This is a genomic window from Actinoplanes palleronii (assembly GCF_016862315.1).
In the GTDB taxonomy this organism is placed as follows: domain Bacteria; phylum Actinomycetota; class Actinomycetes; order Mycobacteriales; family Micromonosporaceae; genus Actinoplanes; species Actinoplanes palleronii.
Window position 1 is genome coordinate 1 of sequence record NZ_BOMS01000156.1, and the last position, 43,173, is coordinate 43,173.

A 43,173-nucleotide genomic window follows, 5' to 3' on the forward strand; every position below is an offset into this window, starting at 1 on the left:
GGACCCGGCCCGCCCTTTTTGCGGGATAACCCCGGTTTCCAGCCATAAAAAGTGCAATATTCGCTTGCAGGCATGAACCGGACGCAAGGGAGAAGAGCACGTGGCCACCGTCGCGAAATGGGCCCGGTTCGGGCTGGCCCTCGGCAGTCTCCTGCTGGCCCCGGCCGTCATCGCCGAGCGGGCCGTGCACGCCGCCGCCCCGATCCGCGGCCCGCTGAACGTCCTGCTGGTCGGCATCGACCCGCGCAATGACCACACCGCGCCGCTGGCCGACTCGATCATCGTGGCGCACGTGACCGCCGACCGCAGCGGCGCGTACCTGTTCTCGCTGCCCCGCGACCTGATCGTGCCGATCCCGGCGTTCCCGAAGTCCGGCTCCGCGGCCCGCCGCGACAAGATCAACGCCGCGATGGCGCTGGGCAGCCGGGTCGGTCCCGGCCGGTACAGCGCGGCGCAAGGCTACGAGCTGCTCGCCCGGACGGTCGGCGCGGTCACCGGGATCACCCGGTTCGACGCGGGCGCGGTGCTCAACTTCCACGGCTTCACCCGGCTGGTCGACGCGGTCGGCGGGCTGAACATGCCGGTCGATCAGAACGTCGTCTCCGAGCACCGCAAACCGGACGGCCGGCCCCGGGACCGGATCCGGCAGTGCCCGGGACACGACGACTGCCACCGCCCCTACACCGGGCCGCAGAAGGTCTATCCGAAGAGCGCCAAGCCGGTGCATTTCCGCGGGTGGGAGGCGCTGGACTACGCGCGGCAGCGCTACGGCCTGCCGCGCTCCGACTACGACCGCCAGCGCCACCAGCGGCAGATGCTCAAAGCCCTCGCCAAGAAGCTGAAGCGCACCGTCCTGACCAGCCCGGCCACCATGCTGAAGGTCACCGCCACGGTCGGCACCTCGCTGACCTTCATCGGTGGCGGCCACAGCCTCGCCGACTGGGCCGGCGAGCTGAAGACCCTGCACCTCACGGAGATGACGACCATCGGGCTGCCCGGCGGCCCGCTCTTCGAGAACAAGGCCTACCGCGGCGAACAGCTCCCCGCCTCCACCCGCGACTTCTTCACCGCCGTCACCACCGACCGCGTCGCCGGCTTCCTGAAAACCCACCCCACCACGGTCACCGTCGACGGCTGACCGGCGCGCTTCCGGGTGGTTGGCTGGCTCTCAGGGGTGTCTCCGCGTCGCGGAGACACCCCTGAGGCCCAGCCGGGATCCGGGGACGCGCGGCGGCCCGGAGCGGCGGCGGTGTCGCGTGGTGAGTGGCGCGGGCCGGGAGTCCGGCGCGGTCAGGGAGTCTCGGCGGCGATGGTGGTGTCGGGGCCGTGGCCGGTGTGGACCACCGTGGCGGCCGGGAGGGTGAGCAGGCGGGCGCGGATCGAGGCGACGATCAGGTCGGCGTCGGAGTAGGAGCGGCCGGTGGCGCCCGGGCCGCCCTGGAACAGGGTGTCGCCGGTGAAGACACAGCCCAGGTCGGGGGCGTGCAGGCAGACCGCGCCGGGGGCGTGGCCCGGGGTGTGCAGGACCGTGAGCGTGCTGCCGGCGATCTCGATGCGGTCGCCGTCGGCCAGGTCCTTGTCCCAGGTGACGTCGGTGCCGTGGGTGAGCTCCCAGAGCGGGCGCTCGGCCGGGTGCAGCAGGATCGGCGCGCCGGTCCGCTCGCGCAGGGCCGGCGCGACCCGGACGTGGTCGTCGTGGGCGTGGGTGCAGACGATCGCGGTGACCCGCCGGTCGCCGACGATCGCCAGGATCGCGTCCACGTCGTGCGGGGCGTCGATCACCACGCACTCGGTGTCGTCACCGATCACCCACACGTTGTTGTCGACGTCGAACGTCTGCCCGTCGAGGCTGAACGTGCCGCTGACCACGCCGTGATCCACCCGGGCCCGCACCTGCTGCATGGTCTGTCCCACTTCCTTCCGCCCGGCCCTGCGCCGAGCGCCTCATTCTCCCCCGCCGACGGGTCCGGCGAGCGTCAGGGGCACCGGGCGGTGGTCGACAGAGGGTGGACGGGCGCAGCACAGATGACGCACAAGATGCGCGGCTTCACTGCTTGTTGTGACCACTGAGAACGCATCGAAACGCCGGCTCTCCCGGCGCGGATTCCTGGGCGGCGGACTGGGTGTGCTGGCCGCCGTGGCCGGTGGCGGCGCCTGGGCGCTGGACCGCTACGTCGTCGACCACGTCGAGGTGAGCAGCGCGTCGAGCCTCGCCTCCGACACCGTCGTGGCGGCTCAGGCCGCCAGTGACGGGACCGCCACGGCGACGTCGTACAGCAGCGACACCGCGAAGATCTCGATCGAGACGGTGACCACCGGGTCGGGCAGTGACACCGTGACGTATGTCGTCGCGGACGTTCAGGTCACCGACGCCACCATCGTGCGGTCGGCGTTCGCGAACGACGAATTCGGCGAGAACATCGTCGCGAATCCGTCGGTGATCGCGAAGAGCGTCAATGCGGTGCTCGCGATCAACGGGGATTACTACGGGTTCCGGGACACCGGGATCGTCATTCGCAACGGGGTGAAGTTCCGGGACTCGGGGGCGCGGCAGGGGCTGGCGTTCTACGCGGACGGGACCGCGAAACTGTACGACGAGACCACCACGACCGCGGACAAGCTGCTCGCGGCGGGCGTGTGGAACACGCTGTCGTTCGGGCCGGGACTCGTCGAGGGCGGCACGGTGCTCAGCGGAATCGACGACGTCGAGGTGGACACGAACTTCGGCAACCACTCCATCCAGGGGAACCAGCCGCGCACCGGTGTCGGCCTGGTCGCCGCGAACCATCTGCTCTGGGTGGTGGTGGACGGGCGCAGCAGCGGGTACAGCCGGGGCGTCACGATGACCGAGTTCGCCCAGATCTTCGCGGATCGGGGGGCGGAGCTGGCGTACAACATCGACGGGGGCGGGTCGTCCGCGATGGTCTTCCAGGATCAGCTGGTCAACAACCCGCTCGGCAAGGGCCAGGAACGCGGGACCAGCGACATCCTCTACGTGGCGGGCTGAGCCGTGCTGGTGCTGATCCCCGCGTACCAGCCGGACGGGCGGCTGGCCGACCTCGTGCACGAGCTGGACCGGCATCACGTGCTGGTGGTGGACGACGGGAGCGGTCCGTCGTACCGCAAGGTCTTTGAAAAGGCCCGGATGGCCGGCGCCGAAGTGATCCACCTGGACCGGAATCGGGGTAAGGGTTTCGCCCTGCGCACCGGTTTCGCGCACGCCGCGGCCGCCTACCCGGGCCACGACGTGGTCTGCGCGGACAGCGACGGGCAGCATCGGCCGGCGGACATCGAGGCGGTGGCGGCCCGGGTCGGGGTGACGGCGGCCGCGATGGTGCTCGGGGTGCGCCGGTTCACCGGGCGGGTGCCGGCCCGCAGCCGGTTCGGGAACGCCGCGACGCGGGTGCTGTTCCGGCTGGTCACCGGCCTGTCAGTAACGGACACGCAGACCGGGTTGCGCGGCTATCCGGCACGGATGCTGGGCTGGCTGGGGCGGGTGCCCGGCGACCGTTTCGAGTACGAGCTGCGGCTGCTGCTGCGGGCCGCCCGGGACCGGCTGGCGATCGAGGAGGTCGGCATCGCGACGGTCTACCTGGACGGGAACAGGTCGTCGCACTTCCGGCCGCTGCAGGACTCGGTGCGGATCTACCGGCCGCTGCTCGGGTTCGCGGCGTCGTCGCTGCTGGCGTTCGGGGTGGACGCGGCGCTGCTCGCGGTGCTGGTGTCGGCTACTGATCAGCTGGTGCTGTCGGCGGTGCTGGCCCGGGTGGTCAGCGCGACGCTGAACTACTCGGTGAACCGGCGGGCGGTGTTCGGGGAGGGGGTGGCGCATCGGCGGGCGGCGCCCCGGTATGCGGCGCTGGCGGTGGCGTCGCTGAGCGCGAACGTGCTCGTGCTGGCGTGGCTGAACTCCGTAATCGGGTCGCTGGCCGTCGCCAAGGTGCTGACCGAGGTGACGCTGTTCGCGGCGGGGTTCACGATCCAGCGGATGTTCGTTTTCGGGCGCGGCCGCCAGATGACGCCCGCCTCGGACGCCCGCCTGGAGGTGACCGGCGTCACGGCACCGGCCACCTCCGCGTAGGGCTACTCCGGCAGGGCGGCGTCCGCGGTCGCCGAGTGCTTCGGGATGAGCAGTGCGAGACCCGCGGCGAGGACCGCGGCGCCGGCGCACAGGCCGAACAGCAGCTGATACGCCCCCAGGGTCGGCAGCGCGTGCCCACCGAGATCCATCGTCTTCGCGGCCAGCACCGCCCCGCCGATGGCGCTGGCGAGGGAGCTGCCGACGCTGCGGAACAACGCGTTCAGCCCGTTCGCGGCGGCCAGCTCGGACAGCGGGGTGGCGTGCGAGATCAGGCCGGGCATGGCCGCGTACGCGATACCGGTGCCCGCGCCCGCGATCGTCGCGCCGACGATGACCTCGACCAGGCTGTCGGTCAGGAAGATCCGGGAGGCGAACCCGAGCGCGATGATCAGGGAACCGACGATCAGCGCGGTACGCGGGGCGAGCTTGGCCGAGACCGGCGAGAGCAGCAGCATGATGATGCCGCCCGGCAGCATGCACAGGCCACCGACCAGGATCGACTTGCCGAAGCCGTAGCCGGTCACCTCGGGCATCTGCACGTAGGTCGCGGTGCCGATCAGCGTGGCGAACAGCGCGAAGCCGACGAACAGCGACGCGATGTTGGTGAGCAGCAGGGCCGGGCGGGCCGTGGTGCGCACGTCGACGAGCGGGGACTTCAGCTTCAGCTGGACCAGGACGAAGACGACCAGCAGCACGGCCGCGGCGACCAGCAGGCCGACGGTCAGCGGGTCGGACCAGCCCCACTTGGAGCCCTGGGCGAGCGGGAGCAGCAGCGACAGCATGGCCGCGCCGAGCAGCACCGTGCCGATGATGTCCATCCGGCCCTTGCCGGCCCGCGGCGGGTTCGGGACCAGCGCGACGATGCCCGGGATGACCAGGATGCCGCCGACCACGCAGATCCAGAACAGCACGTGGTAGTCGGTGTATTCGGCGATCACGCCGGAGAGCGGCAGGCCGAGCGCGCCGCCGACTCCGAGCATCGCGCTGATCAGGGCGATGCCGGCGCCGGAGTGCTCGCGGGGCAGGACCACACCGACCAGGCTGATGCTCAGCGGGACGGTGGCGACCGACAGACCGACGATGGCCCGGCCGACGATCATCGGCGCGAGGGAGTCGGAGAGCGCGCAGACCAGCGACCCGGCGATCAGGGCGCTGAGCGAGATCAGCACCATCAGCTTCGTGCCGTACAGGTCGCCGAGGCGGCCGAAGGCGGGCACCGCGACCGCGCCGACCAGCAGGGTCGAGGTGAGCAGCCAGGCGATGCCGTCACTGCTGGCGTTCAGGTCGACGCCCAGCTCGGACATGACCGGGACCAGCAGGGACTGGGTCAGCGACACCATCAGCGCGGCGGTGCCGATCACCAACAGCACGATCATCTGCTTGCCGGTCCAGGAGGACTTCGGCGGGGCCGACTCCTCGGACCCGGCCACAGCGGCGGCGGCTTGGGACATGAGACTCCTTCAAGACTTCGTGGCAGAATGTGCCACGAGGCAGAGCCTGCCACGAGATTGTTGCCGGGCCGCGACCGTGGAGAATGCTTGAGACCGGAGTCACAGAGGGGAGACCGATGGCGATCACCAGCCTGAGGGACCGCAAGCGCGAGCAGAACCGGAGCGCCACCGTCCGGGCCGCCTGGACGCTGTTCATCGAGCGCGGCTACGACCACGTCACGGTCGGCGACATCTGCGCCGCGGCCGACATCGCCCCGCGCACCTTCCACCGGTACTTCGCCAGCAAGGAGGACGTGGTCGCCGAGCCGGTCCGGCGGATGACCGCGATCGTCACCGGGCACATCGACGGCGCGCCGGCCGAGGCCACCGACCGCGCGGTGATGCGCGGGGCGATGGTCGAGGTCGCCCGGTACGTGGTCGAGCACCGCCTGCTGCTCACCGCCCTGCGCACGGTCGCCCAGCAGTCCACCCATCTGAAGGTGCCGCACCCCGACGCCGGCCCGGACGTCGCCGCCCAGCTCGCCGCCCGGCACCCGGACGCCGACCCGGCCGACTGGCGCCGCCGGCTGCTGGTCGGCTGCTCCACCGCGGCGTTCCGGGTCTGGTACGAGGACTTCCTGCCCGGCGGCCTGGACGACCCGATGGACCACCTCGAGTCGATCATGGATGCCGCCGGCACCTGAGCCGCACCCGCTCCGGACCGTACCGGGCCACCGCACCCGGCCACAGTTGCCCGGTGACGACTCGACGGCCACCCGCCTGGATCCTCGTGCTGGCCGCCATGCCGGTGGTGATCGCCGGATACTTCCTCATGGTCGCCGGGGACGTCTGGCCCGGCCTGCAGGTGGCGTTCTACGTCAGCGCGAACGGCACGTTCGCGCTGTCCTGCCTGACCGTCGCGGTCCGGAACCGGGACCTGCGGCCGATCATGTTGTGCCTGGCCGCCGGGGCACTGCTCGGCGCCTCCGGGGACGTGATGTTCTACGTCCTGGCGGTGGTGCAGGACACCGTCGAGTACCCGAGCATCGCGGACGTGGCCTACCTCGGCGCCTACCCGGGGATCGCGGCCGGCCTGCTGCTGATCGTCCGTCGGCGCACCCCGGGCTGGGACGGCGCCAGCGCCGTCGACGCGGCGATCGTCGCGATCGGCGCCGGCTACCTGGTGTACGAGTTCATCATCGCCCCGACCATGGACGTGACCACCGGGAACATCGCCACCCTCGTCTCCGTCGCGTACCCGCTGGGCGACCTCATGACGATCATGGTGGGGGCCCGGCTGGTGCTCGGCGCCGGGCCGCGCAGCCCGTCGCTGGCGCTGATCGCCGGCTACCTGGCCGCCGCGCTCTACGCCGACACCGCGTACAGCGTCCAGTCGCTGGCCGGCACGTACACCGCCTCCAACTACCTGGACGCGATCTGGATGGTGGCGGGCTACCTGTTCGCGGCCGCGGTGCTGCACCCGTCGGCGGCCCAGATGGTCTCGCCGTCCCGGACCGGCACCCCGGACGCCGGCACGGCCCGGCTCGCCGTCCTCGCGGTCGCCGCGGTGACCGCGCCGACCTCGATGCTGATCCAGTTCGCCCGCGGTGGCGAGCCGCACATCGTCGCGGCCGGCCTCTCCTGCAACGCGCTGTTCCTGCTGGTGCTGCTCCGGATGGCGGGCCTGGTCCGGGCACAGCGCCGCGCGGCGATCACCGACGGGCTGACCGGCCTGCACAGCCGCCGCCACTTCGAGGAGACGCTGCGCCGCGCGATGGCCGCGGCCCACCGGCGCGGCGAGCCGCTCGGCCTGCTGCTGCTGGACATCGACCACTTCAAGACGGTCAACGACACGTACGGCCACGGCGGCGGCGACCGGGTGCTGATCGAGGTCACCCGGCGGCTGAGCCGGCTGGTCCGGCCGGGCGACGTCGCGGCCCGGTACGGCGGCGAGGAGTTCGCCGTGCTGCTGCCCGGCGCCGGCCCCGAGGAGACCATGAAGATCGCCGAGCGGATCCGGCACGGGGTGGCCGCCGAGCCGATCGCGATCGGTGCCGACGTGCTGTGCCGGGTCACCGTGTCGGTCGGCGCGGCCGGGGTGCCCGCGCTGCGCGAGGTCGACGAGCTGGTGCTGGCCGCCGACCGGGCGCTGTACGCGGCGAAGCACGCCGGGCGGGACCGGGTGGCCGCGGCGACTGTCAGTGCCGCTGCCAGTGTCGCCGTCGCCGTCGCTTAGCCCCAGACCTCCTCGGCGACTTCCACGATCAGGCGCAGCTTGGCGACCTGCTCGTCGTACGAAAGAGTGTTGCCCTCGACGGTCGAGGAGAAACCGCACTGCGGCGAGAGGCAGAGCTGCTCGAGGGGGACATACTTGGCGGCCTCGTCGATGCGGCGCTTCAGGGTGTCCTTCGACTCCAGTGCCCCGCGTTTCGTGGTGACCAGGCCCAGCACCACCCGCTTGCCGGGCGGGACGAACCGGAGCGGGGCGAACCCGCCGGAGCGGTCGTCGTCGTACTCCAGGAAGAAACCGTCCACGGCCAGCTCGCTGAACAGGGCCTCGGCGACGAAGTCGTAGCCGCCCTCGGCCGCCCACGAGGACCGGAAGTTGCCCCGGCACATGTGCGTCGTGACGGCCAGCTCGGCGGGCCGGTCCGCGATCGCCGCGTTGATCTGCCGGATGTAACGCAGGTGCTGGTGCTCGGCGTCGTCCCCGCGCTCGGTGAGCTGACGCCGCTGCTCCGGGTCGTTCAGATAGGCCAGGCTGGTGTCGTCGAGCTGCAGGTAACGGCAGCCCAGCGCGGCGATCCGGCGGACCTGGTCGGCGTAGGCGGCGCTCAGGTCGGCCCAGAACGACTCCTCGTCCGGGTAGACCAGCGGATCGATCGCGGCCCGCCCGCCCCGGTAGTGCACCATGCTCGGCGACGGGATGGTCAGCTTGGCGGTGACGTCCGGCCCGGCCACGCCGGCCAGGAACGCGAAGTCGTCACCGAAGATGGTCTCGGTCAGCCGCACCGGCTCGTCGATCGCCAGGGCCGCGGCCTCGAAGTCCAGCTCACCCCCGGCGTTCCGGAAATGCACCTGGATCTTCTCGTCGGTCGGCCGGATGCCCCCGAGCCGGTAGATGAAGTCCATGTGCCAGGCGGTCCGGCGGAACTCGCCGTCGGTGGCCGAGCGCAGGCCGACGTCGCGCTGCATGCGGACCACGTCGCGGATCGCGTCGTCCTCGATCGCGCGCAGGTCCGCGGCGGGCAGGTTCTTGGCACGGGCTTCGAGCAGGCGGGGCGGGCGGAGCAGGCTGCCGACGTGATCCGCCCGGAACGGAGGAGTCATCCATCCACTCAACACCATCTATGGATGTGACGGAACCGGCGCGGTGCGATGATCAGCAAGATCAAATTCTTTTCGTCGTGCGTCCGCCGGGGTGCGGACCGCCGCTCCCGCCGGGACCCCTGCGGGCTCCGCAGGCCGCTGGCGCGTCCCGGACGCGAAGCCCTCCGGGGCGACGTCCGTGGGTGGGCACGGAAAAGCGCTGGTGGTTTCCTCGAGGGAGGCGGAAGCGCTTTCCACAGTCCGGGGCCGTCCACAGCCCCCACCCCAACCCACCCCCTCCCCCGCCACACTGTCCAAGGGGGAGCCCCCAGGGAGGGCGGGCTCGGTGCGGCGCGGGACGTTTGCGCCGGACGCAGCCGCCGGGGCGCTCCCGCGCGTCGAGGCTGGTCGTCACGGCCGGCGGAGGGCGGTACGGGTACGCGGTTGGCCGATGCGTGCGCCTGCCGCCCCCGGGCGGGCGGTAGACGTCCGCGGTGCGGGATCGCGGCCCCCTACCGCCCCTGGCGTGGGCGGCAGACGCACGCACAACCCGATCGCGTGCCGCTACCGCCCTCGAACCCCGCCGATCGCGTGCGCCTACCGCCTGGCCAGCATCGATCGCGTGCCTCTACCGCCCTACCGGTATCGATCGCGTGCCTCTACCGCCCTACCGGTATCGATCGCGTGCCTCTACCGCCCTACCGGTGCCGGACGCGTGCCCCGACCGCCCCGCCGGCACCGGACGCGGACTCCCACCGCCGCGCCCCGGAATCTGACCGAGCACCCTCACCCGAATATCCGGTGAGCACCACCCGCGTCAGCCGGACCGCCTCGGTTCCGGGAGCGGCAGCCGCTGTCCGCGATGCCACACCAGTACCGGACATCCGCCGGCGAAGGGCCTGTCTTCATCAACCCACCAGGACCGCGCGGGCACCGAGCAGCACCGCCACGGGCCGGGGATCAGCGGCCCAGGCCGGCGTCGCGGGCCTGCACGATGGCCTCGGCGCGGCCGGCCACCCGGAGCTTGGTGAGGATGTTCGACACGTGGTTGCGGACGGTCTTGGCGGACAGGCCGAGCTGCCGGGCGATCTCCGGGTTGGTGCGATGCCCGGCGACCAGTGCCAGCACCTCCCGTTCCCGGTCGGTGAGCTGCGGGAAGGCGGTCTCCGGCGGCCGGGGCCGGAGGAAGTCGGCTATCCGGCGGGCCACACCGGCCCCGAGCAGCGCCTCGCCGTCGGCCGCCGCCCGCACCGCGCGGACCAACTGGGCCCGCAGCGCGCCCTTGAGCAGGTAGCCGCGGGCGCCGGCGCGCAACGCGGCGAACACCGACTCGTCGTCCTCCAGCATGGTCAGCACCACGATCCCGATGTGCGGGGACGCGGCGACGATCCGGCGGGTCGCCTCGATCCCGTCCAGGCCGGGCATCCGGAGATCCATCAGCACCACGTCGGGCTGGCAGCGCAGCGCCTCGGCGACCGCGGTGGCACCGTCGGCCGCCTCGGCGGCCACCTCGATGTCATCGGCCAGGGAGAGCACGGCGCGCAGCCCGGCACGGAACGGCTCATGGTCGTCGGCGATCAGCACCCGGAGCGGACTCACGACCACACCTCCTCCTGATCAGCCACCGCTACCGAAGCCGGCGCCAGCGCGGCCGGGGACGCGGCGGCGGGCAACGGGAGGCGCGCGGAGACCGTCGTCCCGCCGCCCGGCCGGCCGCTGATCTCGCAGGAGCCGCCGAGTTCCCGGGCCCGCTCGCGCATGGACACCGTGCCCACCCCCGCCGGACCGGTGCCCGGCCCCCGCCCGTCGTCGATCACGGCGATCAGCAGCGCACCGTCGCCGGCCCGCAGCACCACCCGCGCCGAGCCGGCCGCCGCGTGCCGGGCCACGTTGGTGAGCGCCTCCCGGACGATCGCGTAGGCGGCCACCTCCACGGCGGCGGGCAGCGGCGGGAGGCCGGCCGCATCCACCCGTACCGGAAATGTGGCGGCGAATTCCCCGGCAGCGACCCGGACCGCACCGGCCAGCCCGAGCTCGTCCAAGGCCGGCGGCCGCAGGCCGTGTGCGATCCGGCGCACCTCGCCGACCGCCTCCGCGCCCCGGGCCAGTACCTCGGCCAGCAGCGCCTCGGCCTGCTCCGGGCGGTCGCGCAGCACCGCGACCGCGGCCTCGACCTGCAGGGTCTGCGCGGCCAGCGCCGGGCCGAGACCGTCGTGCAGGTCCCGGCGCAGCCGCCGGCGCTCCTCCTCCCGGGCGGTGACCAGGCGTTCCCGGGAGCGGAGCACCTGGTCGTGCAGCCGGGCGGCGCGCACCGCCGGGGCGCTGTGCCGGGCCAGGTCGGCGAGCAGCCGCCGATCCCGCCGGTCGTAGGTCTCCCCCGGGGCCCGCGGCGCGACCCGCAGTTCACCGACCACCTCACCCTGCTGCACCAGCGGCATCCGGACCGATGCCGACGCCGCGGTGCCGCTGCCGGCCAGCACACTCCCGTCCGGTGCCACGATCGCCGCGTAGGGCGCGCGCATCGCCCGCCGCACCGAGGCGGCCAGCGCGGGCAGCGAGGCGTCCGGGTCCTCCAGCCGCCGGGCCAGTACGGTCACCACCGCGTACGGATCCTCCCGCTGCCCGTAGGTGACCCGGTTCGCCCAGCCGCGCAGGCGGCGCCGGAGCGGCTCGACGAGCACCGCCACCACCGCCGCGGCCAGGAACGACGCCACCGGATAGCCACGCAGCTCGACACCCCGCGCCGCCCACGTGACGATCACGGCGTAGACCGCGGTGAGCGCGGCGGTGAGCGTGCCGTACAGCAGCGCCCGGTTCAGGATCGGGTCGATGTCCCACAGCCGGCGGCGCAGCACGGCCCGCGCGATGGCGATCGGGACCAGGCAGAACAGTCCGCCGAAGGCCAGCATCGTCAGGCCGTTGTAAACCAGCGCACCCGGACCGGACCGGCTGAACACCGGCAGCGGCTGGAGGCCGGCCACCAGCCCGAAACCGGTCATCGCGGTGATCAGCGCGGCGGCCACCCACGTGGTCTGCTGGCGCTGGGCCGGGGTGGAGACGCGCCGGTAGCGGTGCACCTGCGCGGTGACGCCGCAGCCGAGCCAGACCAGGGCCAGGCCGATGTCGAGCAGCTCCGGGATCGTCCCGGTCTCCGCGACCACCACGTGGATCGCCAGGCCGAGGCAGGCCCAGCGGGTCCAGCGCGGGGTGAACCGGCCGTCCGGGAAGACGAAGACCAGCCCGAAGAACCCGATGAAGGCGGCGTCCGCGACGACCTCGGTGGCCACCGCGAGCGGCGCCGGCCAGCCGGGGACCGGCACCGTGTTCGGCCAGATCCCGCCGAACGCGATCAGGACCCCGGCGCAGAGCAGCGCGGCCCGGTCGTCCGGGCGGCGGATCAGGATCAGCAGGCCGACCCCGATGAAGATCACTGCGATCAGGCAGAGGCCGGTGAGCCAGGCGACCGCGTACGCGCCCGGCGGGACACCCCACTCGGCGAGCCCGGCCCGGACCGCGTCCGGGTGCGGCACCAGGTACGGGTCGAACGCCACGAGCCGCCGGTACGCCGACGGCAGCGACGCCACGAACCCGGCCGCTGCCAGCGCGGCCAGGATCGTGAGAGCGGGACCGGGGATCCGGCGCACGTCTTCAGTGTGCGTCCGCGAGCACCGGTACGGTCTCGGCCGTCCGGCCGGTGGCGGTCCGGTACCCCGCGTACGCGAGCAGTCCGAGCAGCACGCCGGCGACCTCCTGCTCGACCGGTCCGAGCAGGACGATCGCGATCGGGCCGGCCGCCACCGCCCAGCCGAGCCAGCGCGGGAACACCCCGGCGCGGGCCGTGGCGATGCCGAGGAGCAGCAGGCCCAGGTTGAGCGCGATCAGGCCGGCACCGACGTACCAGAGAAAGCCGTTGGTGATCTCGTCCAGCGCACCGTCCACGGCGAGATCGGCGTTGCCGGGCCGGGCGTAGAGCGCCGGGGCCACGAAGTCGTAGAGCGGCCGGGTCCCCACCTCGAGACCGGCCCAGCCGAGGAAGGTGAGCAGGAACCCGATCGCGCCGAGCCGGCCGGCCCGGTGGGCCTGCACGGCATAAAAAGCCGGCAGCCCGAGCAGGGTGAGCAGCCCGCCCAGCACCCCGATCACACCGACCGCGGTGAACGCCGGGTTGACCGCCTTGTCGTCGGCGAAGTCCTGCCCGATCGCGGCGGCGGCGCTGAGCACGCCACCCGCGCAGAGCACGCCGCCGCCGGTCCGGATCAGCCGATCGATGGTCGTCATCATGGAACCCACGTCCTCTCGTCAAGGATTCACGTGGGTCCACCCTCGCGGCCCGGTGTCCCGGGCCGCGCGTGACGGCGTCCCGGGACGACCGGGACGTCTGTCAGGTGGTCGCCAGGAGCGCGTCGATCTGGCCGAGGGCCAGCCGCATGCCCTCCTCCATGCCCATCTTCAGCTGCATCTGCAGGGCCTCGGCGTCCGCGAAGTGGTTCACCACCGTCATCCGCGTCCCGCTCGGGGTGCTCTCCAACGTGACCACCACGTGCCCCGGCCTGTCGGCGTCGACCGGCTCGCCGTGCTTGTCGGCGAAGCCGTCGTCGAGCTCCAGCCGGTGCGGCGCCTCGATCGCGGTGATCGTCCACCAGCCGTGCGACTCGGTGCCGTCCGGGCCGGTCATGTGGTAGCGGGCGGCGCCGCCCGGCGTGAACTCGTACCGGGTGAAGGTGGCCGGCCAGGTCGGCGGGCCCCACCAGCGCTCCAGCTTGCGCGGATCGGCCCAGACGCCCCAGACCTGCTCGGCCGGCGCGTCGAAGTCGGCGACGAACGTCAACGTCAACGCCTCGGTGTCGGTGGTGCTCCCGGTGACCGTCATGTCTCCTCCTGAAGGAGTTCGGTGATCCGGTCGGCCCGCTGCCGCCAGATCCTCTCGTACGTGTCCATCAGCCCGCCGACCACGTCCCGCAGGGCGGACGGGTTGCCGTGCACGATCTGCTCCCGCCCGCGCCGCTCCTTCGTGACCAGCTCGGCCCGCTCGAGCACCGCGACGTGCTTCTGCACGGCCGCGAAGCTCATCGGGTAGAGCCGGGCGAGCGCCGAGACGGACTGTCCCGCCCGGCTCACCCGGGTCAGGATGTCGCGCCGCGTGGCGTCGGCGAGCGCGTGGAACACGAGATCCGCGCCGTCCTCACCTACAACCATGTGGTTGTACGTTAGTCCGCGAAGAACAAGACCACAAGCGGATCGCCGGAAGTCAGGAGGCGAAGCCGGCCAGGATGCGGCGGAGGTGGACGCCGAGCAGGTCGGCCCGGACGTGCAGCTCGTCGCGCATGCGCAGGGGCAGGCCGGTGATCCGCAGCCGCTGCTGCAGCTCCAGGTCCTCGGCGAGCACCGCCTCCTCGAACGCGACCTCGCCGGCGATCACCTCGGCCGACGGGTCGGGCACGCCGCCGATGCCGTGGAACAGCATCTTCGTGTAGATCCGGGTGCTCGTCGCGGACTCCGGCTGGGCGAAGAACAGGATCGTCTTGACCGCGCCGGCGTCCAGCTCCTCCAGCCGCAGCAGCAGCTGGAACGGCGCGCGATAGACGTAGGTGGCCCGGCGCCGCTGGCGGACCGGGCGGATCCCGGCGAGCACCCCGGGGTCCTCCGGGTTGTCGAACCACTGCTCCTGCACGCTGCGGCAGCCGTACGGCTCGGTGGTCACCTCGTACCGGGGAACGGTTTTCTCCTCGGCGGCGCCGAAGGTCTTCGCGTGCACGAACGGGAAGTGCGCCACGTCCAGGAAGTTGTCGGCGACCAGCCCGGCCGAGGCGGGCGTGCGGGCCGGGGGCAGCCAGGCGCCTGCGTAGTCGCGGTCGTCGGCGTCCGGGTCGGTGAACAGGCCGACCTTCGGCTCGTCCGGGGCCAGCCAGATCATGCCCCAGCGCTCCTGGGTGCGGGACTCGGCGAGCCGGAACGTCTCGCCCAGCAGCTGCACCTCGTCGAGCCGCTCGGTGGCCAGGCCGACCGGGTGCCACCCGTGCCGCAGCGCCGGGTCCTCGTTGGTGAGCAGCTCGGTGGGGTCCGGGGCGGGGAGGCCGGCCGCGAGCACGTGGATCGTACCGTCGAAGATCTTGATCGGTGGTCCTGGTGGCAGGCTTGCCCGCGGCGGGATGGGCCCCTGCGACGGCACCGTGACGCACGCGCCGGACGCGTCGAACTCCCAGCCGTGATAGGCGCAGCGCAGCCGGCCGTCCTCGACGACCGCCGCGGACAGCGGCACGAGGCGGTGCGGGCAGCGGTCCGCGAACACCACCGGGTCCGCGTCCGGTTCCGGCCGATAGACCACCAGGGGTACGCCGTCGGCGACGACAGCGAGCGGACGCGTGCTGACCTCGGCGTCCCGGGCGATCGGTAACCACTGCATTTCCGCAGTCTGCACCGCGTTTGTTACCAGCTCCGTCCTTGTTCATCGACCGTGTCAGCTGCGCGGTCGCCGGCTCTGTCCTTGGTCATCGGCTGTGGCAGCGCGCGGTTCGGATAGCGTGCGGCCATGACGTTCTCGATCGTGGGCCGGTCCGCCGACGGCGCGGCCCTGGGTGTGGCGGTGGCCAGCAAGTTCCTCGGTGTCGGCGCGGCGGTGCCGGCCGCGCTGGCCGACGTCGGTGCGGTGGCCACCCAGTCCTACGCCAATCTCGCCTACCGGCCGCAGGGGCTCGCGCTGCTGGGCACCGGGGTGGCCGCGCCGGAGGTGGTCAAGGCACTGATCGCCGGGGACGCCGGGCCGGTCGGGCACCGGCAGGTCGGCGTGGTCGGCACGGCCGGGCCCGGGGCGACGTTCACCGGCCCGGACTGCCATCCGTGGGCCGGCGGCGCGGCCGGTGACGGGTATGCGGCCCAGGGCAACATGCTGGCCGGACCGGCGGTGGTCGAGGACATGGCGAAGCAGTGGCTGGGGTCCGCGTCCGACTCGCGGATCGCGTATCGGCTGCTGGCGGCGCTGCGCGCCGGAGATCAGGCAGGCGGTGACCGGCGTGGGCGGCAGAGCGCGGCGTTGCTGGTGGTCGCCAAGGGCCAGGGGTACGGGGGAACCAGCGACGTGCTGGTCGACCTCCGCGTCGACGACCACCCCGATCCGGTCGGCGAGCTGGGCCGGCTGCTCGAGCTGCACACGATGTACTTCGAACGGCCCGACCCGGCGACGCTGCTGCCACTGACCGGGGAACTCGCGGCCGAGGTCCGGCAGCGGCTGACCGATCTCGGTCAACGCGACCCGGACCTGGACGAGGCCCTGGCCTCCTGGGCCGGCATCGAAAACCTGGAGATGCGCATCGTCCCAGCCGCCATCGACCCGCTCGTCCTGACCCAGCTCCGCGCCACCTGACACCCCCGCGCCCGCGCCGCCAGACGCCCCGGCGCCGCCAGACACCCCCGCGCCCCCAGACACCCCCGCGCCGCCAGACGCCCCCGCGCCGCCACTGCCACCCCGGCCGCGCCCGCGCCTCCCACCCCCGGCTGGCCCTCAGGGGTGTCTCGAGGGCACCGAGGCACCCCTGAAAGCCAGCCAAGACCGCAGCCACCCCAGACCCGCGGCGCACCCCGCGCCCTCCGGCTGGCTCGTGGGGGTGCCTCAAGGGCGCTGAGGCACCCCCACAAGCCACCCAAGACCGCCCAGCCGGCTTCCAGCGGTGCCACCCAGGCCGCGAAACACCCCCCAGCACCAGCCGAACCCACAGCGCACCCCGCGCCCTCCGGCTGGCTCTCGGGGGTGCCTCAAGGGCGCTGAGGCACCCCCACGAGCCAGCCAAGACCGCCCGGCTGGCTTCCAGCGGTGCCATCCGGGCCGCGAGACACCCCTCAGCACCAGCCGAGACCGCAGCGCATCTCGCCCGCGCCCGACTGGCTGGCTTTCAGGGGTATCGCGCGGCTCGGGGCCCGGGCGGCCTGCCGCTGCTCTGCGGCTCGGGCCCGGGGTGGCCGCCGCTGTCCGGCGGCTCGGGCCCGGGGCTGGCCGCCGCTGTCCGGCGGCTCGGGCTCGGGGTGGCCTGCCGCTGTCTGTGGCTTGGGCCGATGTGGCGGGGGTGGCACTCCGGGGGTTGGTCTCAGGGCTCGGGACGGCGGCCGCCACAACGCGAATATTTACGGCAAAAAGCCCATTTGAGCCTTTTGCCCCTGCGATGATCATTTACGGGACGTAATTCGTCAGGGGACGTAGGGACAAAAATGGGACACGAGGAGCGCGCCGCCGCGCCGGTGATGAACCGGCGCGCCGTCATCACGCTGGACTTCCCCGGACCGGTGCCGGCGATCTGCCAGCTCCGGCCCGCACCCGCCGCTGCCGCTGCTGCTGCCGGGGACCGGTTCGTGGTCCAGCGGGAGCTGGCGCCGGCCGGGACCGGCGTGCCGATGATGGTCCGGATCCGGGTCCTCGACGCGCTCGACCGGCCGCTGCCCGGGGCGGTCCTGGAGATCTCGCAGCGCGCGCCGGAGCCGTCCGCGCCGGACCTGTGCGGCGCGCAGATGACCGACCCGCACGGGTACGCCGAGTTCAAGACGGTGTTCCCGGGCTGGGACGCGGACCGCCCGGCCGGTTTCGACGTGACGCTGTACCTGGCCGGCGCCCGGGACACCGGCCGGTTCCACTTCCCGGCCCAGGTGACCGGGCAGGTCGCGACGCTGCCCGCCTACCGGAGGAACCCCGCGCCGCTGCCCCCGCCGGAACAACCCGCGGGGATCATGCACGTGGTGCCGCGGGACCGCTACGACCTGGCCGCCGGCCTGCTCGCCACGATCAGCGCGGTCACCGACCGGTAGCAGCCGGCGGTCGCGGTCTCCGGTGCACGGGGCGGCGCCGGTCGCCGAGCCGCCGGCCTCCGCGGAACGACTCGTGGCGCACGCCGGCCGGGTCAGGTCTGCGGCTGAGGGGAACGGGCGGAACTCTGGCGCTGAGGTCGTACCGAAGGGGAAGCGGCCTGAGCCGAGGCGGACCGGGAAGCGTCCGGACCGCCTCGACCCGATGGTGAAAATCGGTCTCAGGCCGCCGGGTTGAAGGTGATGCCGGCGGGCATCGCGGCGGTGATCAGGCCGACGAAGTTGGCGTCCTTGAGGCCGAAGTTCGCGCTGCCGAAGTCGTAGTTGCTGAGCGTGGTGCGCACGCCGGCCGACGGGAAACCAGTCCAGCCGACGAGCGTCGGGTACTGCCAGACGTGGTAGGCGTTCTCGGCCGGCTCGTCGCCGGTGTTGGCGAGCCGGAAGCAGTGCGTGCTCACGCCGTCCTTGTGATAGACGATCTTCGGGTGGGTGCCCGTGAAGATCACGCTGCTCGCGGCGTGCACGGTGAAGTCGCCGTGGTTCGAGGTGGCGACGTACTTGGCGACGTCGTTCTGGGTCCAGACCACGACGTGCTCCCAGTCGTGGCGGTGGCCGCCGATCGAGCTGTTCGCGAGCGCCTGGTCCTTCTCGAAGTAGAGGCCGTACGCGATCGCGCACCAGCCGTTGTTGCACTTGTAGCGCGAGTAGCCGTTCGTGTTGTCCAGGTCGGACGTGTCGTGGCAGTCGCCGCTGAGCGAACCGGCCGGCTTGAGACCGCCGTTGACCGTGCCGGTCGGACCGATCGCCGGGCTCGGGTAGCAGCCGTCGGTGTCGTAGTCGTACGCCGGCTGCCACTTCGTCTCGACCGCCTCGGCGTTGCCGGGCAGCTTGGCCGGTGGCGCGGCCAGGGCCGGGGTCGCACTGGCGAGCAGGACGGCCAGCGCACTGCCGGCGACGACCATCGCGCGGCGGACGCTCCGGCCGCGCGGCGCCGGGGCGGCGGGGGCGTGGCCGGTGCGACCGGAACCGGTGCGACCGGGACCGGCAAGGTCGAGGCTGACCAGGTCGGGGCTGGTGGGCTCGGGGGGAATGGTCGGGGAAACCATGAGCCGGACTCCTTCACGTATCGATCAGGGATGATCGCTCCGAGGATTTCCGCACGGCCGGCCGGAGGGCACGGGTCCGGCAGGCAGCGCCCGGATCAACGCTGCACGAACACTCCCCGCACGCCGGCCGCCGGGGATACCCACCGGTAACAACCGGCCCCAGCTTGGCTTGCTCCACCTCCGATATCAATAGTCATCGGTCAATCTTTTCGAGGGGTGGCCCCTCTCTCGATCAAGCCCGCGCCCTCTCCGGCCCGGCCCGCGATCCTTCCGATCGGTGCCCTGCCCCGCCTCGGTCCGTTGTTCTCTCCGATCCGCCTTCGTCTCCGCCCTCGGTCCGGCGACCACTCCTCCCCGCGGCCCGCGCCCTCCCGTTCCCCTTTCGGTCAGGCGGCGCCCGCTCGCCTCGCGATCAGCCCCGCAGGTAGGCGAGCACCGCGCGGACCCGGCGGTGATCGTCGGCGTCGGGTGGCAGGTCGAGCTTGGTCAGCAGGCCGTTGATGTGTTTCGCCACCGCGGCCTCGGAGACCATCAGCTCCCCGGCGATCGCCGCGTTCGACCGGCCCTCGGCCATCAGCCCGAGCACCTCACGTTCCCGGACGGTGAGCCGGTGCAGCGGATCCCGGCGCCGGGACAGCAACTGACGGACCACCTCCGGATCCACCACGGTGCGCCCGCCGGCCACCGCGACCAGCGCGTCGACGAAATCGGTCACATCGCCGATCCGCTCTTTGAGCAGGTAGCCGACCCCGGTTCCTCCGCCCGAGTCGAGCAGCTCGGCGGCATAGGTCTGCTCGACGTACTGACTCAGCACCAGCACCGGCAACTCCGGATCCGCGGCCCGCAGGGCGATCGCGGCCTGCAGCCCCTCGTCGCTGAAGCCGGGCGGCATCCGCACGTCGGTGACCACCACGTCCGGCCGGTGCTCCCGCACCGCTGCCCGCAACGCGTCGGCGTCACCGACCGCGGCCACCACGTCGTGCCCGAAACGCCGCAGCATCCCGGACACACCCTCCCGGACGATCACCCCGTCCTCCGCGATCACCACCCGCAGCGACTCACTCATGCCCACTCCCCACATCACCGCTGGTCGAATCTCCCGCCTCACCGACGGGTGGCTTTTCCGCAGCGCGGCCGGGCAGCGACGGCAGGTCCTCCGGGGGGAGCGGGAGCTCGACGCGCAGCACCGTGGGGCCGCCGGGTGGGCTGGCCAGGGCCATCGAGCCGCTCACCACCTCGACCCGGTCGGCGAGGCCGATCAGGCCGGTGCCCGCCGACGGGTCGGCGCCGCCGCGGCCGTCGTCGCGGATCTCGACGATCAGGCGGCCCTCGGCGAACCGGCCGGTGACCCGGGCCCGGGTCGCGCCGCTGTGCTTGGCCACGTTGGTCAGCGCCTCCGCGATCACGAAATACGCCGTCAGCTCCAGGCTGATCGGGAACCGGCCGGGCAGGTCGAAGTCCAGGTCGACGGGTAACGGCGCGATCGACGCCACCTCGCCGGCCGCGGCCGTCAGGCCCCGGTCGGTCAGGATCTTCGGATGCACCCCGCGGATCAGCTCGCGCAGCTCGATCTGCGCCTGCTTGGCCAGGTCGTGCGCGGCGGCCATGGCCTCGGCGGCCGGACTGCCCGGCGGCAGCTCCAGCCGGGCCATGCCGATCTGCAGGCTGAGCGCCACCAGCCGTTGCTGGGCGCCGTCATGCAGGTCCCGCTCGATCCTGCGGCGTTCCAGCTCGAACGCGTCGACCAGCCGGGCCCGCGACCGGGTGACCTCGATCAGCTTCTCGTCGGCGTCGTGTGCGCGCGGGGCCAGGATCGCCCGGGCCATCGCGGCGCGGGCGCCGGCCCAGGCGGTCACCGGCCAGGCCAGCACCACGGTCAGCGGGATCCCGGCGGCGAACATCAGCAGGCGGTGACCCCACTGCTCGTCGGTCATGTAGAACGGTGCGCCCAGGGTCGCGCCCGGCACGAAGACCACCACGCCGACCACCAGCAGGTCCATCCAGCAGAGCAGGCCGGCCGAGACCATCGCATAGCCCAGCTCGCGCCAGGTGACCTGCTCGCGCAGCCGGACGCCGAGCCAGGCCCGCAGCCCGGGCCGCAGCACCGGCCGGTGCGGATCGGGCAGCACGTCCGCGTCGACCAGGCGCATCCGGCGGCGCTCCATCCGGGCGACCGCGATGCCGGAGAGCGCGGTCGCCACGTAGGCGGCCAGGCCGATCACCAGGATCGACAGCAGCGCGCCGATCAGCACCAACAGGATCACCACCGACACCGTGACGCAGCCGAGCAGCGCGCCGCCGCTCAGATAGGCCAGCGAGCGCCACGGCCAGCCCGACCGCAGGAACACGGTGGGCCGGAGTGTGAGCGCCTCGAGCGCGTTGCGAGCCGGCATGAAGGGCACGGTACCGCCGGGAATCGATGCCGTCGGTAGTGCTGGCGTTACCTTGCAGACTCACTCCTGCGTGACTGCGCCGGACCCGCCGAACCGGTTGGCTGAACGGCATGACGACCCGAGACGACGACGCAACCGCCGTAGAAAACGACGACGCGACCGTCGTGGAAACCGACGCCACAGCCGCCGTGGAACTGCGCGCGGTCACCAAGCGCTACGGCAGCATGGTGACCGCCCTCGACGCGATCGACGCCCGCTTTGCCCGCGCCACCTTCACCGCCGTGATGGGCCCGTCCGGCTCCGGCAAGTCCACCCTGCTGCACTGCGCGGCCGGCCTCGACCGGGCCGACGGCGGCGAGGTGACCATCGACGGCACGCCGCTGCGGGGCCTGAGCGAGCGCGCCCTGACCCGGTTGCGGCGCAGCCGGGTGGGCTTCGTCTTCCAGGCGTTCAACCTGATCCCGGCCCTGACCGCCGAGCAGAACGTGGTGTTGCCGCTGCGGTTCGCCGGTCGCCGCCCGGAGCCCGGCGCGGTGGCCGCGATGCTGGCCGAGGTGGGCCTCGCCGACCGGGCCGGGCACCGCCCGTCCGAGCTGTCCGGCGGCCAGCAGCAACGGGTGGCGATCGCCCGGGCGCTGGTCACCCGGCCCGCGGTGCTCTTCGCGGACGAGCCGACCGGCGCGCTCGACGCCCGGTCCGGCGCCGAGGTGCTGCGCCTGCTGCGTGCCGCGGTGGACCGGCACCGGCAGACCGTCGTGATGGTCACCCACGATCCGGTGGCCGCCGCGCACGCCGATCGAGTGTTGTTCCTGGCCGACGGCCGGGTGGTGGACGACCTGACCGGGCCGGTCGGCGCCGAGAAGATCGCGGTGCACACCGCGCGCCTCGAGGAGGCGACCCGATGATCGCCTGGGCGATGGTCCGGCACCGATTCGCGAGCTTCGCCGGCACGTTCGTGGCGATCGCGCTCGGGGTGGCGGTGGTGGCCGGTTCCGCGACGCTCTACCTCTCCTCCCGGCCGCAGCCACCGGAGCGGTACCGCGCGTCCCCGGTGATGGTGCAGGCCCCGTCGGTGGGCACCAGCGACTCCGGCCAGCCGGAGATCCGCTCCTGGACCCCGGACGAGCTCACCGAGGTCACCCGGCGGCTCGCCGAGGTGCCCGGGGTGACCGCGGTAATTCCCGACCCGGTCTTCTACGTGCAGGAGCGCGGCGCCGAGGATGACGGGACGGCGCAGCTGGCCGGGCACACCTGGTCCTCGGCCGCGCTCGGCGGGTACCCGCTGACCGCGGGCCGGGCGCCGGTGGCGCGGGGCGAGGTGGTCACCGCCCGGACACCGGGCAGCACGCTCGAGGTGCTCACCGCGGCCGGGCCGGAGACCTGGACGGTCACCGGCACGACAGGCGCGCCCGGGTTCTACGTGGCGGACCGGGACGCGCTGGGCCGGGCGTCCGGCGTACGCGTGATCGGTCTGACCGGGACCGGCGATCAAGCGCGACTGGCGGACGCGGCGCAAGCCCTGATCGGCGCGGCCGGCACGGTCCGGGCCGGGCCGGACCGCGCGGCCCTGGAACCGGAAGCGGTGACCCGGATCCGCTGGCTCGGCGCGCAGCTGCTGATCGCGCTGGTCACCTTGGGCGCGTTCGCGACGGTGTTCGTGGTCGCCTCGACGTGTGCGCTGACCGCCGCGCAGCGCCGCCGCGAGCTGGGCCTGCTGCGGGCCGCCGGTGCCACGCCGGGCCAGGTCCGCCGCCTGATGTACGCGGAGACCCTGCTGATCGCCGTGCTGGCCGGGCTGGCCGGCGCCCCGCTCGGTGTCACGCTCGCCCCGCTGCTGGCCGGCCCGATGACCGATTTCGGTCTGGAACCACCCGGGTACACGGCGACGTGGCAGCCGGCCGCGGCCGGTGGCGCGATCCTGCTCGGCCTGGTCGTCGCCCTCGCCGGGGTGGCGGTGGCGGCCCGCCGGGCGAGCCGGGTGCCGCCGCTGGCCGCGATGCGCGAGGCGGCCGCCGAGACCCGGGCGATGACCCCGGCCCGCTGGGTGGCCGGCCTGCTCACCACGGCGGCCGGGGTGGCCCTGCTGGCCGCGATGCCGGCCGTCTCCACGCAGAGCAAGACGTCCGCCGGTCTGGGTGCCGCGATGCTGCTGCTCACCGGGGCCGCGCTGCTGGCGCCGGTGGTGGTCGGCCCGCTGGTGCGGCTGGCGACCGCGCCGTGGCGGGGCTCGGCGACCGGGACGGTGGTCCGCGAGGGCACCCTGACCGGGGTCCGCCGGGTCGCCTCGACGGCCGCGCCGGTGCTGGTGACGGTCGGGATGACGGTGCTGCTCACTGGCATGATCGCGACGATCGAGGAGGCCGCCGGGATCGACGGGACCGCGGACATCCCGGCGGCCACCGTGCTGGCGCCGGACGGCACGCCCGGGCTGACCGAGGCGGCGGTGCGGGGCCAGCCGGGCACGTCGAGGCTGGACACCCGGGTGCTGCTCCGGCACGGCACGGTGACCACCGGTGAGCAGGCCGCCGGTGTGGCCGGCGCGCCGGTCACGCTCACCCCGCAGACCGCGAAGGAGCTGGGCGTCTCCCGCGGCGAGGCGATCACCCTGCGGTGGGCGGACGGCACGGTCGCGGAGCTTCCGGTACGCCGGATCGACCCGGACGCCGACGCTCCGGTGGTGCTGCCCCGCGACCTGGTGCGCCGGCACGACCCGGACGCGCTGACCGGCATGGTGGTGCTGACCGGCGAGCCACGGCCGGCCGCGGGCGCGCGGGCGCTGTCCGCCCGCGACTGGGTGCAGGAGGACATCGACGAGGAGGGCCGGCTGGTCGACCTGTTCCTGTGGGTGCTGATCGGGCTGACCGCGGGGTACACCGCGATCGCGGTGTCGAACACGCTGCTGATGGCGACCGCCGCCCGCCGGCCGGAGTTCCGCGCGCTACGGCTGGCCGGGGCCGGGCTGGGCCAGGTCCTCCGGATCACCACGGCTGAGGCGTTGCTCGCGGCGCTCGTCGGCGCGCTGCTGGGCGGGGCGGTGGGCGCGCTGTCACTGACCGGGGTCCGCGCCTCGGTCGAGGACGAGCTGGGCCAGCCGGTGGCTCTGGTCCTCCCGTGGGGCGCGGCGCTGGGAGTGGCCGGGCTGTGCGCGGTGCTCGCGGTCGCCAGCACCGCGATCCCGGTGCTACGCCGGACGACGGCCACCCGATGAGCACGGCTCAGGCCGCCACGGTCTCCGGCCGGTTGTGCCGGATCCCGGCCAGGATCGCCACCGGCACCGCGGCCTTGCCCGGCACGTAGACGGTCTGCGTGACCATCGGCGGGACGCCGAGCAGCAAGGCGACCAGGTGCGCCACGTTGGCCGCGGCGACCACCTGCAACCCGGGGCGGGCCGGCGGTGGTCCAGGGAGAGCAGTACCACCGGACCAGGATCAGACAGTGCGGTTGCCACCGGACCGGATTCAGGTCCCAGCTGGTTGTCAGGGGTGTCTCAGCGTCACTGAGACACCCCTGACAACCAGCCAACCACCCGGCACCGGACCGCGATCAGCACCGGACCGGGGGTTGCACGACCAGCCAACCACCCGGCACCGGACCGCGATCAGCACCGGACCGGGGGTTGCACGACCAACCGACCACCCGGCACCGGACCGCGATCAGCACCGGACCGGGGGTTGCACGGCCGGCCGACCACCGGAAGACGGACCGCGGTCAGCGTGGGCGTTTGGGGTTGAAGCGGTGGGCGGCGGTGAGCGTACGAGTCGACCAGCGCATCGCGTCCAGCGCCGGCACGGCCAGGTCCTCCGAGCCCACCTCGCCGGCCTCGTACGCCCGGACCGCGTTCAGCACCTGGCCGAGGCGACCGGTGCCCGCGGTGAGCGCGTCCGCCACGTCCTCGGTGAGCGGCAGCTGCTCGGCCATCGCCGCGATGGTGATCCCCATCAGCCGGGTCATCCCGGTGACCAGCCCGGCCACGAACGCGGCACCCGGGTCGGCGCCGAAGCGCGCTGCCAGGTTCTCGCAGAGCCGGGCCTGGGTCAGCGCGGTGAGCAGCTGCTCCTCGGGGGCCTCGCCGACGTCGTCGACCACCATCAGGGTGGCCCAGCGGCGAATCCGGGTGAGGCCGACCAGCATGATCGCCTGGCGGACCGAGGAGATCCGGCTGACCACGCCGGCTGCGACCGAGTTGCTGACCCGCAGCACCCGCATGGCCAGGGCCGGGTCGCTCACGATGATCGAGGTGATCTTGTCGAGCGGCACGTCCGGGGACATCAGGGCGGCGACCAGTTCGAGGCGGCGCAGCCGGGACGGGGAGAGGCTGGGCGTGCTGAGCACCTGGGGACGGCTGAGGACGTACCCCTGGCGCAGCTCCATGCCGTACCGGTCGGCGATGGCGACCTCGGCCTCGGTCTCCAGCCGTTCGGCGACCAGCTGGATGCCCGGGTACTGCCGGCAGGCCGCGACGATCTCGTCGAGCCGGCTCAGGTCACCGTCCAGCAGGTCGAGCTTGACGTAGGAGGCCAGCCCGAGCAGTTGCTCGTGGCCGGAGCCCCAGACGAAGTCGTCCAAGGCGATCTTGTAGCCCGCCTCGGCCAGCGCGGTGATCCCGTCGATCACCTCGTCGTCCACCGTGACCGTCTCCAGGACCTCCAGCACCACCTGCTCCGGCCCGAACGGCAAGGGCAGCCGGCCGGTCACGAACTCGCGGGTGAGGTTGATGAAGCACGGCCGGTTGCCGGCCACCTCGGCGATCCCGAACTCGGTGAAGGCATTGATCATGACCGTACTCGTCGCATAGGTGTCCTGCCGGCCGGACGCGATGGCGTCCATGCGGCCGCGAAAAAGCAGCTCGTACGCCACGACGGCACCCTTGGCGTCAAAGATCGGCTGACGACCGACGTGCACCGCATCCATTACCGGGATTCCCACGCCGCAGCCATCGGCACCAAATCGGGCGACCTGACGAATCCCGCCCAGGAAACAATGCCGAAACGACGGGTTCCCTGGCGACGGAGCGCATGTTGGGATGAGACCGCCGTCACAGCACACCGTTCTGTAAGGGGAACCACCGGATGCTCAACCTCTCCGTCCTTCTGGAGGACAGCGCCCGCCGCTACCCGGACCGCGCCGCCGTGGTGCTCGGCCCGCAGCGCCTGACCTACGCCCAGGTGGACGCGGCGGCGAACCAGGTGGCGAACATGCTGGTGGCTCGGGGCATACAACCGGGCGACAAGGTAGCGCTCTCCTGTCCCAATCTGCCCTATTTTCCGATCGTCTACTACGGCATCCTCAAAGCCGGTGCCGTCGTGGTCCCGCTGAACGTGCTCCTCAAGGGCCGCGAGATCGCCTATCACCTCCAGGATTCCGAGGCGAAGGCGTATTTCTGCTTCCAGGGCACCCCGGAACTCCCGATGGGCGCCGAGGGGCACGCCGGCTTCGGCGGCGCCGCCGGCTGCGAGCAGTTCTTCCTGATCACCGCGGACCCGGCGGCCCCCTCGCCGATCGAGGGCGCCGAGACACTCGGTCAGGCCCTCGCCGGTCAGGGACCGGTCTTCGAGACCGTGCTGCGCGCCGAGACCGACGCCGCGGTGATCCTCTACACCAGCGGCACGACCGGGCAGGCCAAGGGCGCCGAGCTGTCCCACGCGAACCTGGTGCTGAACGCGCTGACCTGCAACCGGCTCTTCGCCTCGCAGCCGGCCACCGACACCCACCTGCTGGTGCTGCCGCTGTTCCACTCGTTCGGCTCGACGGTGAACATGAACGCCGGCTTCTCGGTGGCCGCCACCCTGGTGCTGCTGCCGCGCTTCGACGCGGACGCCGCGGTCGCGTTGTTGCAGAGCGAGAACGTGACATTCTTCGCCGGCGTCCCGACCATGTACTGGGGTCTGCTGAACACCCTGAATAAAAAGACAGGCGTCGACGTGGAACGGATCGCCGCGAACATGCGGGTGGCCGTCTCCGGCGGCTCCAGCCTGCCCGTCGAGATCATCAAGGCGGTCAAGGAGCGCTTCGGCGTGACCATCCTGGAGGGGTACGGGCTCTCCGAGACCTCGCCGGTGGCCACGTTCAGCGACCCGGGCGGTGAGCCCCGGCCCGGCTCGATCGGCATCCCGATCTGGGGCGTCGAGGTGAAGCTGATCGACGCGGAGTGGAACACGGTCGGCGGCGTCGACGAGATCGGCGAGGTCGCGATCCGCGGCCACAACATCATGAACGGGTACTACAACCGGCCCGAGGCGACCGCCGAGGTGATGCGGGACGGCTGGTTCCGCACCGGTGACCTGGCCCGCCGGGACAAGGACGGCTACTACTACATCGTCGACCGGGCCAAGGACATGATCATCCGGGGTGGCTTCAACGTCTACCCGCGGGAGATCGAGGAGGTCCTGATCACCCACGAGGCGGTCTCGCTGGCCGCGGTGATCGGCGTGCCGCACCCGAGCCACGGCGAGGAGGTCAAGGCGTTCGTGATCCTCACACCGGGCGCCACGGTCACCGAGGACGAGCTGGTCGCCTGGGGCAAGGAGCAGATGGCCTCGTACAAGTACCCCCGGATGGTGAGCATCGTGCCGTCGCTGCCGATGACCGCCACCGGCAAGCTGCTCAAGCGCGAACTCAGCTAGCCCAGGCGTAATCAAACCGGCGCCCGGCGGGATATCCGCCGGGCGCCGGCGCTTCATAGACTCAGCCCGTCCACCGCACACCGGTGATCCTTGCGCCGGTGACGCACAGTGGACGGGCAGGACCACCCCGCCGTACGGAGGCAAGCGTGACCACAGCCCTGGCGCAACGGACCCCGCCGGCCGCGCGATACACGCCACCGGCGAGCGGCGTCCTGAGCCGGGTCGGCAACCTGCGGCAGCACTCCCCCGGCCGCCTCCAGCTGATCCTCGCCGCCCTGCTCACCCTCGGCCTGCTCACCGGCCTGGTCGCCGGGCTGACCGCGCACTCCGCCTCGGCCGGCACCACCCGCCTGGCCGACCGGGCCCAGCCGCTGCTGGTCGAGGCCGAGACGATCTACTCGGCGCTGGCCGACGCGGACACCACCGCGGCGCAGGCGTTCCTGGCCGGCGGCCTGGAGCCGGTCGAGCTGACCCGGCGCTACGACGACGACCTGGCCCGCGCCGCCACGGCGCTGACCGACGCGGCCCGGCTGATCCCGGACGGCGACGACGCGGCGACCTCGGTCGAGGCGCTCGCCACCGGCCTGGCGAAGTACTCGGCGCTGGTCGCCACGGCCCGGGCCAACAACCGGCAGGGCCTGCCGATCGGCGCGTCCTACCTCTCCACCGCCTCCCAGCTGAACCGGGACACCCTGCAGCCGCAGGCGCAGGCGCTGTTCCGCAGCGCCGGCGACGAGGTCGACGCCGGGTACGACGCGGCCCGCAGCTCCTGGTGGCTGATGCTGCTGGTGGTGCTGTTCGTCGCGCTCGGCGTCGCGCTGTTCTGGAGCCAGGTCTACCTGAGCCGGGCCACCCGCCGGACGTTCAACGTCCCGCTGGTCGCCGCGACCGGCCTGATCGGGCTGCTGATCCTGACCACCGCGGTGCTGTTCACCAGCCAGCGCTCGCACCTCAGCGGCGCCGACCGGGAAGGTTCCGGCCCGGTCGCCGCGCTCGCCGAGATGCGGATCATGGTGCTCGGCGAGCGGGCCGACGAGGCGCTCACCCTGGCCGCCCGGGGCGGCTCGGACAAGGAGGCGGACTTCGACCGGACCGCCGGCGCCCTCGACTTCGGCGACGACCGGGTGGTCGGTGTCCCCGGCCTGATGATCCGGGCCGAAGAGCAGCACACCGCGTACCTGGCGGTGCACGACAAGGTGCGCGCGCTGGACGAGGGCGGCGACTACGACGGCGCGGTCAAGCTGGCCGTCGGCACCGAGGCCGGTCAGGCGTTCGGCGACCTGACCGGGACGCTGGACGAGGCGATCACCGACCGCAAGGCCGCCTTCACCACCCAGATCGAGGACGCCGGCAGCGGGCTGGACCTGCTGACCGTGCTCGGTCCCCTGCTCGCGCTCGCGGCGTGTGCGCTCGCCGCGATCGGTATCCGCGCCCGCCTGGAGGAGTACCGATGACGCGTACCCGTCTCGCCCTGATCGCCGCCGCCACCGTGACCGTGCTGGTCACCGCGGCGGGCTGCGGCGGCGACTCGTCCCCGCGCTACGACGCCACCCCGGCGCCCAGCTCCGCGACCGGCGCCGGCCCGGGTGACCCGCAGGCCGCGCCGGCCACCTCGGCACCGGCCTCCGAAGCCCCGTGCAACGCCCGGGCCAGCCTGCGCCCGTCCGGCGCGCTGCCGAAGGCCGGGAGTATGCCGGCCGGCAGCCGGATGGCCGCGATCCAGAAGCGGGGCCGGCTGATCCTCGGCACCAGCCAGGACACCCTGTTGTTCAGCTCGCGCAACCCGATCACCGGCCAGATCGAGGGATTCGACGTGGACATGGGGCGCCTCGTCGCGCAAGCCATCTTCGGCGACCCGCAGAAACTGCAGATCAAAGTCATCGGGTACGACCAGCGCGTCAACTCGGTGCTGAAGAACGACGTCGACCTGGTCGCCGACACGATGACCGCGAACTGCGCCCGGTGGAAGGACGTGAACTTCTCGTCCATCTACTTCGAGGCCGGCCAGCGTGTCCTGGTCAGCAAGAACTCGACGGCGAAGAGCGTGGAGGACCTGGGCGGCAAGAAGGTCTGCTCGGTGGCCGGGTCGACGTCGTACGACAACATCGGCAAGGTGAAGTCCAAGCCGATCGCGGTGGCCCGCACCAGCTTCGGCGACTGCCTCGTCGCGTTCCAGCAGAACGAGGTGGACGCGATCTCCACCGACGACACCATCCTGGCCGGGATGGCCGCCCAGGACCCGTACGCGAAGCTGATCGGCGACCGGTACACCGAGGAGCCGTACGGGATGGCGCTCAACCGCGACGACCCGGAGTTCACCCAGTTCGTCAACGCGGTGCTGGAGAAGGCGCGGCAGGACGGCACCTGGACCAGGACGTACGAGAAGTGGCTGGGCCGGCTCGGCCCGGCCCCGCAGCCACCGGCGGCCCAGTACCGATGACCGACCCTTCGGTAGCACCCGCCGACGCCGAACTGGCCCGCCTGGAGACGGCCGTGCACGCCATCTCCACGAACCTGGTCGACCTGGACGACAACGCCGACCGCAAGAACCTGGACACCACCACGCTGACCGGCCGGACCGCCACCGAGTGGGCCGACGCGAGCGACGCCCTCGCCACCCTCTGGGACGGCTACCGGATGCTCACCGAGTCGATCGGGCGGGCCCAGGCGCTGCGCGGTCAGCGGCGGTTAACCGACCGGGACCGGGCGGCGTTCCTGCACGAGGTGCTGGGCCGGTCGATCCTGCTGTCCACCACCGTCGTGCCGCTCGCCCAGCGCGGTCTGCTCGGCGCCGGCCAGCGGACCACCACCTGCTCGCCGGGTGAGCTGCTGGCCGCCATGGAGCAGGCGTTCGGCACCGCGGTCGACGTGGTCACCCGGGCCGGCGAGGCGTGGCAGCGGCTGCTCCCGGGCGCCGCGGACGCCGCCGCCGGCATCGACCGGGGCCGCGAGCTGTCCCGCCGGGCCGGCGCGCCGACCGCCCTGTTCGACCAGGCCGACCGGCTGCTCGGCGACCTCACCGGTTCGCTCGCCACCGACCCGCTCGGCGCCGATCCGGTGATCCTCGACCGGGTCCGGGAGCTGGTCCGCCGGGCCGACGCGGAGCGCACCTCGGCCGCCGAGCTGCGCGACTCGCTCACCCGGCGGCTGGCCGAGGCCCGCGACCGGGCCGACGAGCTGGACCGGGCCGGCCGGGCCGCCGCCGAGGCGTACGACCGGGCCGCCGGCCGGTTCCCCGGCCCGCAGATCGCCACGGTGCGCCCGGTGAACCTGCGCCCCGACCTGGCCGCCGTCGAGGCTCTGGCGGCCGCCGGGCAGTGGGCGCTGATCAGCCCGCGGCTCGCCCAGTGGTCCCGGGCGGCCCGGGAGCGGCTGGCCGCGCTGCAGACCGTCGCCGCGCACAACGACCGGTTGCTCGCCGACCGCAACGAGCTGCGGGGGCGGCTCAGCGCGTACCAGGCCAAGGCGCTGCGGCACGGGCTCGGCGAGCACCCGCGGCTCTCCCCGCTCGCCGAGCGGGCCCGGGCCCAGCTGTACTCCGCGCCGTGTGAGCTGGATCAGGCTCGCGCGGCGCTGAACGCGTACCAGGAAGCGCTCACCGCCACGATCGCGAGGGATGCCCGGTCATGAAATGCCAGCGGAACTGCCCCGGGACCATCGAGGACGGCTACTGCGACACGTGCGGGCTGGCGCCCGCCAAAGCCTCATCAACACCGACAAAAGCCGAAATTTCGGGCAGCGGCACGGGCTCCGCGGGGAGCGGCGGCACCGCAGGGAGCAGCGGCACCACGGCGAGCACCGGCACCGCGGGGAGCACCGGCACCGCGCCCAGCGCCGCCGCCGACACCGGCAAGTGCGCCCGCCAGGGCTGCGACGGCACGATCGAGGACGGCTACTGCGACACCTGCGGGCTGGCCCCGGCCGGCAAGTCCGGGGTGCCTCAGCCGCGCACGGCAACCGCCGCCAGCACCCGCTCCGGCACCCAGCACTCCTCGCGCACCACCGGGTCGCTCTCCACCCGTACCGGAGGAAGCCGTCGCGGCAGCGGCCGCACCGGATCCAGCCGCCGGTTCGGCAGCGGTCTCGTCGAGATCACCCCGATCGCCAAGGTCGACCCGTCGAGCACGCTGATGGCCGACCCGCAGGTGCCGGAGTCCAAGCGGTACTGCGCCAAGTGCAACAACCCGGTCGGCCGGTCGCACGGCGACCGACCCGGCCGCACCTCCGGGTTCTGCCCGTCCTGCGGCGAGGCCTTCAACTTCACCCCGAAACTCGTCAAGGGCGACGTGGTCGGCGGCCAGTACGAGGTGGCCGGCGCCCTGGCGCACGGCGGCCTGGGCTGGGTCTACCTCGCCGTCGACCTGCGGGTCTCGAAGCGCTGGGTGGTGCTCAAGGGCCTGCTGAACTCCGGTGACGAGGACGCCCTGGCGGCCGCGCTGGCCGAGCAGCGGTTCCTGGCCGAGGTCGAGCACCCGAACATCGTCAAGATCTACAACTTCGTCGAGCACGACGGCGCCGGCTACATCGTGATGGAGTACGTCGGCGGCAAGTCGCTCAAGGACATGCTCAAGTCCCGGATGCAGGCCAACGGCGGTGCGGCCGACCCGCTGCCGCTGGACCAGGCCCTGGAATTCGTCATCGAGATCATGCCGGCCTTCGGCTACCTGCACGAGCGTGGCCTGATCTTCTGCGACTTCAAGCCGGACAACGTGATCCAGTCCGGCGACCAGATGCGGCTGATCGACCTGGGCGGCGTGGTGCACGTCGACGACCAGGAGGCGGCGCTCTACGGCACGGTCGGCTACCAGGCGCCGGAGATGGCCACCGACGGCCCGTCGATCGCCTCCGACCTCTACACGATCGGCCGCACCCTGGCCGTGCTGACCACCGACTTCCGCGGCTACCAGAGCACGTTCAAGGAGAGCCTGCCGGACCGCGACTCGTTCGAGCTGTACAAGACGCACGAGGCGTTCTACCGGCTGCTGGACCGGGCCACCCGGCCGAACCCGCACGACCGGTTCGTCGACGCCGGCGAGATGCAGGAGCAGATGCTCGGTGTGCTGCGCCAGGTGGTCGCCGCGCAGGGCACGCCGAAGCCGGCGCCGTCCAAGGTGTTCACCGGCGAGCTGCGCACCGACCTGAAGTCGGACGCGCCGCGCTGGCAGGACCTGCCCACCCCGCTGATCGACCTGACCGACCCGGCGGCGGGCTTCCTCGCCTCGATCACCGTGACCGACCCGGCCGAGGTCCTGGCGCTGCTCAAGCACGCGCCGCAGGAGACGGTCGAGGTGCGGCTGCGGGCGATCCGGGCGCAGATCGACCTGGGCGCCCGGAGCGGCTCCTTCGGCGACGCGGTCGCGGCCCGCGACGCGTTCGTCGGCGCCGACGGCGCGGACTGGCGGCTGGCCTGGTACGACGGGCTGCTCGCGCTCGCCGGCCAGGACTGGGCGAAGGCCCGGGAACGGTTCGACGCGGTCTGGTCGGCGCTGCCCGGTGAGCTCGCGCCGCAGCTGGCGCTGGGCTTCGCCGAGGAGCTGGCCGAGCGGCAGAAGGTGGCCGCCGGCTACTACGACGTGGTCAGCCGGACCGATCCGTCGTACACCACGGCCGCGGCCGGGCTGGCCCGCTGCCGGCTGTTCGGCGGGGACCGGTCCGGGGCGGTGGAGGCGTACCAGCGGGTGCCGGGCACCTCGTCGGCGTACGCGATCTCGCAGGTCGGCGCGGTCCGGGCGCTGGTCCGCCCGCACCCGTCGGCACTCGTCGACATCAAGGCGCTGACCGACGCGGCGGCGCTCATCGAACGGCTCGAGGTGGAACGGGCGCAACTCGCCGAATTGCGGGCTGAGCTGCTGGAACAGGCGCTAACCTCGCTCCGCGGCGGCTCCCGGATCCCGGCCGCGGTGCTCGGCGGGCCACGGACCGGGGACACCGGGGAGAAGGACGTCCGGTTCGCGCTGGAGGATGCGTACCGGGAAATGGCCCGCGCCGCGCACGGACCGGAGAAGATCCGGCTGGTCGATCTGGCCAACGCGGCGCGGCCGCGCACCCGCACCTAGTGAAGGCTCCCCTGGACAAGGCACCACCTGCGAGAGAAGGCAAGTTGATTCTGACCGAGTGCGACTCGTGCGCCGAGGGGCGTGCCTCCGGCGCCGCGTTCTGCGAGGCGTGCGGGCGCCGGCTGACCGACGCCGCCGGCTCCGCCGACGTTTCCCCCACGGCGGACGGTTCGCTGTCCGGTGCCGGTCCGGCTTCCGGCGAGGCCGATGCCCTTTCCGGTACGGCGGGAAGCGCGGCCGCCGCGAGTCCCGCCGCGGGTGCGGCACCGGCCCGGGGCGGCCGGGACTGCCCGCACTGCGGAACGCCCGGCGCGGTCGGCCCCGAGGGGTACTGCGACGAGTGCGGCATGCTCGCCGGGCGCCCCCGCGACCACACCGAGGCGGACGGCGACGCGGTGGCGGCCGCGGTCAGCGATCGTGGACGGCGGCACCACCGCAACGAGGACGCCATGTGGCTGGCGGTCGGCGCGGAAGCGGCCGACGTGGTGGTCTGCGACGGCGTCTCGTCGTCGTTCGACCCGGACGTGGCCTCCGAGGTGGCCGCGAAGGCCGCCGGCGAACTGCTCGCCCGCGCCCAGCACCCGGACCGGGCCCCCGCCCAGGCCGGTGCGACCGAGGCGCCCGGTGACGAGGCCGCGACCGACGCCGGTGACCCGGACGTCACGCAGCCGCCCGGGGCGGAGCCCGCGCTGCCGATCGCCGAGGTGGTCGGGCTGGCCATCCAGGGCGCCGGCGAGGCGGTCGCCGCGCTGGTCGGCACGGGTGACCCGCGCCGCCAGGCGTCCAACCCGGCCTGCACGATCGTGGCCGCCGCGGTGCGCGGGCCGCACGTCGGCTTCGGCTGGGTCGGCGACAGCCGGATCTACTGGGTGAGCCCGGAGGGCCCGGCCGAGCAGCTCACCGAGGACGACTCGTGGGCCCGGCACGTGATCGCGATGGGTGCCGACCCCCGGGTCGCGATGAACGACCCGAAGGCGCACGCGATCACCGCCTGGCTGGGCGCGGACGCCGGCCGGATCACGCCGCGGGTCGGCGCGTTCACCGCCCGCGTCGACGGTCACCTGGTGCTCTGCAGCGACGGGCTGTGGAACTACCTGGCCGACCCGGCCGACTTCGGCGACGCGGTGCGCTCCGCGCTGCGGGTCGCCACCGGGCCTCGCCCGCTGCTCGAGGCCGCTCGGGCGCTCGTGGCGTACGCAAACTCCGCCGGAGGCGCGGACAACATCACCGTGGCCCTCGTGCCCGTATCCCCGGAAATCCAGGCGGAAGCCGAAGGCGACGCCGAGACGAACGACAGCGGCGAAGCCGGCAAAAGCGACATCGAGCCCAGCGAAGCATAAGGAGTAATTCGTGTCCTACAGCGCCGAGGCTTTCCAGAACGAGTACCTCGCGATGGGTGCGAGCGAGGTGAACGCGATCGTCACCGTCACCTCCTCCGGCGGCGACGGCGGCGGCCGCCGAGCCGTCGGGGCGACCGAGGTCATCATCGTCGACGCGTCCGGGTCGATGCAGGCCGAGGGCCGGATGCTCGCCGCCCGGCAGGCCGCCAAGGCCGCGGTGAACTGCATCGACGACGGCGTGCGGTTCGCCATCATCGCCGGGGTCAGCACCGCGCAGCAGCTGTTCCCGGACCCCGGGCAGCTGGCCGTGTCGAGCCCGCAGACCCGGGCCGACGCGATCCGCGCGATCGACCGGCTGCAGGCCAGCGGCGGCACCGCGATGGGTGCCTGGCTGCTGCTCGCCGCCCAGCTCTTCGAGCAGCGCCCCGGCGACATCAAGCACGCCATCCTGCTCACCGACGGTGACAACGGCGAACGGTACGGCTACCTCGAGGGCATCCTCGAGCAGATCGCCGGAAAGTTCATCTGCGACTGCCGGGGCGTCGGGACGAACTGGAAGGTCTCCGAGCTCCGCAAGATCGCCACGGCGATGCTGGGCACCGTCGACATCGTCGCCCGGCCGGAGGGCCTGACCGCCTCGTTCGAGCAGATGATCACCGGCGCGATGGGCAAGACCGCCGCGGACGTGCAGCTCAAGGTGTGGACCCCGGTCAACGCCACGGTCCGCTTCGTCAAGCAGGTCGAGCCACAGGTGATGGACCTGACCGGCAAGCGGGTCCAGGACGGCCCGCGCGCCGGGCGCTACCCGCTCGGCTCCTGGGGCCAGGAGAGCCGCGACTACCACGTCTGCATCGACGTGCCGGCCGGCAGCTCCGGCGACGAGATGCTGGCCGCCCGGATCTCGGTGGTCGAGGACGACACCGTGCACGCGCAGTCACTGGTCCGGGCGGTGTGGACCGAGGACACCGCGCTCTCCACCCGGATCAACCGGCAGGTCGCGCACTACACCGGGCAGGCCGAGCTGGCCGAGGTGATCCAGGAGGGCATCGTGGCCCGGGACGCCGGCGACGAGCGGACCGCGACCATCAAGTTCGGCCGGGCCGCGCAGCTCGCCCACGAGAGCGGCAACACCGCGACCGAGGACCTGCTGGCCAAGGTGGTCGAGATCGAGGACGCGGCGACCGGGACGGTCCGGCTTCGGCGCAAGGTCAACGTCGCGGACGAGATGGCCCTGGACACCCAGAGCACCAAGACGGTCCGCGTCGGGCGGTCGCAGTGAGTTCGTTCACCTGCCCGAACGGGCACGCCTCGACGGAGGCGGACTACTGCGACACGTGCGGGGCGAAGATCGGCGGTTCGGTCGCTCCTTCCTCGCCGGCCTCCGTTTCACCCGATTCGACCGTTTCGCCTGGTTCACCTGCTTCGACTGGTTCGACTGGTTCGCCCGGGGAGGAATGCCCTAATTGTGGCACGCACCGGGCCGGGTCGGCGCGGTTCTGTGAGGACTGCGGATACGACCACACCACCGGGAAGCTGCCGCAGCTCACCGAGGTGCTGCCGGAGCCGGTGGCGCCCGGGCAGTGGACCGCGACGATGTTCGCCGACGCGGAGTACTTCGCGCTGAACGTGGCCGACGGCGTCACGTTCCCGGCCGATTCCGGCGAGCGGCTCGTCACGCTCGTGCCGCCGCAGGTGCGGATCGGGCGGGCGAGCTCGGCGAAGGGCACCACACCGGAGATCGACCTGGCCGATTCGGATCCGGGGGCGTCGCACAACCACGCGCTGCTCACCCTGAACATCGACGGGGTGTGGCTGGTGACCGACCTGGGTTCGACGAACGGGACGTACATCAACGACGACGAGCAGCCGCTGACGGCGGGGCAGTCGCGGGCGCTGAAGGACGGCGACCAGGTGCACGTCGGGATCTGGACGACGCTGACGATGCACGCGCCGTAGTTCTTGCTGTTCCGGGCCTTTTGTCCCGACCCTTTGTCCGGGCCTTTGTCCGGGCCGGCCTTCTCGGCCGGCCCGGGGGTCCGTTTCTGGTCAGCCGACCCAGGCGTAGGCGGACGGGGCCACCGTCGCCGCAGTGGCGAAGCTGCGGTTGACGGTCGCCGCCTCGGTGGCGTTCGGGTTCGGGTTCGTGCAGCTCACCGGCGCGCTGCTGCCGGACATCAGGTCGGCGCAGAGCCCGGTCCGGCGGTCCGGCAGGCCGAGGATGTGGCCGAACTCGTGCGCGGCGATCCGCGGCTTGTAGTACCCGTCGTTCACCGCTTCCCGGCCCATGTACCAGTAGCCGTTACCGAGCGACGTGGTGTAGGTACGCGGCCAGCCGTTGTCGGCGTACACCCGGATGTTCGGGGTGCGCCCGGCGGTCACCGGTTCGAGGCGGACGTTGGTGACCCGGGCGTTCCAGATCTGCGCGCCCTGGTTCACCACCGCGATGAACTCCTGCGCCTGGCTGGCGTCGTAGTAGAGCACCTTGACCGCGGCCTGCGCCGGCGTGGCCCCGGCCAGCTGCACGCCGGCCAGCGCGAACACGGCGACCAGGGCGGCGGCGACTCTTCGCAACAGCATCGATGTCTCCTTCAGGGGGATTGAGGGATGTGTCGACACTACGATCGACACTGATGGATATCGATGCATTCGCCCATACCAGTCCGCACCTGAGTGGCACGTGATGTCCGCCGCTGCGCGATCCTGTGCGGATGGTGTTCCCTTGTCCCGTGTCGGAGTTCGGGAGCAGGTTGCGGGAGCTGCGGCACGCCGCCGGGTTGACCATGGAGCAGCTCGCCGAGGCGTCCGGGGTGAGCGCCCGCGCGATCAGCGACATGGAACGCGGGCACAGCCGGGCGCCGCAGACCCGTACCCTCGCTGCCCTCGCTCGCGGCCTCGGTCTGGAACCGGAACAGCTCGGTGAGCTGGAGGGCGAAGCCCGACAGCAGCGGTCGCAGGCCGGCGGGCGACCCCGGCTCTGCGAACTCCCCCGGGCGATCAGCGACTTCGTCGGGCGCGCCGACGAGCTGGACCGGATGCGCCGGCACGCGCTCGCCGGTCTCGGCCCGGCGCCGGTCGCGGTGGTGCACGGGCAGCCCGGCCTCGGCAAGACCGCCCTCGCGGTCCGCCTCGCCGACCAGCTCCGCGACCGCTATCCGGGCGGGCTGCTCTACCTCGACATGCGGGGCACCGACGCGGAGCCGGTAGCCACCGGTGACGCGCTGCTCCGGCTGCTGCGCGCCCTCGAGGTCGGCTCCCGGCGGATCGCCGAGACCGACGACGAACGCTCCAGCCAGCTGCGCGCGGTCCTGCGCGACCGGCGCTGCCTGCTGGTGCTGGACAACGCCGGCAGCGAGGCCCAGGTCCGGCCGCTGCTGCCCAGCGAGGGCGAGTCCCTGGCCGTGGTGACCAGCCGCCGGGTGCTCGGCGGGCTGGAAGGGGTGGAGCGGATCGCGCTGACCCCGCTCGCACCGCACGAGTCGGCCGCGCTGCTGCGGGCGATCGCGGTGCAGGCCGCCGACCCGCGGGCCGCCGCCGAGGTGGAGGCGGTCGCCCGGTACTGCGGGCATCTGCCGCTCGCGCTGCGGATCGCCGGCACCCGGCTGGCCACCCGCCCGGCCTGGACCGTCGAGCACCTGGTGACCCGGCTCGCCGACGCCGACCGGAGGCTGGCCAACCTGTCCACCGGTGACATCGGGGTGGCCACCGCGTTCGCGCTGTCGCACGCCCAGCTCGGCAAACCGGCCCGGGAGCTGTTCCGGCGGCTCGCGCACGTGCCCGGGGTGGACTTCGCGGCCACCCTCGCGTCGGTGCTCACCGGCGCCCACCTCGACGACGCCCCCGACGGCCTGGACGAGCTGGTCGACCTGGGTCTGCTGCAGCCGTCCGGTCCGGACCGCTACCGGTTCCACGACCTGATCCGGCTCTTCGCCGGGGAACGGCTGCGCAACGAGGAGCCGCCCGGCACCCGGGCGGCCACCGCGAAACGGATGTCCGACTGGCTGCTGACCACGGCGATCGTCGCGGGCCGCTGGTTCGAGCCCGGGTACGGCAGCCTGCCGGACGGCTGGACCGGACTGGTCGCGCCGGCCGGCGAGGAGGAGGCGGACGCCTGGCTGCAGGCCGAACGCGCCAACTGGCTCGGCGCGCTCCGGTCCGCCTCCCGCGGCGGGCAGTACCAGCTGGTCGTGGACGTCGCCGAGGCGATGCACTGGTACTCCGACAAGTACGTCCGCTCCGGCTACTGGTACGAGGTGTACGGCCTGTCCCGGGCGGCCGCCGCCCAGCTCCCGGACCGGCGGCAGGAGGTCACCCACGTCAACTACTTCTCCTGGGCGGCCACCCACTGCCGGGGCCGGCCGGACGAGGGCGCCGAGATCGCGCTGGACGCCCACCGGGTCGCGGTCGAACTGGGTGACGTCAAGGAACAGGCCTGGGCGCTGCGCTACGCGGGCGACGCCTGGCGGCACGCCGGTGACGACGAACGGGGGCTCGCCGCCTGCCGCGAGGCGCTCCGGCTCTTCGACGTCGCCGGCGACCACGACGGGTACGTCCAGGCCCAGCTCGGCGTCGCCCGCGGGATCAGCAACCTGGGCCGGTACCACGAGGCGATCACCGAGTGTTTCGCCGTGCTGGAGCAGATCGAGCTCCGGCCGGTCGCCGCCCGGCCCGCACTGAGCGCGCGGGTCTGCGCGCACACCATCGCCACCGAGGCACTGGCCGAATCGGGCCGCTGGGCGGAGGCGCTCGGTGAGGCCGAGCTGGCCCTGCCGTTCGCGGCCGAGTACGGCTACGCGGGCTACCTGGGCGAGCTGCACCTGACGATCGGGCGGGCCCGGATGGCGCTCGGCCGGCGCGACGAGGCCCGCCCGTCCCTGCGGATCGCCGTGGAGCTGCTGATCGAGAAGCGGTACCGGGGGCGGAGCGAACTGGCCCAGCGTTCGCTGGCCGAGCTCGGCTGACGATCCGCACGCAGAAGTTCTGCATATCGTTCTGCATGGTTCAACGGCGCATGGGTTGATTACATGGGAGTACGGCGCCGACCGGCGCTCGCCACGAAAGGATCCCCATGAGCTACGTGACCACCTCGGACGGCACGAACATCTACTTCAAGGACTGGGGCACCGGTCGCCCGGTCGTGCTCAGCCACGGCTGGCCGCTCAACGCGGACAGCTGGGAGGCGCAGCAGCTGTTCCTGGCGCAGAACGGCTACCGGGTGATCGCGCACGACCGTCGGGGCCACGGCCGGTCGGACCAGACCTGGACCGGCAACGAGATGGACACCTACGCCGCCGACCTGGCCTCCGTCATCGACCACCTGGACCTGCAGGAAGTCACCCTGATCGGCTTCTCCACCGGTGGTGGCGAGATCTCCCGCTACATCGGCAACTACGGCACCGCGCGGGTCGCGCAGGCCGTGCTGGTCTCGTCGGTGCCCCCGCTGATGCTGAAGACCGAGGACAACCCGGGCGGCCTGCCGATCGAGGTGTTCGACGGCATCCGCGAGAGTTCGCTCAAGGACCGCGGCCAGCTGTACCAGGACTTCGCCGCCGGCCCGTTCTTCGGCGCCAACCACGGCATCGAGATCTCGCAGGCCGCGAAGGACTCGTTCTGGCTGCAGGGCATGTCCGGCGGGCACCACAACACGTACGAGAGCATCGCCGCGTTCTCGGCCACCGACTTCCGCGGTGACCTGGCCAAGTTCGACGTCCCGACCCTGGTCATCCACGGCGACGACGACCAGGTCGTGCCGTTCGAGGTGGGCGGCAAGGCGTCCGCCGCGCTGATCAAGGGCGCCGAGCTGAAGGTGTACGCGGGTGCCCCGCACGGCATCACCGACACGCACAAGGTGCAGCTCGGCGAGGACCTGCTGGCGTTCCTGAACACGTACGGCGCCTGATTTTATCGGAGTGCGGGGATGCCTGGCTGCGACTAGGCTTCCCCGCACTTCCGTTTCCGCCCGCTTGCGGGCGGGCTCGTCCTCCCGCCTCGTCGCGGGGCTCGTCCTCCCGCCTCGTCGCGGGGCTCGTCCTCCCGCCTCGTCGCGGGTTCGTTCTTAGATGAAGGAGTGAGCATGCGCCTCCACATGGACACGGCCGCCGCTTCGCCGCGGGAGCGCGCCGTCCGCTAGACGCCGTCCGGCGCCGCCTCCTCGCCGCGAGCGGTCCTCACCGACCGTTCATCCTTGGCTCGAGGAGCACTTTTGCCTGCCCTGCCACGCCCGCGCCTCGGCGCGGGTTTCGCACGTCTCTGGACCGCCACGGCGGTCTCCAACCTGGGCGACGGGGTCACCATGGTGGCCGGCCCGCTGTTGCTCGCCACGCTCAGCGACAATCCCGCGCTGATCGCCGGCGGCGCCTTCGCCGCGCAACTCCCCTGGTTGCTGTTTTCCCTGTTCAGCGGCGCATTCGTGGACCGCCTGGATCGCCACCGCCTGCTCGTCACGGTCAACCTGCTCCGCGGCGCGATCCTCACGGTGGTGGCCCTGGCGGTGGCCACCGGCACCGCCTCGGTCCCGCTGGTCTACGCCTCCTGGTTCCTCCTGGGCATCGGCGAAACCCTGGCCGACACCGCCTACGGCGCCCTGCTCCCCTCGGTCGTCCCACCGGAGAACCTGGAACGCGCCAACGCCCGCCTCAGCGCCACCTTCACCGTCGCCAACCAGTTCGCCGCGAAACCTCTCGGCGCCTGGCTCTACGGCACCGCCGCGGCAATCCCGTTCGGCCTGGACGCCGTCAGCTTCCTGGCCGCGGCCGCCCTGATCGCCACCCTGCCGACCCACCACCTCTCCGCCCCACCACCGAACCCGTCCACGCCACCGAACCCGTCCACGCCACCGAACCCGGAGCGCTACCAGCCCGCAGACCACAAACCCGCCGCGCCAAGCCCGGAGCGCGGTCTGCGGGCGGACATCGCCGAGGGCCTGCGCTGGCTCTGGCAGCATCGCCTGCTGCGGGTCCTCGCCCTGGCGATGGGCGTCGCGAACGTCGCCTTCTGCGCGGCCTTCGCGGTCTTCGTGCTCTATGCCCGGGACCGCCTCGGCCTGTCCGACATCGGCTACGGCTTCCTCCTCACCACGTTCGCGGTCGGTGGCCTGGCCGGCGCCGGTCTCGCGACCCGGCTGTCCCACCGTTTCGGGACCGCTACCGTCCTGCGCGCCGGCCTGATCGTCGAGGCGCTCACCCACCTGACCCTGGCGATCACCACGAACCCCCTGGTAGCAGGCGGCGCCATCGTGATCTTCGGAGTGCACACGACGGTGTGGGGCGTACTGGCCTCATCGATCCGGCAGCGCATCGTGCCGGACCGCCTGCGAGGCCGAGTCGGCAGCGTCCACGCCCTGCTGGAAACCGGCGGCGCGGCCCTCGGCTGGCTGCTCGGGGCGGTGCTGACCCAGTTCTGGGGAATCACCACACCGTTCTGGCTCGCAGCATCCGCAATGGTCGCGGTAGCCATCGCAGCCTGGCACCCACTAGCCGCCGCCACCCCCCGATCCCCGCACAAAACCAGCCTCCCCGACCCCGGCCCACCGCCGATCCCAGCCCATGATCCCGGCCCGTGATCCCGGCCCGTGATTCCGGCCCTCGAATCTGACCACCTCCCCAAGTCCAGCCACCCACGGTCTCTAACACGTCCCTGACATCCGCAAACTCTGATCTCAACACGTTCCTGACCGTCAAGCCCACCGCTGCCCCGGCGCATCCTCCGCGACCCAATGCACCTCTAACCTCCAATGCGCCCCTGGTTTCAGCGCACCCCCGAAGCCAGGGGCCCATTCCTGTCCTCCAACTCGCCTCCAACCCTCGCGCCGCTCCAATCCCGGAGCACCCTGGACCCGGCCCACCCCCGGACCCAACGCACCTCCGAACCCGACGCCCTCCGAACCCGATCGCCCTCTGAACCCGACGCCCTCCGGACCCGGTGCCCTCCGGACCCGGTGCCCTCCGGACCCTGCGCACCTCCGAACCCGACGCCCTCCGGACCCGACGCAGCCCTGCCCCCTGGCCCGCTCAGAACCCGACGCCGCTCGAGATCCAGCCCACCTTTAGCCC

The 43,173-nt window shown here is 72.7% G+C and carries 34 protein-coding genes and 1 pseudogene; 20 read left to right on the forward strand and 15 right to left on the reverse strand.

Features of this window, described 5'->3' with window-relative positions; translation table 11 throughout:
* The first annotated feature begins 100 nt into the window (after positions 1-100).
* Complete coding sequence (locus tag Apa02nite_RS43830; protein ID WP_203830396.1) at positions 101-1,138, forward strand: LCP family protein; 1,038 nt, start codon at positions 101-103, stop codon at positions 1,136-1,138.
* Between the two features lie 152 nt (positions 1,139-1,290).
* Here the strand turns inward: Apa02nite_RS43830 and Apa02nite_RS43835 are convergent, their stop codons facing one another.
* Complete coding sequence (locus tag Apa02nite_RS43835) at positions 1,291-1,893, reverse strand: MBL fold metallo-hydrolase (protein ID WP_203830424.1); 603 nt, start codon at positions 1,891-1,893, stop codon at positions 1,291-1,293.
* 166 nt (positions 1,894-2,059) lie between these two features.
* Between Apa02nite_RS43835 and Apa02nite_RS43840 the strand changes: the two genes are divergently transcribed.
* Positions 2,060-3,007 carry a phosphodiester glycosidase family protein gene (locus Apa02nite_RS43840; protein ID WP_239164977.1) on the forward strand — a complete coding sequence of 316 codons (948 nt, stop codon included), beginning with the start codon at positions 2,060-2,062 and terminating at the stop codon, positions 3,005-3,007.
* A gap of 3 nt (positions 3,008-3,010) precedes the next feature.
* Positions 3,011-4,081: a bifunctional glycosyltransferase family 2/GtrA family protein gene (locus Apa02nite_RS43845; protein ID WP_203830397.1), complete on the forward strand. Its 1,071-nt coding sequence runs from the start codon at positions 3,011-3,013 to the stop codon at positions 4,079-4,081.
* A gap of 2 nt (positions 4,082-4,083) precedes the next feature.
* Here Apa02nite_RS43845 and Apa02nite_RS43850 read toward each other — a convergent pair whose 3' ends face one another.
* Positions 4,084-5,532, reverse strand: a complete 1,449-nt coding sequence (locus Apa02nite_RS43850) for an MFS transporter (RefSeq protein ID WP_203830398.1) — start codon at positions 5,530-5,532, stop codon at positions 4,084-4,086.
* A gap of 116 nt (positions 5,533-5,648) precedes the next feature.
* On the opposite strand from Apa02nite_RS43850, the gene Apa02nite_RS43855 reads away from it, so the two are divergent.
* Positions 5,649-6,215, forward strand: a complete 567-nt coding sequence (locus tag Apa02nite_RS43855; protein ID WP_203830399.1) for a TetR/AcrR family transcriptional regulator — start codon at positions 5,649-5,651, stop codon at positions 6,213-6,215.
* Positions 6,216-6,268: 53 nt separating this feature from the next.
* The gene (locus tag Apa02nite_RS43860; protein ID WP_203830400.1) at positions 6,269-7,747 is read left to right on the forward strand and encodes a GGDEF domain-containing protein; all 1,479 of its coding nucleotides are present in this window, start codon (positions 6,269-6,271) and stop codon (positions 7,745-7,747) included.
* On the opposite strand, the gene Apa02nite_RS43865 is transcribed toward Apa02nite_RS43860, so the two are convergent.
* The 7 genes from Apa02nite_RS43865 to Apa02nite_RS43895 all read right to left on the reverse strand — a co-directional run bounded on the left by Apa02nite_RS43865 (position 7,744) and on the right by Apa02nite_RS43895 (position 15,223).
* Positions 7,744-8,841, reverse strand: coding sequence for a 5-methyltetrahydropteroyltriglutamate--homocysteine S-methyltransferase (locus tag Apa02nite_RS43865; protein WP_203830401.1), 1,098 nt, complete (start codon positions 8,839-8,841; stop codon positions 7,744-7,746). The two genes, Apa02nite_RS43860 and Apa02nite_RS43865, sit on opposite strands and share 4 nt — an antisense overlap.
* Before the next feature lie 939 nt (positions 8,842-9,780).
* Positions 9,781-10,419: a response regulator gene (locus tag Apa02nite_RS43870; protein WP_203830402.1), complete on the reverse strand. Its 639-nt coding sequence runs from the start codon at positions 10,417-10,419 to the stop codon at positions 9,781-9,783.
* On the reverse strand, positions 10,416-12,464 hold the full coding sequence (locus Apa02nite_RS43875) for a sensor histidine kinase (RefSeq protein WP_203830403.1): 2,049 nt from the start codon (positions 12,462-12,464) through the stop codon (positions 10,416-10,418). The genes Apa02nite_RS43870 and Apa02nite_RS43875 overlap by 4 nt, the downstream gene beginning before the upstream one ends.
* A 4-nt stretch (positions 12,465-12,468) precedes the next feature.
* Positions 12,469-13,101, reverse strand: coding sequence for a hypothetical protein (locus tag Apa02nite_RS43880; protein WP_203830404.1), 633 nt, complete (start codon positions 13,099-13,101; stop codon positions 12,469-12,471).
* A 100-nt stretch (positions 13,102-13,201) separates the two neighbouring features.
* Complete coding sequence (locus tag Apa02nite_RS43885; RefSeq protein WP_203830405.1) at positions 13,202-13,690, reverse strand: SRPBCC family protein; 489 nt, start codon at positions 13,688-13,690, stop codon at positions 13,202-13,204.
* Positions 13,687-14,016: an ArsR/SmtB family transcription factor gene (locus Apa02nite_RS43890; RefSeq protein WP_067699415.1), complete on the reverse strand. Its 330-nt coding sequence runs from the start codon at positions 14,014-14,016 to the stop codon at positions 13,687-13,689. The genes Apa02nite_RS43885 and Apa02nite_RS43890 overlap by 4 nt, the downstream gene beginning before the upstream one ends.
* Positions 14,017-14,068: 52 nt before the next feature.
* Entirely contained in the window at positions 14,069-15,223 is a 1,155-nt protein-coding gene (locus Apa02nite_RS43895) for a Rieske 2Fe-2S domain-containing protein (protein ID WP_203830406.1), read from the reverse strand.
* Positions 15,224-15,349: 126 nt separating this feature from the next.
* On the opposite strand from Apa02nite_RS43895, the gene Apa02nite_RS43900 reads away from it, so the two are divergent.
* Together Apa02nite_RS43900 and Apa02nite_RS43905 are read left to right on the forward strand one after the other, a co-directional pair.
* Complete coding sequence (locus Apa02nite_RS43900) at positions 15,350-16,180, forward strand: DUF1028 domain-containing protein (protein ID WP_203830407.1); 831 nt, start codon at positions 15,350-15,352, stop codon at positions 16,178-16,180.
* A gap of 839 nt (positions 16,181-17,019) precedes the next feature.
* Entirely contained in the window at positions 17,020-17,610 is a 591-nt protein-coding gene (locus Apa02nite_RS43905) for a peptidase associated/transthyretin-like domain-containing protein (RefSeq protein WP_203830408.1), read from the forward strand.
* A gap of 218 nt (positions 17,611-17,828) precedes the next feature.
* Here the strand turns inward: Apa02nite_RS43905 and Apa02nite_RS43910 are convergent, their stop codons facing one another.
* The 3 genes from Apa02nite_RS43910 to Apa02nite_RS43920 form a co-directional block, all read right to left on the reverse strand.
* Positions 17,829-18,713 carry an NPP1 family protein gene (locus tag Apa02nite_RS43910; RefSeq protein WP_239164978.1) on the reverse strand — a complete coding sequence of 295 codons (885 nt, stop codon included), beginning with the start codon at positions 18,711-18,713 and terminating at the stop codon, positions 17,829-17,831.
* 412 nt (positions 18,714-19,125) lie between these two features.
* Positions 19,126-19,779: a response regulator transcription factor gene (locus Apa02nite_RS43915; protein ID WP_203830409.1), complete on the reverse strand. Its 654-nt coding sequence runs from the start codon at positions 19,777-19,779 to the stop codon at positions 19,126-19,128.
* On the reverse strand, positions 19,772-21,106 hold the full coding sequence (locus Apa02nite_RS43920) for a sensor histidine kinase (protein ID WP_203830410.1): 1,335 nt from the start codon (positions 21,104-21,106) through the stop codon (positions 19,772-19,774). The genes Apa02nite_RS43915 and Apa02nite_RS43920 overlap by 8 nt, the downstream gene beginning before the upstream one ends.
* A 110-nt stretch (positions 21,107-21,216) precedes the next feature.
* Between Apa02nite_RS43920 and Apa02nite_RS43925 the strand changes: the two genes are divergently transcribed.
* A complete protein-coding gene (locus tag Apa02nite_RS43925) occupies positions 21,217-22,011 on the forward strand; it encodes an ABC transporter ATP-binding protein (RefSeq protein WP_203830411.1) in 795 nt (264 codons plus the stop codon).
* Entirely contained in the window at positions 22,008-24,314 is a 2,307-nt protein-coding gene (locus tag Apa02nite_RS43930; protein WP_203830412.1) for an ABC transporter permease, read from the forward strand. Before Apa02nite_RS43925 ends, Apa02nite_RS43930 begins: the two co-directional genes overlap by 4 nt.
* Before the next feature lie 7 nt (positions 24,315-24,321).
* On the opposite strand, the gene Apa02nite_RS43935 is transcribed toward Apa02nite_RS43930, so the two are convergent.
* Both Apa02nite_RS43935 and Apa02nite_RS43940 read right to left on the reverse strand, forming a co-directional pair.
* Positions 24,322-24,477 carry a hypothetical protein gene (locus tag Apa02nite_RS43935; RefSeq protein WP_203830413.1) on the reverse strand — a complete coding sequence of 52 codons (156 nt, stop codon included), beginning with the start codon at positions 24,475-24,477 and terminating at the stop codon, positions 24,322-24,324.
* Positions 24,478-24,814: 337 nt separating this feature from the next.
* Entirely contained in the window at positions 24,815-25,963 is a 1,149-nt protein-coding gene (locus tag Apa02nite_RS43940) for an EAL and HDOD domain-containing protein (RefSeq protein ID WP_239164979.1), read from the reverse strand.
* A 212-nt stretch (positions 25,964-26,175) separates the two neighbouring features.
* On the opposite strand from Apa02nite_RS43940, the gene Apa02nite_RS43945 reads away from it, so the two are divergent.
* The 8 genes from Apa02nite_RS43945 (at position 26,176) to Apa02nite_RS51620 (ending at position 37,081) form a co-directional block, all read left to right on the forward strand.
* On the forward strand, positions 26,176-27,729 hold the full coding sequence (locus Apa02nite_RS43945; RefSeq protein WP_203830414.1) for a long-chain-fatty-acid--CoA ligase: 1,554 nt from the start codon (positions 26,176-26,178) through the stop codon (positions 27,727-27,729).
* 146 nt (positions 27,730-27,875) lie between these two features.
* Positions 27,876-29,183 carry a GlnX family signal transduction membrane protein gene (locus Apa02nite_RS43950; RefSeq protein WP_203830415.1) on the forward strand — a complete coding sequence of 436 codons (1,308 nt, stop codon included), beginning with the start codon at positions 27,876-27,878 and terminating at the stop codon, positions 29,181-29,183.
* The gene (locus Apa02nite_RS43955; protein WP_203830416.1) at positions 29,180-30,169 is read left to right on the forward strand and encodes a glutamate ABC transporter substrate-binding protein; all 990 of its coding nucleotides are present in this window, start codon (positions 29,180-29,182) and stop codon (positions 30,167-30,169) included. Before Apa02nite_RS43950 ends, Apa02nite_RS43955 begins: the two co-directional genes overlap by 4 nt.
* Positions 30,166-31,359: a hypothetical protein gene (locus Apa02nite_RS43960; RefSeq protein ID WP_203830417.1), complete on the forward strand. Its 1,194-nt coding sequence runs from the start codon at positions 30,166-30,168 to the stop codon at positions 31,357-31,359. The genes Apa02nite_RS43955 and Apa02nite_RS43960 overlap by 4 nt, the downstream gene beginning before the upstream one ends.
* Positions 31,356-33,785 carry a serine/threonine-protein kinase gene (locus Apa02nite_RS43965; RefSeq protein ID WP_239164980.1) on the forward strand — a complete coding sequence of 810 codons (2,430 nt, stop codon included), beginning with the start codon at positions 31,356-31,358 and terminating at the stop codon, positions 33,783-33,785. The genes Apa02nite_RS43960 and Apa02nite_RS43965 overlap by 4 nt, the downstream gene beginning before the upstream one ends.
* Positions 33,786-33,829: 44 nt before the next feature.
* Positions 33,830-35,125, forward strand: coding sequence for a PP2C family protein-serine/threonine phosphatase (locus Apa02nite_RS43970; protein WP_203830418.1), 1,296 nt, complete (start codon positions 33,830-33,832; stop codon positions 35,123-35,125).
* 10 nt (positions 35,126-35,135) lie between these two features.
* Positions 35,136-36,404: a vWA domain-containing protein gene (locus Apa02nite_RS43975; protein WP_067699437.1), complete on the forward strand. Its 1,269-nt coding sequence runs from the start codon at positions 35,136-35,138 to the stop codon at positions 36,402-36,404.
* 272 nt (positions 36,405-36,676) lie between these two features.
* Positions 36,677-37,081 (forward strand): FHA domain-containing protein, encoded by a 405-nt coding sequence (locus tag Apa02nite_RS51620; RefSeq protein ID WP_239164981.1) that lies wholly within the window; start codon positions 36,677-36,679, stop codon positions 37,079-37,081.
* Between the two features lie 90 nt (positions 37,082-37,171).
* On the opposite strand, the gene Apa02nite_RS43985 is transcribed toward Apa02nite_RS51620, so the two are convergent.
* Positions 37,172-37,702 carry a snapalysin family zinc-dependent metalloprotease gene (locus tag Apa02nite_RS43985; RefSeq protein WP_203830420.1) on the reverse strand — a complete coding sequence of 177 codons (531 nt, stop codon included), beginning with the start codon at positions 37,700-37,702 and terminating at the stop codon, positions 37,172-37,174.
* 149 nt (positions 37,703-37,851) lie between these two features.
* On the opposite strand from Apa02nite_RS43985, the gene Apa02nite_RS43990 reads away from it, so the two are divergent.
* The 3 genes and pseudogenes from Apa02nite_RS43990 (at position 37,852) to Apa02nite_RS44000 (ending at position 42,683) form a co-directional block, all read left to right on the forward strand.
* Complete coding sequence (locus Apa02nite_RS43990; protein ID WP_203830421.1) at positions 37,852-40,083, forward strand: ATP-binding protein; 2,232 nt, start codon at positions 37,852-37,854, stop codon at positions 40,081-40,083.
* A 74-nt stretch (positions 40,084-40,157) separates the two neighbouring features.
* A pseudogene (locus Apa02nite_RS43995) lies at positions 40,158-41,021 on the forward strand (alpha/beta fold hydrolase); the annotation flags it as partial.
* A gap of 303 nt (positions 41,022-41,324) precedes the next feature.
* Complete coding sequence (locus Apa02nite_RS44000) at positions 41,325-42,683, forward strand: MFS transporter (protein ID WP_203830423.1); 1,359 nt, start codon at positions 41,325-41,327, stop codon at positions 42,681-42,683.
* The last annotated feature ends 490 nt before the right edge of the window (positions 42,684-43,173 follow it).

What these genes read in the sequence shown, in the direction of transcription:
- Apa02nite_RS43850 (WP_203830398.1), bottom strand. Translation starts at nt 5,532, where the DNA reads ATGTCCCAAGCCGCCGCCGCTGTGGCCGGGTCCGAGGAGTCGGCCCCG.
- Apa02nite_RS43855 (WP_203830399.1), top strand. Translation starts at nt 5,649, where the DNA reads ATGGCGATCACCAGCCTGAGGGACCGCAAGCGCGAGCAGAACCGGAGC.
- Apa02nite_RS43865 (WP_203830401.1), bottom strand. Translation starts at nt 8,841, where the DNA reads ATGACTCCTCCGTTCCGGGCGGATCACGTCGGCAGCCTGCTCCGCCCG.
- Apa02nite_RS43880 (WP_203830404.1), bottom strand. Translation starts at nt 13,101, where the DNA reads ATGATGACGACCATCGATCGGCTGATCCGGACCGGCGGCGGCGTGCTC.
- Apa02nite_RS43885 (WP_203830405.1), bottom strand. Translation starts at nt 13,690, where the DNA reads ATGACGGTCACCGGGAGCACCACCGACACCGAGGCGTTGACGTTGACG.
- Apa02nite_RS43890 (WP_067699415.1), bottom strand. Translation starts at nt 14,016, where the DNA reads ATGGTTGTAGGTGAGGACGGCGCGGATCTCGTGTTCCACGCGCTCGCC.
- Apa02nite_RS43895 (WP_203830406.1), bottom strand. Translation starts at nt 15,223, where the DNA reads ATGCAGTGGTTACCGATCGCCCGGGACGCCGAGGTCAGCACGCGTCCG.
- Apa02nite_RS43900 (WP_203830407.1), top strand. Translation starts at nt 15,350, where the DNA reads ATGACGTTCTCGATCGTGGGCCGGTCCGCCGACGGCGCGGCCCTGGGT.
- Apa02nite_RS43905 (WP_203830408.1), top strand. Translation starts at nt 17,020, where the DNA reads ATGGGACACGAGGAGCGCGCCGCCGCGCCGGTGATGAACCGGCGCGCC.
- Apa02nite_RS43910 (WP_239164978.1), bottom strand. Translation starts at nt 18,713, where the DNA reads ATGGTTTCCCCGACCATTCCCCCCGAGCCCACCAGCCCCGACCTGGTC.
- Apa02nite_RS43915 (WP_203830409.1), bottom strand. Translation starts at nt 19,779, where the DNA reads ATGAGTGAGTCGCTGCGGGTGGTGATCGCGGAGGACGGGGTGATCGTC.
- Apa02nite_RS43920 (WP_203830410.1), bottom strand. Translation starts at nt 21,106, where the DNA reads ATGCCGGCTCGCAACGCGCTCGAGGCGCTCACACTCCGGCCCACCGTG.
- Apa02nite_RS43925 (WP_203830411.1), top strand. Translation starts at nt 21,217, where the DNA reads ATGACGACCCGAGACGACGACGCAACCGCCGTAGAAAACGACGACGCG.
- Apa02nite_RS43930 (WP_203830412.1), top strand. Translation starts at nt 22,008, where the DNA reads ATGATCGCCTGGGCGATGGTCCGGCACCGATTCGCGAGCTTCGCCGGC.
- Apa02nite_RS43945 (WP_203830414.1), top strand. Translation starts at nt 26,176, where the DNA reads ATGCTCAACCTCTCCGTCCTTCTGGAGGACAGCGCCCGCCGCTACCCG.
- Apa02nite_RS43955 (WP_203830416.1), top strand. Translation starts at nt 29,180, where the DNA reads ATGACGCGTACCCGTCTCGCCCTGATCGCCGCCGCCACCGTGACCGTG.
- Apa02nite_RS43960 (WP_203830417.1), top strand. Translation starts at nt 30,166, where the DNA reads ATGACCGACCCTTCGGTAGCACCCGCCGACGCCGAACTGGCCCGCCTG.
- Apa02nite_RS43965 (WP_239164980.1), top strand. Translation starts at nt 31,356, where the DNA reads ATGAAATGCCAGCGGAACTGCCCCGGGACCATCGAGGACGGCTACTGC.
- Apa02nite_RS43985 (WP_203830420.1), bottom strand. Translation starts at nt 37,702, where the DNA reads ATGCTGTTGCGAAGAGTCGCCGCCGCCCTGGTCGCCGTGTTCGCGCTG.